General features: G+C 43.3%; 50 protein-coding genes, 2 tRNA genes, 1 pseudogene and 1 other annotated feature (2 of these 54 running past the window's edge). Of the genes and pseudogenes, 33 read left to right on the top strand and 20 right to left on the bottom strand.

The window, feature by feature from the left end; translation table 11 throughout:
* Positions 1–618 carry the 3' portion of an alpha/beta hydrolase gene (locus F6K57_RS03320; RefSeq protein ID WP_293020065.1) on the top strand. Its footprint begins 237 nt before the window's first position, so the window shows 618 of its 855 coding nt (coding positions 238–855); the start codon falls outside the window, past its left edge; it ends in the stop codon at positions 616–618.
* 99 nt (positions 619–717) lie between these two features.
* Here F6K57_RS03320 and F6K57_RS03315 read toward each other — a convergent pair whose 3' ends face one another.
* A complete protein-coding gene (locus F6K57_RS03315; protein ID WP_293042770.1) occupies positions 718–1857 on the bottom strand; it encodes a Na/Pi symporter in 1140 nt (379 codons plus the stop codon).
* A gap of 209 nt (positions 1858–2066) precedes the next feature.
* On the opposite strand from F6K57_RS03315, the gene F6K57_RS03310 reads away from it, so the two are divergent.
* Entirely contained in the window at positions 2067–2336 is a 270-nt protein-coding gene (locus F6K57_RS03310; RefSeq protein ID WP_293064802.1) for a hypothetical protein, read from the top strand.
* On the opposite strand, the gene F6K57_RS03305 is transcribed toward F6K57_RS03310, so the two are convergent.
* Entirely contained in the window at positions 2303–3814 is a 1512-nt protein-coding gene (locus F6K57_RS03305; protein ID WP_293064800.1) for an FAD-dependent oxidoreductase, read from the bottom strand. The genes F6K57_RS03310 and F6K57_RS03305 overlap by 34 nt on opposite strands.
* A gap of 1484 nt (positions 3815–5298) precedes the next feature.
* On the opposite strand from F6K57_RS03305, the gene F6K57_RS03295 reads away from it, so the two are divergent.
* Positions 5299–5490 (top strand): hypothetical protein, encoded by a 192-nt coding sequence (locus F6K57_RS03295; protein ID WP_293064797.1) that lies wholly within the window; start codon positions 5299–5301, stop codon positions 5488–5490.
* Between the two features lie 397 nt (positions 5491–5887).
* Positions 5888–6211, top strand: a complete 324-nt coding sequence (locus F6K57_RS03290) for a type II toxin-antitoxin system Phd/YefM family antitoxin (protein WP_143727455.1) — start codon at positions 5888–5890, stop codon at positions 6209–6211.
* 48 nt (positions 6212–6259) lie between these two features.
* Here the strand turns inward: F6K57_RS03290 and F6K57_RS03285 are convergent, their stop codons facing one another.
* A complete protein-coding gene (locus tag F6K57_RS03285) occupies positions 6260–6634 on the bottom strand; it encodes a hypothetical protein (protein WP_293064794.1) in 375 nt (124 codons plus the stop codon).
* A gap of 417 nt (positions 6635–7051) precedes the next feature.
* Between F6K57_RS03285 and F6K57_RS03280 the strand changes: the two genes are divergently transcribed.
* Positions 7052–7396 carry a metal-sensing transcriptional repressor gene (locus F6K57_RS03280; RefSeq protein ID WP_293029489.1) on the top strand — a complete coding sequence of 115 codons (345 nt, stop codon included), beginning with the start codon at positions 7052–7054 and terminating at the stop codon, positions 7394–7396.
* On the opposite strand, the gene F6K57_RS03275 is transcribed toward F6K57_RS03280, so the two are convergent.
* Positions 7393–7788: a hypothetical protein gene (locus F6K57_RS03275; protein ID WP_293029485.1), complete on the bottom strand. Its 396-nt coding sequence runs from the start codon at positions 7786–7788 to the stop codon at positions 7393–7395. The two genes, F6K57_RS03280 and F6K57_RS03275, sit on opposite strands and share 4 nt — an antisense overlap.
* 182 nt (positions 7789–7970) lie before the next feature.
* Between F6K57_RS03275 and hslO the strand changes: the two genes are divergently transcribed.
* The 3 genes from hslO (at position 7971) to F6K57_RS03260 (ending at position 12905) form a co-directional block, all read left to right on the top strand.
* A complete protein-coding gene (gene hslO / locus F6K57_RS03270) occupies positions 7971–8855 on the top strand; it encodes an Hsp33 family molecular chaperone HslO (protein ID WP_293064790.1) in 885 nt (294 codons plus the stop codon).
* Positions 8856–9079: 224 nt separating this feature from the next.
* The gene (locus tag F6K57_RS03265; protein WP_293064787.1) at positions 9080–11368 is read left to right on the top strand and encodes a chromosome segregation ATPase; all 2289 of its coding nucleotides are present in this window, start codon (positions 9080–9082) and stop codon (positions 11366–11368) included.
* Positions 11369–11477: 109 nt separating this feature from the next.
* Complete coding sequence (locus F6K57_RS03260) at positions 11478–12905, top strand: ion transporter (RefSeq protein WP_293029474.1); 1428 nt, start codon at positions 11478–11480, stop codon at positions 12903–12905.
* Positions 12906–13041: 136 nt separating this feature from the next.
* Here the strand turns inward: F6K57_RS03260 and F6K57_RS03255 are convergent, their stop codons facing one another.
* The 3 genes and pseudogenes from F6K57_RS03255 to F6K57_RS03250 form a co-directional block, all read right to left on the bottom strand.
* Positions 13042–13311 carry a hypothetical protein gene (locus F6K57_RS03255; RefSeq protein ID WP_293064784.1) on the bottom strand — a complete coding sequence of 90 codons (270 nt, stop codon included), beginning with the start codon at positions 13309–13311 and terminating at the stop codon, positions 13042–13044.
* Positions 13312–13323: 12 nt separating this feature from the next.
* A pseudogene (locus F6K57_RS41855) lies at positions 13324–13374 on the bottom strand (hypothetical protein); the annotation flags it as partial.
* Between the two features lie 468 nt (positions 13375–13842).
* The gene (locus F6K57_RS03250; protein ID WP_293036173.1) at positions 13843–14085 is read right to left on the bottom strand and encodes a hypothetical protein; all 243 of its coding nucleotides are present in this window, start codon (positions 14083–14085) and stop codon (positions 13843–13845) included.
* Positions 14086–14128: 43 nt separating this feature from the next.
* On the opposite strand from F6K57_RS03250, the gene F6K57_RS03245 reads away from it, so the two are divergent.
* The 6 genes from F6K57_RS03245 (at position 14129) to F6K57_RS03220 (ending at position 17678) form a co-directional block, all read left to right on the top strand.
* Complete coding sequence (locus tag F6K57_RS03245) at positions 14129–14323, top strand: hypothetical protein (protein ID WP_293064781.1); 195 nt, start codon at positions 14129–14131, stop codon at positions 14321–14323.
* Positions 14324–14370: 47 nt separating this feature from the next.
* The gene (locus F6K57_RS03240; protein WP_293029468.1) at positions 14371–14592 is read left to right on the top strand and encodes a GTP-binding protein; all 222 of its coding nucleotides are present in this window, start codon (positions 14371–14373) and stop codon (positions 14590–14592) included.
* Between the two features lie 19 nt (positions 14593–14611).
* Positions 14612–15268: a GTP cyclohydrolase I FolE gene (folE, locus tag F6K57_RS03235; protein ID WP_293064777.1), complete on the top strand. Its 657-nt coding sequence runs from the start codon at positions 14612–14614 to the stop codon at positions 15266–15268.
* Between the two features lie 86 nt (positions 15269–15354).
* Positions 15355–16107, top strand: a complete 753-nt coding sequence (locus F6K57_RS03230) for a GTP-binding protein (RefSeq protein ID WP_293064774.1) — start codon at positions 15355–15357, stop codon at positions 16105–16107.
* A complete protein-coding gene (locus F6K57_RS03225) occupies positions 16104–16919 on the top strand; it encodes a metallophosphoesterase family protein (RefSeq protein WP_293064771.1) in 816 nt (271 codons plus the stop codon). The genes F6K57_RS03230 and F6K57_RS03225 overlap by 4 nt, the downstream gene beginning before the upstream one ends.
* 33 nt (positions 16920–16952) lie before the next feature.
* On the top strand, positions 16953–17678 hold the full coding sequence (locus F6K57_RS03220) for a metallophosphoesterase family protein (RefSeq protein ID WP_293064769.1): 726 nt from the start codon (positions 16953–16955) through the stop codon (positions 17676–17678).
* Between the two features lie 182 nt (positions 17679–17860).
* Here the strand turns inward: F6K57_RS03220 and F6K57_RS03215 are convergent, their stop codons facing one another.
* Positions 17861–18685, bottom strand: coding sequence for an SDR family oxidoreductase (locus F6K57_RS03215; RefSeq protein ID WP_293064767.1), 825 nt, complete (start codon positions 18683–18685; stop codon positions 17861–17863).
* A 331-nt stretch (positions 18686–19016) separates the two neighbouring features.
* On the opposite strand from F6K57_RS03215, the gene F6K57_RS03210 reads away from it, so the two are divergent.
* The 5 genes from F6K57_RS03210 to F6K57_RS03190 all read left to right on the top strand — a co-directional run bounded on the left by F6K57_RS03210 (position 19017) and on the right by F6K57_RS03190 (position 23899).
* Complete coding sequence (locus tag F6K57_RS03210; protein ID WP_070393156.1) at positions 19017–19217, top strand: hypothetical protein; 201 nt, start codon at positions 19017–19019, stop codon at positions 19215–19217.
* Positions 19218–19443: 226 nt separating this feature from the next.
* A tRNA-OTHER gene (locus tag F6K57_RS03205) sits at positions 19444–19509 on the top strand.
* 806 nt (positions 19510–20315) lie between these two features.
* The gene (locus F6K57_RS03200) at positions 20316–21749 is read left to right on the top strand and encodes a vWA domain-containing protein (protein WP_293064765.1); all 1434 of its coding nucleotides are present in this window, start codon (positions 20316–20318) and stop codon (positions 21747–21749) included.
* Between the two features lie 134 nt (positions 21750–21883).
* Positions 21884–21966, top strand: a sequence feature (23S ribosomal RNA rRNA prediction is too short).
* Positions 21967–22398: 432 nt separating this feature from the next.
* The gene (locus tag F6K57_RS03195; protein ID WP_364301037.1) at positions 22399–23250 is read left to right on the top strand and encodes a hypothetical protein; all 852 of its coding nucleotides are present in this window, start codon (positions 22399–22401) and stop codon (positions 23248–23250) included.
* A 4-nt stretch (positions 23251–23254) separates the two neighbouring features.
* A complete protein-coding gene (locus tag F6K57_RS03190) occupies positions 23255–23899 on the top strand; it encodes a ThiF family adenylyltransferase (RefSeq protein WP_293065033.1) in 645 nt (214 codons plus the stop codon).
* A 204-nt stretch (positions 23900–24103) separates the two neighbouring features.
* Here F6K57_RS03190 and F6K57_RS03185 read toward each other — a convergent pair whose 3' ends face one another.
* The 3 genes from F6K57_RS03185 to F6K57_RS03175 all read right to left on the bottom strand — a co-directional run bounded on the left by F6K57_RS03185 (position 24104) and on the right by F6K57_RS03175 (position 27902).
* Positions 24104–25663 (bottom strand): B12-binding domain-containing radical SAM protein, encoded by a 1560-nt coding sequence (locus F6K57_RS03185; protein WP_293064763.1) that lies wholly within the window; start codon positions 25661–25663, stop codon positions 24104–24106.
* Between the two features lie 391 nt (positions 25664–26054).
* Positions 26055–26771, bottom strand: a complete 717-nt coding sequence (locus tag F6K57_RS03180) for a hypothetical protein (RefSeq protein WP_293064761.1) — start codon at positions 26769–26771, stop codon at positions 26055–26057.
* A gap of 318 nt (positions 26772–27089) precedes the next feature.
* Entirely contained in the window at positions 27090–27902 is an 813-nt protein-coding gene (locus F6K57_RS03175) for a hypothetical protein (protein ID WP_293064759.1), read from the bottom strand.
* A gap of 621 nt (positions 27903–28523) precedes the next feature.
* Here F6K57_RS03175 and F6K57_RS03170 point away from each other — a divergent pair.
* The 3 genes from F6K57_RS03170 (at position 28524) to F6K57_RS03160 (ending at position 32142) form a co-directional block, all read left to right on the top strand.
* The gene (locus F6K57_RS03170) at positions 28524–30032 is read left to right on the top strand and encodes an FHA domain-containing protein (RefSeq protein WP_293064757.1); all 1509 of its coding nucleotides are present in this window, start codon (positions 28524–28526) and stop codon (positions 30030–30032) included.
* Positions 30033–30317: 285 nt separating this feature from the next.
* Positions 30318–31133 carry an SDR family oxidoreductase gene (locus F6K57_RS03165; RefSeq protein ID WP_293064755.1) on the top strand — a complete coding sequence of 272 codons (816 nt, stop codon included), beginning with the start codon at positions 30318–30320 and terminating at the stop codon, positions 31131–31133.
* Positions 31134–31677: 544 nt separating this feature from the next.
* Positions 31678–32142: a hypothetical protein gene (locus tag F6K57_RS03160; protein WP_293064753.1), complete on the top strand. Its 465-nt coding sequence runs from the start codon at positions 31678–31680 to the stop codon at positions 32140–32142.
* Positions 32143–32459: 317 nt separating this feature from the next.
* Here the strand turns inward: F6K57_RS03160 and gltX are convergent, their stop codons facing one another.
* The 4 genes from gltX to F6K57_RS03140 all read right to left on the bottom strand — a co-directional run bounded on the left by gltX (position 32460) and on the right by F6K57_RS03140 (position 36426).
* On the bottom strand, positions 32460–33908 hold the full coding sequence (gene gltX / locus F6K57_RS03155; RefSeq protein ID WP_293064751.1) for a glutamate--tRNA ligase: 1449 nt from the start codon (positions 33906–33908) through the stop codon (positions 32460–32462).
* Positions 33909–34038: 130 nt separating this feature from the next.
* Positions 34039–34112, bottom strand: a tRNA-Asp gene (locus F6K57_RS03150).
* A gap of 286 nt (positions 34113–34398) precedes the next feature.
* Positions 34399–34662 (bottom strand): hypothetical protein, encoded by a 264-nt coding sequence (locus tag F6K57_RS03145; protein WP_293064750.1) that lies wholly within the window; start codon positions 34660–34662, stop codon positions 34399–34401.
* A gap of 186 nt (positions 34663–34848) precedes the next feature.
* Positions 34849–36426 (bottom strand): TM0106 family RecB-like putative nuclease, encoded by a 1578-nt coding sequence (locus F6K57_RS03140; RefSeq protein WP_364301027.1) that lies wholly within the window; start codon positions 36424–36426, stop codon positions 34849–34851.
* Positions 36427–37236: 810 nt separating this feature from the next.
* Here F6K57_RS03140 and psaK point away from each other — a divergent pair.
* Positions 37237–37506, top strand: coding sequence for a photosystem I reaction center subunit PsaK (gene psaK, locus F6K57_RS03135; RefSeq protein ID WP_075899863.1), 270 nt, complete (start codon positions 37237–37239; stop codon positions 37504–37506).
* 128 nt (positions 37507–37634) lie between these two features.
* On the opposite strand, the gene F6K57_RS03130 is transcribed toward psaK, so the two are convergent.
* Complete coding sequence (locus F6K57_RS03130) at positions 37635–38927, bottom strand: FGGY-family carbohydrate kinase (protein WP_293064748.1); 1293 nt, start codon at positions 38925–38927, stop codon at positions 37635–37637.
* Positions 38928–39513: 586 nt separating this feature from the next.
* On the opposite strand from F6K57_RS03130, the gene ovoA reads away from it, so the two are divergent.
* The 3 genes from ovoA to F6K57_RS03115 all read left to right on the top strand — a co-directional run bounded on the left by ovoA (position 39514) and on the right by F6K57_RS03115 (position 43663).
* On the top strand, positions 39514–41820 hold the full coding sequence (ovoA, locus tag F6K57_RS03125; RefSeq protein ID WP_293064746.1) for a 5-histidylcysteine sulfoxide synthase: 2307 nt from the start codon (positions 39514–39516) through the stop codon (positions 41818–41820).
* 100 nt (positions 41821–41920) lie between these two features.
* Positions 41921–43369: a hypothetical protein gene (locus F6K57_RS03120; RefSeq protein ID WP_293017576.1), complete on the top strand. Its 1449-nt coding sequence runs from the start codon at positions 41921–41923 to the stop codon at positions 43367–43369.
* A 54-nt stretch (positions 43370–43423) separates the two neighbouring features.
* Positions 43424–43663, top strand: coding sequence for an EF-hand domain-containing protein (locus F6K57_RS03115; RefSeq protein WP_293064743.1), 240 nt, complete (start codon positions 43424–43426; stop codon positions 43661–43663).
* Positions 43664–43778: 115 nt separating this feature from the next.
* On the opposite strand, the gene F6K57_RS03110 is transcribed toward F6K57_RS03115, so the two are convergent.
* A complete protein-coding gene (locus F6K57_RS03110) occupies positions 43779–44117 on the bottom strand; it encodes a XisI protein (protein WP_293017336.1) in 339 nt (112 codons plus the stop codon).
* A 153-nt stretch (positions 44118–44270) separates the two neighbouring features.
* Positions 44271–47255 (bottom strand): excinuclease ABC subunit UvrA, encoded by a 2985-nt coding sequence (gene uvrA, locus F6K57_RS03105; RefSeq protein ID WP_293064739.1) that lies wholly within the window; start codon positions 47253–47255, stop codon positions 44271–44273.
* A 252-nt stretch (positions 47256–47507) separates the two neighbouring features.
* On the opposite strand from uvrA, the gene F6K57_RS03100 reads away from it, so the two are divergent.
* The 3 genes from F6K57_RS03100 to F6K57_RS03090 all read left to right on the top strand — a co-directional run bounded on the left by F6K57_RS03100 (position 47508) and on the right by F6K57_RS03090 (position 50109).
* Positions 47508–47735 (top strand): hypothetical protein, encoded by a 228-nt coding sequence (locus F6K57_RS03100; RefSeq protein ID WP_293017338.1) that lies wholly within the window; start codon positions 47508–47510, stop codon positions 47733–47735.
* Between the two features lie 84 nt (positions 47736–47819).
* Positions 47820–48851: a potassium channel family protein gene (locus F6K57_RS03095; RefSeq protein ID WP_075899869.1), complete on the top strand. Its 1032-nt coding sequence runs from the start codon at positions 47820–47822 to the stop codon at positions 48849–48851.
* Positions 48852–49296: 445 nt separating this feature from the next.
* Complete coding sequence (locus tag F6K57_RS03090; RefSeq protein ID WP_293017340.1) at positions 49297–50109, top strand: spondin domain-containing protein; 813 nt, start codon at positions 49297–49299, stop codon at positions 50107–50109.
* Between the two features lie 1105 nt (positions 50110–51214).
* Here the strand turns inward: F6K57_RS03090 and F6K57_RS03085 are convergent.
* A complete protein-coding gene (locus tag F6K57_RS03085) occupies positions 51215–51805 on the bottom strand; it encodes a hypothetical protein (protein ID WP_293064734.1) in 591 nt (196 codons plus the stop codon).
* 309 nt (positions 51806–52114) lie between these two features.
* Positions 52115–52570, bottom strand: a complete 456-nt coding sequence (locus F6K57_RS03080; RefSeq protein ID WP_293064731.1) for a hypothetical protein — start codon at positions 52568–52570, stop codon at positions 52115–52117.
* 521 nt (positions 52571–53091) lie between these two features.
* Between F6K57_RS03080 and F6K57_RS03075 the strand changes: the two genes are divergently transcribed.
* The 4 genes from F6K57_RS03075 to F6K57_RS03060 form a co-directional block, all read left to right on the top strand.
* Positions 53092–53238, top strand: coding sequence for a hypothetical protein (locus F6K57_RS03075; protein WP_158517248.1), 147 nt, complete (start codon positions 53092–53094; stop codon positions 53236–53238).
* 274 nt (positions 53239–53512) lie between these two features.
* On the top strand, positions 53513–53731 hold the full coding sequence (locus F6K57_RS03070; protein ID WP_293064728.1) for a hypothetical protein: 219 nt from the start codon (positions 53513–53515) through the stop codon (positions 53729–53731).
* A 63-nt stretch (positions 53732–53794) separates the two neighbouring features.
* The gene (locus F6K57_RS03065) at positions 53795–55546 is read left to right on the top strand and encodes an AarF/ABC1/UbiB kinase family protein (RefSeq protein WP_293044877.1); all 1752 of its coding nucleotides are present in this window, start codon (positions 53795–53797) and stop codon (positions 55544–55546) included.
* A gap of 1155 nt (positions 55547–56701) precedes the next feature.
* Positions 56702–57671: the start of a TauD/TfdA family dioxygenase gene (locus F6K57_RS03060; RefSeq protein WP_293064724.1), read on the top strand. It continues 1052 nt past the right edge of the window; 970 of the gene's 2022 nt are visible here — the first part of the coding sequence; its start codon is at positions 56702–56704; its stop codon lies off the right edge, out of view.

Here is a 57671-nt window from a genome sequence, read left to right as displayed (position 1 = left end):
CTTCTCGACTACTACCACATTGACCGCTGTTTGATACTAGGTTGGTCTTTAGGGGGAATTTTGGCAATGGAGCTTGCTCTGAAGCTACCTCAGAGAGTCACAGGTTTAATTTTAATCGCTACAGCCGCTCGACCTTGGGGTAATCATCCCCCCATTAGTTGGCAGGATAATCTCTATACCGGCATCGCTTCTGCATTAAATTGGTTACAACCAGGATGGCAGTGGAATATTGACACATTTGGTAAGCGATCGCTTTTTCGATACCTGATCCAACAACACACAACCAGCACCTACCAATATCTTGCCAACCACACCATATCAGCCTATTTACAGACCTCCCAAGCCGCTACAGAAGCACTAAACGCTGCCATTAGGGCTGGGTATAACCGTTTGCCAGACTTACAGCAGATTCAATGCCCCTCCCTGGTCTTAGCAGGAGCTGCTGATCGCCATATTACCGCAGCATCAAGTCGAGAAACCGCTCAACATCTTAAGGATAGCCAATGGCAATGCTATGACAATACTGCTCACTTGTTTCCTTGGGAAATTCCCGATCAGGTTTTAAAAGATATCGACAACTGGATTAGCAATAATCCCCAAGTTGTCTGTCAGAATTAAGAATTAAGAATTAAGAATTAAGAATTAAGAATTAATTCTCCATTCTTCATTCTTCATTCTACATTCAAAGCTGATAGCTGATAGCTGATAGCTGAATACTTACAGCCACGTCGATAGACTCAGAAGTAGTACCGGAATCAAGAAGAAAACGCTTCCAATATAGACAAAGGCTAAATACTTCCGCTCAGTAGCAACAGCAGCTAAGGTTTCTGCACCCAGGATTGGCATTTGTCTCAAAACAGGAATGCTGTAGATGATCACAACTCCGAGGGTGTTGTAAAGTAGATGCACTGTAGCTATTTCTAGAGCAGGGATAGGGTTTTCCGTTATTCCGGTAGCGGCAAGTAAAGCAGTGATACAGGTTCCGATATTTGCCCCTAGGGTGAAGGGATAAATTTCTTGTAAACTCAATAAACCTGTACCAGCTAGGGGAACGATCAGGCTGGTGGTTGTCGAGGAAGATTGCACAATTACAGTGACTAGTGTCCCAGAAGCAATCCCAGCAATGGGACCGTTACCGATAGCAGTGTGCAACATCTCATTCGCTCGTCCTACCATTAGGGTTTTGAGAAGTTTGCCAATGAAAAAGATGGATAGGAAAATAACACTGATACCTAGGACAATCAGGGCAATACCATTAAATGGTTCTGGTAAAATGTTACTGACAGTTTTAATCCTATCAGTGACTGGAGCAGTGGCAAATTTAATCAGATTAACGTTGTTTAAATTAATCGAGTTTTCCCCCACAACCAGGCTTGTTAAAAACAGACTAATCTTTTCCAGGAAGTGAGTGGTAATTTCCAAAGGTAGGAAGATAACGACACTAATCAGATTGAAAAAGTCGTGGATGGTTGCAGCAGCAAAAGCCTGTTTAAATTCGTCCTTATTTTGAATATGTCCTAAACTAACCAGTGTATTAGTGATGGTGGTGCCAATGTTAGCCCCCATAACCATTGGAACAGCCGTTGCCACTGGCAAACCACCAGCTACTAGACCGACAATAATCGAGGTTACTGTACTTGACGATTGGATTAAAGCAGTTGCTAGGGTACCGACAATTAAGCCAGCAAACGGATTAGTAGCAAACTTGAACAATTCCTTGACTTGCTCCCCAGTAGCTGACCTAAAGCCTGTACCAATTATCCCTACTGCCACAATCAGTAGGTAAACCAAAACCAGAATACCTACCCATTTGTAGAAGGTAACAACAAGCTTGTCTGAGTTCTGAACGCTTTCCATTACTCTACTATAGTGTTTGTATTTGGGTTGTGAACATAGGATTGATAGCAAAAGGGAACAGGGAACAGGGAACAGGGAACAGTACTAAAAAGGGAACAGGGAATAGGGAACAGGGAACAGTACTAAAAAGCTTGTTTTTTTTGGTAATGAAAAATCAGTAAAATTGTTCATTACCTATTTATAAAAGGGTGCATCTCAATGCATGCTGTTTGACGCGGTGGGTGGAATGGGCATCTTGTTGTGGAACTGGCATCTTGCCAGTTTCCTGCCTCGGACGGACTGTCCCAATACTGGCTACCGATAAAATCAGAGGCTTTCCGTCTTATCACGCACCCTACGCAACTATTCCCTATTCCCTATTCCCTATTCCCTATTCCCGATTCCCGATTCCCGATTCCCGATTCCCGATTCCCGATTCCCTGTTTCCTAAAATTCCCAAATTAAATCAAGGTAACCAAAAATTACTAAATAACGTCTGACCAAACTCCCGTACAGTTTTATTAATCTTCCGTGTCACCTGAATATGGAATTCATCAGCATCAACAGGAATAATCTTGGCGAGATTTCCCTGTCTAAAGCGCCTAATCACCAAATTTGCTGCTTCCAAACCGGTAACATACGCCTTTTCCTGAGACCAAGAACCGTGGCGAGTGACAATCCAATCCCCGCTCATAAATACATTTTCAATACTAGTGGTTCGCTGCATCATATACTGATAGCTACCGGGAGCAAAGTGAGTCACCCCTTGCGGTACTCGAATCACACTACTGTCAATCAGATTTGCCTCTCGAAAACCAGAAACACAGGTGCCTAAGTCACGCTGAACTTTCTGGATAATTTGCTGATCACTCAGGGGTAGCAACTGGTTAGCATGGTAAAAGTCTGCTTCAATCACGCTACCAGGTTCATCCCGGTACTCATCGTGCAAAGCATTAAGGTCAAAAAATGTCCAACCCGTGGTGGCATCAAAGCCAAAACAAGCATTAGAGGGATGGCGAATCTCAACTTTGCGGTCAAACCATAGCCTGGTTGATAGCACATCAATTCCCCCTAAATTCATCAGGTTCCGGAATTCCTTGCGGCTTTGGAGCATGGTGCTACTCTGAAGGATTTTCTTCATACCATTGATACTGACAGCAAAAATCACCGCGTCAGCCTCAAAGCATTCATCACCACAGATCACCCCTTTGGCCTTGCCTGTGTGGTCTATGATAATGTCATTGACCCGTTTATTGGTAAGTACCTTTCCCCCGGCTTTCTCAATCTGTTCCACCCAGGGTTTAAATATCATCTGTGCTACCGTTCCTCGGCACCAGACCACATCAAAGTCCGGTTGGTGAGCCAAAATGAAGTAATACAGCATTCCTAGGGCTGCTGCGGCTGAACATTGTTCTCCTGGAGCAAATAAACCCACTAACAGCATGGGCTCAAAGGAATCCTTGTACAGTCGTGCCGAAACCCCAAACTGTTTAAATAATTCACGGGCGCTTACCGAGTCATACCTAGTCCATGCCTGGTGGGAATTATCGAAGTCAACAACAGCATAGAGTAGGGGTAAGGCAGAGAGTCGATCAATCAGGGGTAAGCGTTTGAAGTCGGTGTAGAGGAAGGTTCCTAGGGGCGTCGGAAGTCGTGGTTGATTTTGAAAGATAGGGGATTCGACTTCTAATCCAGCAGGAGAATACTGAGAAGAACGGGTGAAAGGAGTGAAAGGATTGAGTCGGAGTTCCTTTACCAGGTTGAAAATGTTGTGATAGGGATACCAGAAACCATGAATTCCCCCTTCTACAGAACGTCCACCCGCTGTTTTCCATCCTGCCACTAAACCACCGGCATAGGAACTTGCTTCTAGGAGAGTGACATCGTAACCTTGTTTGGCTAAGTGGTGAGTTGCGCCTAAGCCTGCCCATCCAGCACCCACTACAACTACTCGTTTTATTTCTGAGAATTCTGACATTGACCTTTTCTTGAGTTTATTGATAACTCTTTTTTCAGGATCGCACAACTATGAAGTTATGTTAAGGTAATTCTGTGATCGGTCATGGGATCCTCCAAAAGAGCCCCTAGGCGAACGCATTGGCACAATCCTAAATACAGCAGTGGCTATTACCCATTACCCATTCCCCTCCAAAAAAAAAGCGGCTGCAACCATTGTCACAACCGCCACTGTACATCAACTGGGAGGAAATCCTAGAGACATATGTCAAAAACTGTCCAAGATGTTTGACAAGCTCTAGTAAAGCTACGTTACTTACTTACTACAAGGTGTCTTCCACAGATTCCCGAAAATTTGATCAGAAATTTTTGGGAATTGGGAAACATCACTGCTTAGCTTAGGTGTTAGGTATTAGGTGTTAGGTGTTAGGTGTTAGGTGTTAGGTATTAATACTTGAATTCAATTGTTTTTTTTTAACACTAAGTAATTATTTAGTGTATTTTAATGTTTACTATTAACTATTAAGTGTTTTATATTCTATGTTATAAAGTTAATCCGAGTTTCTAGTCCCTCGTTATTAACACATAATAACTAAACTGTCAACAGCTGAATACTGGGTTAGTCTTAACCAAAACTCCGAGTATCCTGGAGTAGTTCAGATTAGAGACCTAAGGCTGACCCTGCATAAGATATGCATACCTGTTTGAAAATAGTATTTTCGGAGAAAGGCAATATCAGCAAAGGCGGAGCGATCGCATTATGACTCAACTATATGAGCAGCTCAACCAGCTAGTGACCGCAGCATGTAGTCATCCACCTGGAAGCGCTCACCGTCAAAGAAACTTAACAAAAATTATTCGTTTAGTCACTAAGAAGCTTTGGCAAGAACATACTCCCTACTATCAAGACGCACTCCAACAAACCTGGATTTACTTTTGCCAGAATATTTGCGAAGGCAAAACCGGTAATCCCTACGACTCTAGCCGTGGCAGTGTGATCACTTGGCTCAATTTCTACTTGAAGAAACGACTCCAAGACTTTCGCATCAAGACTATAGACGGACAAGGTAAGACAGTATCTTCTAGCAAGGGTAAAAATGGTCAAAATGTTGACCCGCTCAATAGTGTGGCCGCTCCACCCGACGTGCCTACCTTACTCGAAGATGTCAGGGAATGGGTGGAAAGGGCGGCTGTTGATAGTGATCTACGCACTACCCATATCAAAGGTAATCCAGAGGTCACCTGCCAAGTCTTAATTTGGCGACGCTTGCCTCCAGAAACTAGCTGGAAAACCCTATCAGAAGAGTTTAATGTATCAATTTCTACATTAAGTAGCTTTTATCAGCGACAATGTTTGCCCCGTTTGCGTAAATTTGGAGAATCGGAAGGATNGGAGGCTATAAAGGGCATTCAAAAAGGACTGAATGATTTCCAGGCAGGTCGATTTCGGTCTTTCGCTGAGTTTGCCCAAGAGCAGCGTCGCCAGTACAACCTGCCAGTCGATTCATGAAATACCCTCTTGAAATTTCCAGTGTGGCAGAGGCGGAAGCCGACAGCGCCTTCCTACGTTTATCCCAAGTCACATCTCCTACCCAGGCTAGCCTTTGGTATTCTGGATTGCTACAAGCAATCGAATCTCTATCGCAATTTCCAAAACGTTGTCCTAATGCAAGAGAGAATAAGTATTTCAGTCAATAAATACGACAATTACTCTACGGTCGGGGACGTAATTCATATCGAATTCTTTTTACCATATTGGAAGAGCAAGAAGGAGCGACCGTTCGCATTCTACACATCCGGCACGCATCACAGCAAACCCTAGGTGAAGAACTAGGCTGATGCCAATTGGCTCGTAGCGATCGTCCCTCTTGTAGGGTGCCTTCCTTGAAGCAATCTGCTGCTTCACCCCACGATTATGAAGAACGCACCACCCAAAACCCTTGATTTTCATGCTTGTTACCCTAAGATTTTCTCTTATATTGTAAGTTACCATAACAAAATCGGACTCATAATGCGATCGCCCGTAGGTTTGGATGACCAAAAAAAAGTTAATTTCTGTTACATTTCTGGTGTATGTAACTCTGACTAGCTAAAAATGAAAGCAATTACGAGTAATCAAGCCAAACACCAATTAGATAAACTAATCGAGCGGGTCATTCTTGATGTAGAACCAACTATATTATGTAATGATCAAGGAAAACAAGCTGTTTTAATGTCTTTAGATGAATTTAACTCTTGGCAAGAAACACTATATTTATTATCCAATCCTACCAATGCCGAACATCTCTTAGAATCAATTGAACAAGCTAAATCTGTAAAAAAGTCAATTAAACAATTAATTTATGAATTAAAATCACTTTTACCGAAGCATATTGGTCTGACTATATTTGGCTACAAGAGAATGATAAAAGGCTGTTAAAAAGAGTTAATTTACTGGTTTACGAGGACCTCAATTCATCAGGTTGACTCAAAGGGGGGATAATGTTGAGGCACGAAACCCAACAATCACGGGCTTTTGCGTAACCTTTCTGACGCTGCACTGGACGGACTGGCGTACGCTTAGTTCGTAACCGTTAGATACCTGCCGCCAGTGAGCTTGAACCTTAGGGTCCCTCACCTCGATTAACTCATAAATTTCTGGAGGATGGGGCTGGCGCACCAGCTGTGGATTCAGCAGTTGTTGGGCGATCAGTGGGGGAGTTACTGAGTCTGTGCTGGGTACAGGAGCAGCCTTGGAGGGAGATACACGATAAACGCCAACTGTCAATAAGACTCCAAGTAAGATAGCCAAGAGATAGTTACTAATTGAGCGAAGCCAAATCGAAAATTTAGTTGATGACATAGTATTATCGTATTCTTCTGGTTAATTTTGGGGAATATTATTGCTAAGCCAATCCCACCACCTTTAAGCATGGGATTTACTTGGCGGCTAGTGGTTACTAGTCAGTTGTTGCTGACCCTTAGCATTAACCCCTAACTCAAGTCTAGCTTCCCTGAGATTCCTCCCACCCACAGCCAGGAGTGGGTTTCGAGGCAGATTTTTAGGATTGTAGATTAGTTGCTACAAGCATCTAATCGCTCTTTTAAGAGTTATTCCTATGACGTTGGTACTACCTGGGCTAGTTCCAGAAGATTGAGAGAGCTTGACCTCAAGGGGTGATCAGCCCAAGAGACCCGAACAAGTTAGGCTAAGAATTATCAATAATGATATACCCAGGAAGTTGGTTAACCTTGGACTAATAAAACTAATAAAACCGCTATGATCTCGAAAGATAGGGAATATGCCCTGACTCAAGAGCTGAATCACAACCATAGTCAACATACTCATGGTCACGTCCATGATGAAGAATCTCTGAGGCGAATTATCAATCGCCTGTCTCGAATCGAGGGGCATATTCGAGGGATTAAGACTATGGTGCAAGAAAGTCGCCCCTGTCCTGATGTTTTGGTACAGATTGCTGCAGTTCGAGGGGCTTTGGATAAAGTGGCACGAATTATCCTGGATGAACATTTAAGCGAGTGTATCGGTCGAGCCGCTGAGCAGGGCAACATTGAGGTAGAAATTGAGGAGTTGAAGGCGGCTTTAGATCAATTTTTACGTTAGGAGTCAGAGGCTCTATGCTGCTCTACAAACTGACGTAGCCTCAGCAAACTTAAGGTTTGACCCCAATTCAATGGTAACAAAGACACCCCTTCGAGGCGAGATTGTACCCAACCATCTCCCCAATACCATTCATGATAACCATCAATTCCCTGACTCAAGAGCAGTCTTAAACAGTTCGACTGAACAAGCTCAACGTTGTGTTGTACTGCTACTGGCCCGATGGAAGAAGTAAAGGTCAATCCTAAATCTAGCTGTTCGGGTAACTCGGAAGATAAATTCTCCGGCCACAACCACTGGTGCAGTTGCTCCGTATAGAGCAGACTGTCCCGGATAACAGTGTGTGGTGCTTCGACTTCAATCCTCAGATGACTTTTTTGAAAGATTCCTAGCATTTTGGTTAGATCGTCCTTATTCGTAGGAAATATTTGTGATTAGTGTGAATGAACAGATGGGATAAATCCCGTCTGTTGTTTTCATCCCTAGGCTAAAGGGATAGGGCAAGCAAGGGGCTCGATACTTTCTCGATAATTTGTAAAATAAACATTAATTATATTAAGAAGTGTAAGAGTTTTCTATGGCTGACCAGTTAATTCGCGCCACAGCAGCTTCAGGGGGTATTCGCGCAGTTGGTGTGATTACTACACGCCTGACGGAAGAAGCTAGACAACGTCACCAACTATCCTATGTGGCAACGGCTGCCCTAGGTCGTACCATGTCTGCAGGTCTTCTGCTCGCTTCTAGTATGAAGCGAGCCGAGTCGAGGGTCAATATTCGGATCAACGGCAATGGTCCACTGGGTGGAATTCTGGTAGATGCAGGATTAGATGGTAAAGTTCGGGGTTATGTAGACAACCCAGAGGTGGAACTGCCACCGAATAAGCAGGGAAAATTAGATGTGGGTGGTGCTGTTGGTAGGGATGGTTTCCTATACGTGGTTCGGGATGTGGGTTATGGCTATCCCTATTCCAGTACAGTAGAGTTGGTTTCTGGTGAAATAGGTGATGACATCGCTAACTATCTGCTAAATTCGGAACAAACCCCGTCAGCGCTGGTAGTTGGTGTATTTGTAGGTGCTCAAGGGGTAACTGCAGCTGGGGGGATTTTAATCCAAGTTATGCCTAAGGCAGCAACGGATGAGGCATTAGTTCAAACCTTGGAATCTCGCATTACTAAACTATCAGGTTTTACACCGCTACTGCAAGCTAACCAGACCTTACCAGAGATTTTTGAACAGTTGCTGGGGGATATGGAGCTAGTGATTTTTCCAGAAACCCAGATGCTCCATTTTAACTGTGGTTGCTCCTTTGACCGGATGTTGGGGGCTCTGAAAATGCTCGGAAAAGAGGAACTTCAGGATATGATTGAAAAAGACGGTGGCGCTGAGGCAACTTGTCATTTTTGCTCAGAGGTCTATCATGCCAATCCCGATCAACTTTCTCAATTGATAAAAGAATTGTAAATTGAGTAGCTACTGTACTTCCTACTGTAACTGGAAGATGAGAATCCTGACTTGTAAAGGATTGCAAGAAATATGGATCAGCATATAAACTCAACCAGAATTATAAGAACACTACTATAAGATAGGGTGTAGACTCTATATGTGTAAGGTGGGTAAAATCTCAACAACTGAGGTTGCTGTAAACAACCTGCTGTCTTCCGGTGTAGGGAGTGTGGAAGTGAATTATGACCAGAAATAGAGAATTTCCAGACCGTTGGCCAACGTCAAATGGTTCAAGTTCAGGTAAGTTTAATGGATGGCAACCTAACCATAGCGAACCGGTTACTCAACCGAGCGTAAACTATCCTGACCTAGGAAACCCATCGACACAGCCCCCCCAGCAATCTGAAAAATTTGGGGTTGGTCAACCAGTAGCTAACTCTGGATTAAACAAATCACAAACTCCCCCGAGACAAGCTCGCTCAGGAAAAACTACTGGAGTAAAAAACCTCTTGCCTCACAGTTGGCAGTTTTGGTCAGCTTTAGTTGTGTTGCTTTTCGGTAGTGCTGGATTTGCTTCAGCAATGATGTTGTTGAGGTTGCCAGCTGTACCAAACTGCCGTGCTGTGTTTTGGCCAACGGCTTCAGCATCGATGCGCCTATCTTGTGCTCAGGTGGCAGCAAATCAGGAAACTGTCCCCCAGTTGCTAAAAGCGATCGCATTAGTCGATGCCCTGCCCGAAGATCACCCGTTACGCCCACAAGTTAACCAATATATAGAAGAGTGGTCACAGGCAATCCTGGAGATTGGGGAAGCTAAGTTTCAAGCTGGTCAGTTCAATGAAGCTCTTAAGATTGCTAAACGTATTCCTTCAAAATCTGTAGCTGGGGCGATAGTACAAAAACGGGTAAAACGTTGGCAGAAAATCTGGTCAAGGGCAGAGGGAGTTTATGAGCAAGCAGAAAAACAGTTGAGGTTATCAAACTGGAACTTAGCATTTCGCGAAGCAGTACGATTGACCTATGTGGACAATGACTACTGGGCTACGGCTAAGTATAACCAGCTAACGGATAAGATTAAAATGGGACGGGAAGACTCGGCTAAGCTGGATAAGGCTTATGAGCTGAGTAGAAGTGGCAATATAGAGAAGATTCTGAAAGCTATTGAAAAAGCTAAGGAAATCACAGAGCAAAGTTATGCCTACAAAGAAGCTCAGGATTTAATAAAAGACTCTGGCAACAAGCTGGTGGAGATTGCTCAGAACAAGCTAGAGCAAGGTAAATGGTCCGAAGTTCTTGACATTGCCTATAAACTTCCGGAAACCATTAAAGTACCTGAACTCAAATCGGATTTAATTGACCTAGCTCATGCCCTATCTCGTGCTGAGTCCGGTACAACCTGGGATTTAGAAGAAGCGATCGCATCTGCCCAAAAGCTCGGATCAGAACGTCCCCTATATAAGAAAGGGCAGCAATTAATTAGCCGTTGGCAACGAGAAGTAGAAGATGTGGCGCGACTAGAGCGAGCCCGAACCTATGCTACCTCGGGTTTAGCCAGTGACTTAAGACTGGCAGTGGCTGAAGTGGAACAGATCCCTCGTGGTAATCCCCGCTATCAGGAAGCACGGGACGAAATTCGAGATTGGACTCGTCAAATTCAGCTGATCGAAGACAGACCATTCCTGGAGCGGGCAACACAACTGGCTAGTTATGGGAGCATCGATTCTTTGCAAGCTGCTGTTCAAGAAGCCCGTAAAATTTCCCGAGGTCGTAGTCTTTACCAGGAAGCTCAAACTAAAATTAATCAGTGGTCTAGAAGTATCCAGCAGCAAGAAGACCAACCTTATTTAGACCAAGCACGCACTCTGGCAATCCGGGGTGATCTATATGCTGCCGTGGCAACTGCCGAACAAATTAAGGCAGGTCGGGCTCTGTACAATGAAGCCCAAAGCAAAGTCAGAAGCTGGAAGTTAGAACTTGAGGGTCAGCAGCGTTTACGGGAAGCTTACCAAATTGCTGAGGCTGGAACTCCACAAGCCCTAAGAAAAGCGATTCGAGTAGCTAGGCAAGTGCCAACCTCAACCAAATCCCGTAGCGAAGCGAGAACAGTAGTCAATCGCTGGAGTTACAAAATCCTATCCATAGCCAGAAGTCGTTCTGCCTATAACCTCTCTGAAGCAATTGCGATCGCAAACATCGTTCCGTCTGGTACTCGCCCTTACCAGGAAGCGCAACGGCAAATGCAATCATGGCGGAAGATTTTAGCCCCACCTCCTCCACCTCCTGTACCCGTAAGACGACCAAGACCGGTTCCGGTTCCATCTACCCCACAAGTGGTGATCCCGAAACCAGTTCCCTCTCCACCATCAGTGGTAAAACCACCATCACCACCAGCCCGCTCCTTCCCAATTGTGGTTCCACCACCGGAAGTTACCTCACCGTCGGGTATCGTAAAACCACCGACTCAGCTAGAGCCGCCTAGGTTTAATCCCCCCGCTGGTAGGAAGATTGAGTTAATTGATACTGACTCTTAAGAGTTTTCGAGGGTACTACAACCGGCTAGGATAAAACCTGTGGAAATTGGACATTAAAAATTCTTAATATTAAATGGAATAAATTCCATTTAATATAGAATACTTTAACTTGTCATCAACCCTCAAATCCCGTCTTGACCAGTTCATTCACGCTCCCCAAACTGAATTCACCCTCATTCTGCTAATTCTACTTTCGGTAGTTCTAGTGGTTTTTGAAGCAAGTCTGGAGGGTGCAAGTTTCATTCATGGAGTGGTCTATGTAAGCGAAGAGCTACTCACGGGTATATTTATCATAGAACTAACGATCCGCTACCTAGTGGCAAGAAACAAACGTCGGTTCTTGCGTCACTACTGGCTGGATATTATTGCTGTGCTGCCTTTGTTACGGGCATTCCGCTTATTGCGAGTGTTACGGATGTTAAGGCTGCTCAGAGTCGGAATTTTGGTAAACCGTAACCTCAACCGCATCTCTTCCTCACTCGCTGCCAGTATTAGTGCTCAGATTGGAGTTTTTCTGATTATCGGCTTAATTACATTAGTCGGTGCTTTAGGGATTTATCTACTGGAGGGAGGACAGAATGAGTCATTTGCTTCCCTAAGAGACTCTTTATGGTGGAGTTTTTTTACCCTAATCTCAGGAGAACCTATTGGTGGTCAACCCCAGACTGATGCTGGACGTCTGATTACCCTCATGGTAGTAATTGGGGGGTTAACCATGTTTGCCGTCTTCACCGGTGTAGTGTCAGCCGTGATGGTGCAACGACTTAGAACAGTCATGGAGGTGAAATACTTGGAACTAGATGAACTGCGCAATCACATTGTTATCTGCGGCTGGAACCGAGGTGGTCACCTACTAATTGAGGAACTCCAGGCAGACTCTGAGCTCAAGCACTATCCAATGGTGGTTGTGGCAGAGTTTACCGACACACCAGAGTCGGAACTCAAGGGAGTTAACCGTTCCCAAATATATTTCTATATTGGTGATTACACGACTATTGATGTCCTCGAAAGTGTGGGGATCTATCATGCCTCACGGGCAATCCTCCTGGCTGATTCTACCCATCCTCGAAGTGACCAAGACCGGGATGCACGGACAGTCCTAGCGGCCTTGACCATTGAAAAACTCCAACCCGGAATCTACACTTGTGCTCAACTCCTTGACCGGAAAAACAATGTCCAACTGCGAGTAGCTGGCGTTGAAGATGTCGTTGTTGTTGATGAACTAGCCAGTCACTTAATTGCTACCTCAGCTCGGAACCTAGGGGCTGTGGACGTGCTGTCAGAGTTGCTAACTGTGCAAGTGGGAAACCAATTCTACAAAATTGTTTTACCACAGAGGTGGGTTGACATTTCGTTCTGGGAAGCTGCTCAGCGGTTGAAAGAGGAGTTTGATACAACTTTGATCGCCATAGAGCGCAATAGCAATGGAGATCGGGAAACCCTAATTAATCCCCCCAAAGATCAAACACTACTGTCTGGGGATCACTTAGTGATTATTGCTCGTAGTTTGCCGAAAATTGGGGTTCCAGTCCGGTGAAGTCTCAACTTTGCGGCAGGTTCTTATGGTGCGATCGCACGTTCGGATCGCCCTAGGGTTCACCATGAGTGGGAATTTTCAAACTAAATAGCCATAATTAATGACCAATGACTAATGTAACAAACTACCCAAAACTTCAGAGCTGCTTCGCTAAACTAACACCTAAAAACCAATTTCCAGGTGCTTGCACATCCTCACTATACAAAAATTGTTCGAAGATTTGTTTGAACTCATCTTTATAAATAGAACTATCAAGATTGAGCTCGAGAGTTTCAAAAGCTTCCTCTATATGAGTTGTATCGATTTGGTAAGCTTGATAAAATAGTCTAAGTTCATCTATCACAATTTTGCCATCTTCATTGCCATCAATGAGCTTGATAAAGGCTTCAGAAAAATCATAATCCAAACGCTTATCGAGGCATTCTAACCATTCACTGAGTTCAATCTGACCATTCCCATTTAAATCAACCTAAGTACAGGACAAAAAATGTAAAGATTGCCGAAAGTCGGCACTGGTTCCGCCGAGTGAGAAGCGAAAAGTTTTGACATTAGTTGTTTACAGAGCATATCGAATTGTGAATAACTGCGACCAAGATATGCCCACCTCCAAAATGCCTAACTTCACCGCAGGCACAATCTTTGTGGTAAAATGAACTCGTACACAGTTGTGTACTAACCAGTAGACATCAAGGGTTCTTTGAAGGTTTTTGCGAGATTAACCCATAGGTGTTGGTTTTACGCCGAAAGGCGCTCGTTACGATGTCCCCCAGAAGCATTGAAATTTGCAACCCCTTTGGTGGACGTCCCGGTCGCCCCGTGCGGATCACCTCATGGCAGATCTCAAACAGCAGGTTGCCATATCGTCGTTCTCCATCGGTTAAGAGATTGAGGCTTCCGGTTTGGTCAATCACCAACGCTCACGACTTTCAACCCCTGCTCAAATAACTGTTGGTCTTTCGGTCCACAGTGCAATTCCCATAGAAATCGACTGCCTCGCTCCATCAAGACCATTGTCCATCCGTGGTGATTCTGAAGCAGGTAGGTTTTTATCTACAATCGTCAACAGCTCATCTCCTTCTATCTCCTGATGAATAAACTGATGGAGCAGGGCATAAAGCATCAGGGTAGGTTTGAGACCCGCTAAACGTCTTTTCCAATCAATTACACTATTTTTTGACACACTGAAGGTTATAGCTGTGGCATTCAGCCCCATATTGACCCTTATGGCTTTAAGAATCACGGATTACCGACTCAGGGGAGTGGTCAGACCCGCCAGTGGCGGCTGCTATGGTCTCGCTGAAATAGATGTCACACTCTCGGCAATGATAAATCGTACGGAAACCATGGTTTTGAGTACTATAGCGGTGGTGAGGGTACACATCCTCACTCCCACATCCAGGACATGGGTAGGAAAATAGTTCGATCATACAACCACCATTGAGGAAAGGCTTCTATTAACTCCAGCATGCCCCTATTTCATGACCTGCAAGGCAAATCTCCTTCACATTCGACGGAACCAGTACCATTACGTCACATTTTCCAACTCTGCGGACAGCGCAGCGAGATCAAGTCCGAACTTTGGTCTACTCCTCCTGTTAATCAGCTAGTCTTTATCGGTTATCATTTAGATACCGATAAACTTCGCCAAAAGTTAAATAACTGCTTGGCTACTTCTGTTACTGTTTAATTTCATCTAATTCAAATTCATGACCTTAGGTAAGTCCGAACCCAACCAGATTGATAAAATTGATCGCAAATTACCAAAACTAAATACCACCCAACAACCTCTCGTTTCTGAAGAAGAGATGCGCCAAGCGGTACGGACTTTACTGTTAGGATTGGGAGAAGACCCAGACCGCGAAGGCTTGAAAGATACTCCTAAAAGAGTGGTCAAAGCCTTGAAATTTCTGACTTCTGGCTATCATCAATCTTTAGACGAACTCCTCAACGGGGCAGTATTTCACGAAAATACCAATGAAATGGTCTTAGTTCGGGACATTGACCTATTTAGCTCCTGCGAACACCATATCTTACCTATTCTCGGTCACGCTCACGTCGCTTATATTCCCGACGGTAAGGTAATCGGACTGTCAAAAATTGCTCGTATTTGTGAAATGTACGGACGACGTTTGCAGGTACAGGAAAGATTAACTGCCCAAATTGCCGATGCCCTTCAAGGATTATTAAAACCAAAAGGGGTGGCGGTAGTAGTGGAAGCAAGCCATATGTGTATGGTAATGCGAGGAGTCCAAAAACCTGGTTCTTGGACTGCCACTAGTGCGGTTAGAGGTGTATTTGCAAATGATCCAAAAACCCGTCAGGAGTTTATGAGTTTAATTCACCACAACCCTTCAATGCATTAATTAATTCGCGTGGCAGCATGAGAGATGGGTATAAAGCTCATCTCTTTTTTTGATACAATGATTATCGTCATAAAAAAAAACTGCTTATGATTATTGCTGTCGCCAGTCCTCCAGGTGGCGGTAAAACCCACTGGATTCGTCAACAAATAGTCCAAAGCAATAAACCTGTAGGTTATTTCAGTCCTCAAACCGATTCCGTACCCATTGATGCAATATATCTCCAAAGTGAATACCCTCAACTAAAACTTTATCAGACAGGGGAAGAAGCGGAATTACACAAAACCATTACTTATCTAGAGATTCCCTGGTATTTGGATTTAGCCGGAATTGAACCTTTACTGCAAACTTTTAACCCCCATCGAGTAGCCATAATCCCCGGCGATACAGATAGTACAGAGTTAAATACTTGGGCGGATGAAGTTATTCCAGGAAATAACATCACTAAGCCAACCACAGCTTTGCAGATTCATCGGGGGGTTTTGACGGGGGAAATTTTAGATTTTGATAGTTTAGCTACTTTTTGGCTGGAACTTACTCAAGGTGCTTACGGTGAGGTAGCTCGGGTAAAAGGACTTTTCGACCTAATGGATGGACAAATTTATTATGGTGACTTCATACTAGGGGAATCCGAATTAGCATTTACACCTTTAAAATTACCCCGTTGGTTAAATGGTAAACCAGATCGTTTTAGTGGTTTTGAAATAGTAGGTAGTAATTTAGATAAAGCTGAAATTGTTCAAACTGTCCAAGATTGCTGTCTTCCCGAATCGGCAATTGATTATTACCAACAACAAGTAAAAGAGTCTTTAGAAAGTGAAGTAGAGGTAGAAGTGGTATGAAAATAGCAGTGATATCTTGTATCCATGGTAATTATGCAGCTTTAGATGCAGTTTTACTGGATATTGACGAACAAAAAGCAGAAAAGATTTATTGTCTGGGGGATTTAGTGGGTTATGGTCCCTATCCTAATGCAGTGGTGGAACAAATTCGTTCTTTAGATATTCCCACTGTACAGGGTTGTTGGGATGAAGATATTGTAGAAGGACTAAATGCTTGTGAATGTAGTTATCCTTCCCTGTTGGCGGAAAAAAGAGGTAAAATCGCCCACGAATGGACAAATAAGCACGTCAATCCCGAAGTTAGGGAATATTTAGCCCAACTACCCCATACCTACAAAGAAGATAATCTCTGTTTCGTACATGGTAGTCCTAATAGCAACCACGAATATTTGTTACCCGAAATGGATGCTTTCACTGCTTTAGAAAGAGTTCTCTCCAGCGATGCAGATATATTATTTTGCGGACATACCCACTTTCCCTATGTCCGCACCCTAGATTCTGGACAATTACAGGTTAAAGTTCGTCAACCCAGTAGAAACGAACAACCAACCATAAGTTTTAATAGTCCCCTGAAGCGAATTATCAATGTCGGTTCGGTAGGCGAACCCCGTCATGGTCGTCCCAATGCTACCTATGTTATCTATGATACGGAAACACAAGCAGTAAACTTGCGGGAAGTGGAGTATGACTATCAAACAACCTGCGCTGCCATCTTAGATGCTGGTTTACCACCGATTTTCGCTTGGCGTTTGGCTAGAGGTTTGGAATTTGCTGAAAAAGCCGACGATCCGACTCATGTGTGTGAGAGGTAAATTAAATTACTTAAATATTTAAATTGAAAATCAATGTGGGCAATTTTAAGCGGAATTGAAGGAAATATCGCAGCTTACGAAGCAGTGTTGGCAGATATCAAACGCCAGCGCTTTAAGGTGGAAGCATTGTATATTCTGGGCGATATCGTAGCAGCTAACCAAGATAGCGAACAAGTAATTAAACGAATTCAGAATCCTTTACCTAGAGAATTAGAACCCCAAGTATGCGTAGGCTGGTGGGAAGAACAATGCTTTACTTTACACGGTTTGGGTTCGACACCAGAACCGACAGAATTAATCGAGCGCTTTGGTAAAGAAACTGCTAAACTTCTTTGGGATTCGGTATCTCGCGAAACCGTACAGTGGTTACGCAACTGTCATTTTGGCTTCTTTGAATTAGATTGTTTGTTAATTCACGGTAGCACTGTTAGCGTCAGCGATGAGTTAACCCCCGAAACCCTACCCTGGAAAATGCTAGACCGCTTGCAAAGAGTCCAGGCAAATTATCTCTTTTGTGGTCGTTCGGGTCAAGTATTTGAATATCAACTACAAGGAGGTTCAGTAAATAGTTCGGTGATGACTTTAGATCGCCAGCAACCCGTGCAAACTATTACTGCACCCAAAAGAAGAGTTGTTGGTGTAGGAAATGTAGGCAAAGAACCAGGAAAGGCTACTTATACGCTTTATAGTCCAAATACCGATGATTTTCTAGAGTTTAAAACAGTTTTTTATGGCAAGAAAAAGGGATATGGTAATTAGTTTCAGGTTGCTAAAGGTATGGCTAAGTGCATGCAACAGGTAGTCAGAGACAACTTTCTGGTAAATGGGTCATCTCATGGCGTTGCTGATTTAGGGGGCTGTAATAAAATCAGATAATCGCGCATTCATTCCTTAATTCAGCAACGCCCAAACGTCGCTGATAATTGCTATAGTAAAAAATATTAGTGCTTAATTGGTGACGGCTTAGCAGCTACCTTGATTTGGAATTTTGAAATCAGCCATGAGAGCAACCAAGGCATGTGACGTTTGATCAGGACAATCAGCTTGGCATAGTTTGTTATTACCTGTTCCCGTTGTCGTCGGGAAATAGCTTTAACAATTTGTTTGGCAGTTTGATCAGCAGAAATCAGAAGCCTGGGGGAAATAGGATCCTGCCAGTCTGAATGCCAAATTCCCTGATTGTCTAGCTGACGAATTTCAGTGGCAACGTATCCTGGACAAATGTGTGTGACCGACACCCCATGGGGAGCCAACTCCTGAGACAACGACTCACACAAAGCCCGGATAGCAAATTTACTCATACTATAAGGAGAATCGCCACTCAAGGCAACGTAACTTTTTACGCTACTAATAATGACCAGTCTTCCTTGAGTTTTCTTGAGGTCATCTAAGGTCGCGTAGATGGTACTCAGTACCCCAAAAACATTGGTTTCCCACAGACGTCGATAGTCATTCACCCTGAGGTTTTCCACATTACCCTTCAAAGACCAGCCAGCATTAGCAACAACGATATCAATTTTGCCGAACTTACTACGGGCAAAGGTTGCCGCTTGATCAAGCTCACCATCCTTCGTCACATCACAGGGGATAGCAAGTACACGTTGACCATTAGGATCAATTTGTGAAGCTATGGCTTCTAATCGTTCTGCTCGCCGAGCTAGGAGTACCACATTGGCTCCTTCACGGGCTAATTCATGAGCAAGAGCTGCTCCAATGCCAGAGGAAGCTCCTGTGATTAGTGCCACTTGATCCTTAAAGTTGCTCATCTATTGCTTGCTGAAAGTTAATTTCAATATTTTGAGCTGGATTGTATTAAATAATAAAATTTTACTGTATAATATTAAATCCTAAGATAAACACTCGCCTAGTTGAGCTTCAATCGGGTCGCGAACAATCTAACGATATCAGCCCCAAGTTACCGTCCCTAGTATAAGGTCTAATGAATTTCCCTGCTTTTAAGGGTTAAATAAGTTAAATATACCATTTATCCCTAAGTCCTAAAAAATTTAGTGCCAAGGACTTGACACATTTGTAATATACATGTAGTATAAAAGTAAGGTTAAAGAGAAAACATCGCGCTACAAGGAGGGATGCCCAATGATTCATGTTCGGTTTGAAGGTCGTTCCTACGACATTGCTGAAGGTCAGCTGGGTATAGCCAAAAGTATGAACGATATTGCTGTTAAACAGCAACTCGCGAAGTACTTTGATGTAGCCCCAGAGCGCTTTACCTCTTATGTCATTGACCGCAGTACCAACCGCAATCTGATTATCAGACCTGAAGCGGTTTATGGTTAAGGTTTATGGTTAAAAGGTGTTAGGTTAAACCTTTTGTCCTGTGCCCTGATCTCAAGAAGCCTACAAAGCTTTTGTTATAGCAGTCGCCAGGGCAGGCGCGGACATGACAAAAGTCTCAAACCTAAGTAAGCGCAAGAGTTTGACTTCTGACTTCTGACTTCTGACTTCTGACTTCTGCTATAACTTGCACAGGAGCAATTGTTCCAAATTTCCCCCCGCGCCCTAACCGCTGAAGCTTACATACTACCGACTACGAATCGGAAGGTTATAGGTTCGAATCCTATCAGCGGCGCTATTTGCCGCTGTAGCTCAAATGGATAGAGCATCATTTTATTAAAAGCTTTACTGACTTGCGCGGGGACCCTAATTCTAGTGGAAATCAGCTGCTATAACCAAACAACTTTAAAATTAACTGAGTCACTTTCGCGCCCTGACCCGGAAAGCTTTCATACTCGCCAAATGGAAAGGCACTTGACTCTAAATCGAGAATATACGGGTTCAAATCCCGTGTGTGATACAACAGCTTTCTGAACTTGCGCGAATTGATTCAATCTTTTATAGCAAAGGGAACAGGGAATAGGGAACAGGGAGTAGGGAGTAGGGAGTAGGAAGTAGGGAGTACGGATTAGGAAACAAAATTATCACAATTCATTCATTTAGGATTCCTAAATTACTAAATCATGACACATCTAATTAGTTATTAATTCTTGTTTTTTATTAGCTTAATATCCCCGATTAATGAGTTAAAGAAGCTAGTATTAGCTACCATTGTTATAATTATTATTGGCCTTATTTATTCTTGACTGGATGTAACTATGTCTGTTAATAATTTATCTTTATCGAGTATTTGAATTTGAGAAGCCGAAACAAGGCTACTAAACTAGTGGATAATATTTACAATATTTAAGGTTGATTTTTAGTAAACCTTCAACCTTAAACCAAACAACCTTCAACCTTAAACCAAACAACCTTCAACCTTAAACCAAACAACCTTCAACCTTAAACCAAACAACCTTCAACCTTAAACCAAACAACCAAACAACCAAGTAACTTATAAATTTATCAAGAAATTACATAGGACCATAGGAGGTGAATCCTATGAAAACTGAAGAGCGTGACCTGCGTTTAGAATTACTAAACAGTTTATTGACTACACCCCATCGTAAGCTGGAGCAAGTAACAGAATTGCACCAACTGATGGTAGAAATTGACCCAATTTTTTATGGTCACTTAGCCGTTTGGTACGAAAATCACGGGGATGTCCGTGACCACAAAGAAGTGTTTTTAGGTCATTTGTTGACTAGCAATTTGACTGAACACCGAGATGCTGGCTTTGTGATGCTGCAAAAATTCCCACCCTACCAGGTGGCACGAGTAGTGGATTTTATGAAGCAGCAGCGCAATAAGGTGCCTCGTTCGGCTCGGACAGCAGTGCGGCGCTACCTTAAAACACGGGAAAAGACTCCAGCATTGTTTGACCGAGCAGCATTGCGGGGTCGAAAGGCGATGAAGCATCTCTATGCTAGTTTACATATTAAGCCTAGCCCTAGAGCAGATGCAGTCTTATTTAAGGATCATCCTCCAGAAGGTTCTTTAGCTTGGATACTCAAGCAGTTAGCGAAAACGGAAACTGCTGCTGAACAGGCGCAATTGATTGTTGAACATAAGATTCCCTACACCATCGCCATTGGTGCTGTGCGCTCTGTCACTCCTACGGTGTTGGTAGCACTAATCAATTCCATGACACCCCAAGAGGTAATTAATAATCTCAAATCCCTCCAAGGGCGGGGTGCGATGGAACACCCACAGGTCAAGGAGTTGATTGAGGCAAAGCTAGAACAGGCACAGACAAGCGATCGCGTTTCTGCGTTCAAGGCACAAGTTGCTGCTGAAGCTGCTCAGTTAGATACTCAAACTCTTGCTAAGTTAGAACAAGTTACCAATCAGCAAGTAAAGCGCAAGGGTACCATTACCAAGCCCACTGCTCTACTAGTGGACAAGTCCGGTTCAATGGACAAAGCCATTGAAGTTGGTAAGCGGCTGGCAGCCCTAATCTCTGGTATTACTGAAGCTGAGCTGTTTGTCTATGCCTTCGATAATATGCCTTACCCAGTTAAGGCTCAAGGAAAAGAGTTGAGTGACTGGGAACGTGCCTTCAGGCACATCAAAGCAGGGGGTGGAACTAGCATTGGTTGTGGTTTAGAAGTAATGCGCTCTCGAAAGCAGGCGGTTGACCAGATTATCTTGGTTACCGATGAAGGTGAAAACACAGCACCTTACTTTGGTAAAGTTTACAAGACCTACTCTCGTGAATTGGGATTGATGCCCAATGTGATTATTGTCCGAGTTGGTTACTCCTACGACTGGGTGGAAACTACACTGAAGCAGCAAGAGGTGCCAGTAGAAACCTTTACCTTTGCTGGAGATTACTATTCTCTACCAAACCTGGTTCCACTGATGACTCGTCCGTCACGGCTAGAGTTACTGATGGAGATTCTGGAGACACCGCTACCGGTGCGAAATGATAAGTAGTCGTGATTAAATGATAAGTAGTCGTGATTATTTGAATAAATTTTAACGACTTGTGTGCCCTAACAGCCAGAGCTTACATACATTAGTACGAGAGGAATAGTACCGTTACTCTAACGTAGCGGGCGTGAAGCGAGGAAGGCGCAAAGAACCCGGAATGTGGGCTTAGAAGTAGCCATCATTTAAAGAGTGTGTAGTAACTCACCGGCGGAGTTCCTTCTAAGTGACGAACGCTTTTGCTCTGGCGACTTGCACATTGCGATGCAGCGCCCCCAAAGGGGGTTTCCCCCATGAGCGACTGCATCAATACAATATGTATACAATAGAGCAGGATCTTGATACTCCCATCGCTAAATCAAGCGATTATAGCGTTCGCGTAGCGGCTCCAAAGGAGCTGGGATTCTTAAGAGTAAAAACTCTTAACGGCTGAACCAAACAGCCTCTAGACTCTCCGATCAAATCATTGAGCTTACTTGTATTTTGGTCTACGCTTCTAGCAGGGGCTTTTCAGCTTGCGCGCAAACCGGCACCTAAAAGGCGCATTAATATTCCTTAATCCTAGCATAGATTATCAAAAAGCGCAACAGATCCAGTCTCCAATTCCCCTCCCGCGCATGAAGCGCGGGTATAACGGTAGTCCCCTTGGAGTTGAATGATGGCAAATATCCTCGACCTCATCAATCAAATTGCTGCAAAGGAAGCGCAACTGAGTGACAATCAATTCCTCGCTCCCTGTGTACGTGGGGGACGGGTAAGAACTCGTGTTGCTGGAATGATTTATACATTTTCCCCTAAGCCTCGTAACTTTGAAGGATGGGGTATTTTTCAGCCAGTCAACGAGAAAGTGGCAACTGTGGTGGAAGAGCCAGATGTGTTTCAACTTGATGAGTATTGGCAACTGCTCCAACCGTTGCGTTTACGACTAGCTTATCAATTGTCGGGAAAGACCTGGCTAGGATATCCGGTGAATGAATCCGATGCTCGTCAGCGCTTTGGCACGGTTAAACCTATTCCTATCCATCTGGTAGAGGGCGGGGTAGCCTTTGAACAAGTGGTAGCTCGTGGGGATGGTAAGGCTTGGTGGTTTCAGCAGCTTGACCGTAAGGGAGATCCTTTACTAGCAGAACAACTTAGAGAGCAGTTAAAGCAAATAACACCACCTGAAGAACTGGATGTAAAGGGGCTGACACCAGAAATGAGAATAGTTTATGACTTGGTAACACAACAGACTAAAGATTTTAAAGGTAAAGCTCTGCATCAACGGGATCACAGAAGGCTGGAACAAGCTTTGGAAATGGGTGGGGGAGCACTGCAACAGTTCCATGACCGGGGAGAATTCTGGCAGGTGCGCTGGAGCACTGCTGACGGTAAACACCACATATCAGCGATATCTAAACAGGATCTGACTGTAATCAGTTCTGGGATTTGTCTGAGTGGACGCGATCGCGATTTTGATTTACAGTCCTTGGTTGGGGTGATTGAGGCACGAGATAATTGGGATTAGGATGATGTCAATTTTTTTCCACGAACAACTCTACCGTACCTCCGAAGTCATGGCCCAGTTACGTGACTACCCCGTGACCGTGTGTGGTGCGGGAGCACTTGGAGCCAATATTACCGAAAATTTAGCTCGTTCAGGGTTTGGAAAGCTAAAGGTGATTGATTGCGATCGCATTGAAGAGCGCAATCTTTCTACCCAACCCTACTACCGCTCTGATATTGGTGCCCATAAAGCCAAAATCCTCGCCCATTCCCTCTACCAAGCGGTTGGGGTAAAATTGGAGGCTAAGGTCAAGGAATTAACCACAGCTAATACCAAACAATTACTGACTAATTCTACTTTAGTCATTGACACCTTTGATAACAGTGTCGCTCGTCAAGCCGTAAAAGATTACTGTGATAATTCCCAAACCCCTTGTCTTCATGTTGGGTTAGCAGAAGACTACAGTGAGATAATTTGGAATGAAAATTATCGAGTACCTTCTCCAGTTAATGATGATGTTTGTGATTATCCATTAGCTCGGAATTTAGTGCTGATGACTACAGCAGTTGCTACTGAAGTCATCATTGAATTTATTAGCACAACCAAAAAACTAGATTTCACCTTCACCTTGAGAGATTTAACTATCAAGGCCATAGATCGCAGTTCTTAATTGGGTGATGGACTTTCATTCTAGGGAGTAGGGAGTAGGGAGTAGGGAGTAGAGGGAGTAGAGGGAGTAGAGGGAGAGGGTTTTAGCACTGCATCGCTTAAAACCCTCTTTGCTATTGCCTATTGCCTATTGCCTCTTGCCTTTTGCCTCTTGCCTCTTGCCTTAAAAGGATAAGTAATATCCATAAAATGTTGCTGAGAATTGCTATATCTCTATTAATTCTTTATCCATCAATTTAGGATTAGTATCAACTAACTGTCTTTCAATTTCATCCCGGACAATTTGACGATATTCAAGAAAGTGTTCGTTGTGAGCGCATAGAGTAAGGTAATGTTCCCACACACCTGGATTATGCCTGAAAATACCAAATAAATGATGCCAGAATTTCCAGCGAGTACTGCGCTTAAACCCTTGCCGCCAAACTACAGTCGCCAGAGCTTTCAAATCTACCAAATCCGGCATTTTGAATGGGGCTTTGCATTTAGGGGGGCCAAGCTTTAAAAAACATTGATAGGCACGGTCTATATACCGTTCAGGTTCGTATAGCGTCCAGAATGCTTCGATGTATTCTTGAGCAATCTCCTCAATGGGACGAGTAGGAACAAAGTTCATTAGGGTGGTTTGATTGATATCTTTTTTAGTGTTATCTCGCAAACGCCCTTCTTTTTCTAAACGATTCCACAGAGCAGTATTGGGTAAAGCCTGTAACATACCAAACATGGCTGTAGGGATAGCAGCCTGTTCAACAAAACTAATAATACGGGAACCGGCTCCTTGTTTCTCTCCATCAAAACCAATAATAAACCCTGCCATTGGTCGCAATCCCGCACGAATTATTTTGTCTACACCATCCGTTAGAGAGCTGCGAGTGTTTTGGAATTTCTTAGTTAGTTTAAGGCTTTCTTCGTCTGGTGTTTCAATCCCTAAAAATACAGCATCAAAGTTAGACTCCACCATCAAGTCCATCAATTCGGAATCCGCAGCTAGGTCTACAGATGCTTCAGTATTAAATCGGAAGGGATACTGATGCTCTTTCTGCCATACTTTTAGCTCTTTCAGAAGTAGTTTAACGTTACGCTTATTCCCAATAAAGTTGTCATCCACCATAAAGATACCACGCCGCCAGCCTAATTCATAGAGATAATCCAATTCCTTGAGAAGCTGGGCTGGTTCCTTTGTTCTAGATTTGCGGCCATAGAGAACAATGATGTCACAGAACTCGCACTGAAAAGGACATCCCCGCGAAAACTGTACTGACATTGAATCATAGGCATCAAGCTCTAACAAATCATAGCGGGGAATCGGGGTTTGAGTGACATCGGGTTTCTCTGTAGTGCGAAACGTTCCACTAGTTTCCCCTCGCTTTAAAGCTTCTACAAACATAGGTAGGGTGATTTCTCCTTCATCTAGGATTAGAAAATCCACCCCTGCCTTCTTTGCTTCTTCGGGTAAAGAGGTAGGATAAGGTCCCCCAAATGCCACTAATTTACCACGTCGTTTGGCTTCCTTAATTTGGTTTAGGGCATCGGTTTTTTGGACAATCATCGCTGAGATTATCACCAGATCTGCCCATTCAAATTCTGCTTCGGTTACGTCTCGGATATTGCGGTCAACAAGTTTAAATTCCCAGTCTTGAGGTAATAATGCAGCAACAGTAATTAGACCTAAGGGTGGCAATAAAACTTTGCGATTAACTAATTCAAGGATTTTGTCATAAGACCAAAAGGTTTTCGGAAATAGCGGATACAGTAATAAAACTCGCATTTAGAGAAATCCTCACACACGTGGCCATAGAGCCTATAGCGATCTTACATCTTAATTAAGTAAGCTATCAGCTTATGCGCTACGCGCACGCTACGCGAACAGCCATCAGCTATCAGCTTATGGGTTAGGTCACAGCGTCGTTCGCACAGCGTGGCCATTCGCGTAGCGTGGCCTAAAGGCCAAGGCCAAAGCCTGTGCCACGCTACTTGAGGTGCTTTTGAATAAAATGACCATGATAGTTGACCACTGACTACTGACTGCTGACTGCTGACCGCTGACCTAGGGTTTTAATGACGGCTCCAATTATTCACTACACCCCAAACCCAGTGCCAAGCTCTGGCTCCACACCCTTACGAGCTAAAAAGGCTGCTTGTTACCCCCTGAGGCTTAATTACTGACTCTGGTTAGTCTCCTGGTAACTCAGCCAAGAAAGTTTTACGATTCCCAAATTCCGCAATAAATTGCTCCTGCGGTTCTGCTCAGAGTTTTTCCCGTCAGAGGGGTTCTGATCAAAGCGGTTGATGTATGTGAGGATGCGATCGCATTCTGTGGTGCTAACTATACTACAACCCTGGCTCAGTAAATCATCCACTGAAGTAAATCTACCCTTAGGAGTATACCAACTTGACCCCAATTTGGCAGTCTGACCGTTGGGATAATTCCAAGATGACCCCAATTTGGCAGTCTGACCGTTGGGATAATTCCAAGATGACCCCAATTTCGCTGTTTCCCCATTTGGCCAGTTTAAAAAAGAGCTCTGACCTTGCCTAGGAAGTTTACAGGGAACTTGCCGTAAACTTTTAATCGTACCTACAAAATTTCTTCCCTCTTCTGTCATGCTGGCTAGTTCTGCCATTACAGTTAGGTTGAAGCAATCTTCAGAAGAATTTAGTCGTGACTCAATACTTGATGAAGGTAAGTTACTATTTCCACAGTACTTAGATTCTAGGGTAGCTAGATTATCCCTATCTAAGTTTTCGCGAATCGCCAAGCGACGGACAGCACGAATCTCCCTACATTGATTAGATTCAGCAGATACGTTATTAGTTCCTAAGCCAATAGTGCATAAGGTTAAGAGTGATAATAACACTCGAATCGGATATTTCATGGAGATGAATCTTCCTGAACACATCAATAGTCTGAACAGCCAAGATTATCAAAGACCCTGACTTCTCACTGGCTAGTAGAGACGTTGGATGATATCAAAAGTTTCACCATTGAAATAATCTTGGTCGCGATTCAATTTTAAGGATTGAGCTGTCAGTTATTAGCTATCAAAAGTTATGTTTAGGGACTTATAGCAGTTCTCAATAAATCTAGTCTAGGGTTTTAAGTAGGTGGGCTTAATTATTCAGTAAACCCTACACCCAGTGGCTAGGAACTCAAACCCTTAGGAGCTAAAAAGCTGCTTGTTACCCCCTGAGGCTTAATCAGCTACTCTAGTCAGCCTGTCAAGAATTTGCATGATTGACAAATCCCGCAAGAAATTGTCTCTGGTCTCGGTTTCATAGCGGTTCTGGTCATAGCGGTTCCGGTTATAGCTGTTCCGGTCAGAGCGGTTGATGTGTGTGAGGATGCGATCGCATTCTGTGGTGCCAACTATACTACAACCCTGGCTCAGTAAACTATCCACTGAAGTAGTCTTACCCTTAGGGCTATACCAACGTGACCCCAATTGGGCAGTCTGACCGTTAGGATACTTCCACGAACCTGATGACCCGAATTTGGCAGTCTTTCCGTTGGGATACTTCAATTGTGACCCGACTTTAGCAGTCGTTCCGTTAGTATACTTCCATTTTGACCCGAATTTGGCAGTCGTTCCGTTGGGATACTTCCATTTTGACCCTGATTTGGCAGTTTCCCCATTTGGCCACTCTAACGAAGACCTCTGACCTTGGCTAGGACCATTGCATATAACTTGCTGTAAACTTTCAATCGTACCCAAAAAGCTTCTTCCCTCTTGTGTCATGCTGGCTAGTTTTGCCATGGCGGTCAGGTCGAAGCAATCTTGAGAGGAATTTCGTGGTGACTGAATACTTGATGAACGTCGGTTACTCTGTCCACAGTACTTATATTCTAGGGTAGCTAGATTATCCCTATCTAAGTTTTCGCGAATCGCCAAGCGACGTACAGCACGAATCTCCCTACATTGATTAGATTCAGCAGATACGTTATTAGTCCCTAAGCTAATAGTACATAGGGTTAAGAGTGATAATAACACTCGAATCGGATATTTCATGGAGATCAATCTTCCTGAACACATCAATAGTATGAACAGCCAAGATTATCAAAGACCCTGACTTCTCACTGGCTAGTAGAGACGTTGGATGATATCAAAAGTTTCAGGGTTGAAATAATCTTGGTAGCGATTCTAAGGTATAGCAGTCGCTAGGGTAGTTAGGAGATGACAAAAGTCTCAAACCTAAGTAAGCGCAAGAGTTTGACTTCTGACTTCTGACTTCTGACTTCTGACTTCTGACTTCTGACTTCTGCTATAAGCATGGAGCTCTCAGAAAATGCTGTTGCATAAAAAATTACCAAAAGGCTGAGAAGTATATAGCCATGTGTCCAACACTGAACTTTTGCGAGAGGTCAAGGGTACTAAGTATGATGCTAGTATCAAGTGTTAATTCAAATGTTAGGTGCGCTCTTACCATTAAGAATTAAATTCGCCACGGGTCGCAGCTGAAGTTAGCACACATCATCCTCTCATAGTTCATTACCAGGACTTATGCCAAATTGGTTACAAATGCAAATGCACTTATATAGTATGGTGTGTTATCAACGCACCCTAGCGGCAGAGTTTATGGGTAAGTCCTGAGTAATTGACACAATTGACCGATTATTGCGGTAATCTGGAGTGACACGAAACATGCTGAAAACTATACTTATCAACTCTCAAACCAACGAGTTACAGGAAAAAACCCTGAAACCGGAAATTGGGATTCAAGGTGAGTATCTGATTGGTCGTCACCCGAGTTGTGACCTAGTTCTGGATAGTCCTGTAGTGAGTCGTGTACATGCCAGAATCCTATGCCAAGGGGGACAGTATTACTTTGCTGACCTTGGTAGCACCGATGGCTCTCGGATCAATAATGAGGAGATGGATGTTAACCAGAACTGGCTCCTGAGGGAAGAGGATATTATCCGCATCGGTGACTTTGTGCTGCTGGTCAAAACACTACAGCAGTATGATTATAAGCAGCAACAAAACCTAGTGGTAGATGGCAATAGCACTGGGATGAAGCGGTGGACTAAGGGTGAGATTACTGTCCGCTGTGTGCAGATCATTGATCAAACCCATGATGTCAAGACCTTTCGCTTTGTGGCGGATCCGCCAATGTTGTTCAGCTACAAGCCAGGTCAGTTTGTCACTCTGGATTTGGAGATTGATGGCAAGCCAGTGAAGCGTTCCTACTCCATCTCTTCGGCCCCCTCACGTCCTTATACTTTGGAAATTACCGTCAAGCGAGTGCCAGCACCAGCCGATGCTCCTGATGTACCAGCCGGTTTGGTGTCTAACTGGTTGCACGACAACATCAAAGTTGGGTCCGAGGTGAGATTAAATGGCCCAATGGGGAAATTTACCTGTGCTGACCATTCTGCTAATAAACTGCTGTTCATTTCAGCAGGTAGCGGGATTACTCCGATGATGTCGATGTCTGAGTGGCTTTGTGATATTGGGGCTGATGTGGATGTGGTCTTTGTTCACAGCGCTCGTAGCCTAAAAGATATCATCTTTCGTCAGAAATTAGAGTTGATGGCGGCTTTGCACCCCAACTTTAAGCCAGCTATTACCACCACTCGTCCAGAACTTGACCAAGCTTGGTGGGGTTATACCGGAAGACTTAATCAAGCCATGGTGCAACAGATGGCTCCTGATTTTCGCGATCGCATTATTTATGTCTGTGGTCCGAATCCCTTTATGGCAGGGGTGAAAGCCATGCTAGCCGGTCTAGACTTCCCGATGGAGAACTACTATGAAGAGAGTTTTGGTGGCAAAAAGTTGTCAAAAAAGACAGCAACAGCAACAACAACTCCTACACCAGTCACAGCCGAAGCTCGTCCTAAACTACATTTAGTGAAATCACCATCAACCTGTTCAGAACCAACTGTAGTCTTTGCTAAGTCTGGGAAAGAAGTCACCTGTGATGCAGAGGATGTGATCCTAGATGTGGCGGAACAAGAAGGGGTGGCATTACCGAGCGGTTGCCGCATGGGAGCCTGTGGTGCTTGTAAGCAAAAGCTTCTAAAAGGGAAAGTCGAGTATGACGAGGAACCTGATGCTCTCCAAGAGGATGAACGGAACGAAGGTATGATTTTGACTTGTGTGGCTCATCCTGTAGGACAAGTGGTAGTTAGCGCATGAGCTATAGCAGTTCTCAATTGCTGTGAGGTACTTTCGTTCTAGGTTTTAGGGAGTCGGGAGTCGGGAGTCGGGAGTCGGGAGTACCTTATACATTATCTGTTTTTTTACAACAGTCATCTTTTCCCTTTTTGTTACATAAGGTTAATTCTTTATTGGCGCACTTTGCATGTAGTTTGGCGCAACTTGCTAGTGAAATTTACCGTTTCCTTAGTATAAGATCAAACTGAATCGACATTCAAGCGTGAATTGTCGTCGTCAAATCACAAAAATTAGTTTGAAGCCAAAATGAGTAAGACAATTTTAATCACAGGAGCAAGCAGCGGTATTGGAAAAGCAACTGCAAAATTGTTCCAGGAAAAGGGTTGGAACGTGGTTGCGACCATGAGAACTCCAGAAAAGGAAACAGAACTAACCACCCTTGATAATGTGTTGGTGACAAGACTAGATGTTTTAGACCAAGATTCAATTACAAAAGCCGTTGAGTTAGGCATTGAAAAATTCGGCAAAATAGATGTTTTGGTAAATAATGCTGGTTATGGTGCTTTTGGTACTTTAGAAGCAACCCCCAGGGAAAAGATAACAAGACAATTTGATGTTAATGTTATTGGGCTTTTAGATGTAACCAAAGCAATCCTACCCCATTTTATACAAAATAAAGATGGTATTTTAATTAATATTTCATCGATTGGTGGCAAAAGGAGTTTTCCATTATTTTCATTATATAACGGGACTAAATTTGCTGTTGAGGGGATTTCCGAAGGTCTGAGTTTTGAAATGGAAGCAATTGGCTGCAAAGTGAAAATTGTTGAACCAGGAGTGATTAAAACCGATTTTGCTGGTCGTTCCTTTGACTTTAACAACGATGAAAGCCTAACTGAGTATCAAGAATTAATTGGTAAGGTGTTCAAATCTATGGAATCTTTACTTGAGAATGCCTCCGAGTCTAGCGTTGTCGCTAACGTGATTTATGAAGCAGCAACAGATGGCACTGATAAATTGCGATATACTGCTGGCGAAGATGCCAGGATGATGGTGGCTAATCGAAAAGAATTGGATGATAAGACGTTTATCCAAGGTATTAAAGAGCAATTTGGCATCTAGTTCAAATAGATGGTTTATCCTGAAAAATTTACGAAATAGTCTGTAATGGCCTTGCTTAATAATAGAAGGGTTAAGCAAAAAAGTGATTTCAGTAATTTCTTCAGTAAAACATACATCTTCTAAGCGTGAACTAATTGTTTTTACCCAAACTATAGGGAATACAGAGAATGTTTAAAGGTATTTGATTAGTTGTCTCTAGCTATGATAAATAACGGCCTCTAATCCCCTAACCACAATCAATTCAGCGGGTGCATCTCATTTTTGCTGTTTGACACCGTGGTGCGTTACGGGCAGCAACATAACCAAAGGCTAGAGGCGGAAAATGAGGCCCCCCTAACGCACCCTACCCAACTTTTTTACAAATATGAGATGCACCCAATTCAGCCGTTTATTCTCACCGCCACTTTTTTTGGTGCAAGATCTGAGTTTTACCCAATTAGTATAACAGTAGCGCTAGATACACATAAGTTTTCCTGTGCTGCAACTAAGGCAAACGGTTGTGATAAAATCATATTGGCTTAATAAAAAAAAAAGGAAGTATTTGATGAAACGTCTTTTTTCCTTGCTGCTGTCAGGAATCCTGATGGTCTCTAGCACGCTATTGTTGGGTATCGCCGTCGCTGAGGGCGTTGCCCCCGGTCAAGCACAAGCACTGGTTGAAGAAAGTCAGACTGAAGAAAGTCTGGCTCAGTGTTTTTACAGTCGAGTGAGTAAGGGTAAAGATGTGAAAGAATGTGACTCGGCTTTAGAAAAAAAGCGGAACAAACTCAAATCTGTTGAATGTCAAAAATCTGTTGAATGTCAAAAATCTGTTGAATTTCAAAAAGCTCGCTGTTCTAAACTCCAAAAGATGGTGGAAACAAACAAGCCTGAATATCTGAGGCTTTATGACGTGAGGGATTGCAATTTATTGATAGAAGACAGTCCGTTTTGGACTAGTATTTACTATGGCGATGATGACTCTCCTTGTCAATACGATTCGCTTTATAATGAGTACGTCTGCGAATAATTGTTCGTCCGATCGCACTACTGTCTGTGTATCAGATAAAACCTAATTTGTGGGCAGATTATCTCAGTCAAGAGCTTAAATATATCTCGTTAAATCTAAAATTAATTTAGCTTTTTAATTCATTAGATTTTTCGACCTCAGAGTTAGAATAAGTTTGGCTTACTCCCTTGAAAGTTTTCATGGAACAGCCAAAATTTATTAGTGGGTTGTCGGGAACTTTGGACAAGGTAACTTCGGCTCAGGGTAAAAGAATTGACCCAAACAGGATCAGAAACGGGTTACCAATCGGTAACCCATCAGTTACCTATCGGTTGGGATCATGCCACCTTCAGCAATGACTCCTTCAAGCGAGTTTGGTCAAACCCGCGCTGATGAAGCAGTACCCAGGATTCAATCAAATCAGGACCATTGACATCCCCAGTTAGTGCAGCACGAAGCGATCGCATAACCAATCCTTTCTTGACCTTTTGCGCTTTTGTGACTTGGTTAATAATCTGCTTAGCTTCCTCTGGACTCAGCTGTTGGTAATTACCGAGTTGCTCAAGAATAGCTTGCACCACCTCACTAGCACCAGCTTTTTTGAGCTGCTCTACTGCCTGCTCAGTGTACTCAACCGACTCAGTAAAGAACATCCGAGTCATATCTACTGCTTCTGGCAAGCGAGTCAAACTTGGCCCAATCATAGCAGTCAACTGTTCCAGCCAAGGGCGATTTTCCACAGGATCACAGTTGTGCCCAGCACTTTCCCAGTAGGGAATCAGCAAGTCCACTAACTCAGATGCACTCATCTGGTGGATATATTGACTATTAATCCAATCCAGCTTAGCCCAGTCAAACTTTGCCCCAGCTGGGTTCACCCGTTCAAAACCGAACTTTTGAGCGGCTTGAGCCAAAGTAAAGATTTCCTGAGTAGAGTCAGGGGGAGACCATCCCAGCAATGTCATATAATTAACCATCGCCTCAGGGGTAAAGCCCATGGCTTTGAAGTCAAAAATAGAGGTTACACCATCGCGCTTGGATAGCTTCCGTCCCTCATGGTTAAGAATCAGAGGTGTATGGGAAAATTCTGGCACTACACTCCCTAGGGCTTCATAGAGCAAAATCTGTTTAGCAGTATTAGCAATATGGTCTTCACCGCGAATGACATGGGTAATATGCATATCAATGTCATCCACCACCACAGCTAGGTTGTAGAGAGGCTGACCGATACCATTATCTTGAGATGCCCTAGCAATGACCATATCACCTCCAAGGTCACTGCCTTTCCAGGTGACTTTACCTCGGACGAGATCATTCCAAACAATCTCCCGGTCATTATCAATCATAAAGCGGATCACCGGCTTGCGCCCTTCCGCCTCAAATGCTGCTTGTTGTTCTGGTGTCAAATTGCGATGGCGATTGTCATAGCGGGGTGCTTCTTTTCTAGCCTTTTGAGCTTCCCGCAGTTGTTCTAGTTCCTCAGCTGTGGTGTAGCAGCGATAAGCCAATCCCTGGTCTAAGAGTTGTTGAATAGCAGCACTATAAAGGTCAAGACGTTGGGATTGGAAAAATGGTCCTTCGTCCCACTCCAGTCCCAGCCAACTTAAACCATCGAGGATGTTTTGGGTATATTCCTCTCGCGATCGCGTTTGATCGGTGTCTTCAATGCGCAGAATAAACTTACCGCTGTGGCGACGGGCAAATAGCCAGTTAAATACAGCGGTTCTAGCGGTACCAATGTGTAAATTTCCGGTTGGACTTGGGGCAATACGGACTCTAACTGTCACAGCTGATTGCTAAGAACCTAATTACTATTGTCTTTTCGTCTCTATTGTACCTGCAACAATCAACTACCCTAACTAGATCATCTTTAGGATCATCTTTATGAGCAGTCGATAGTATCCTACATTTTTTCTACGGGACTGACGGGGCTCGAACCCGCAACTTCCGCCGTGACAGGGCGGTGCTCTAACCAATTGAACTACAGTCCCAATCTCCGAGCCATTTACTATTATTATGTATGACTGGTGTATTTGTCAAGGCTTTTTTTTAAAAAAACCGAAAAATACTTTGAGCAGTCACCTTAGACCTCTGAGCTCTCAGCCGATTTGCCTTGAGCTTACCCTCGACCAATGACCGAAGGCTCAGTTTATGGCTGGAACCAGTATAACCTATCCCAGCGCTAACGCAATAGGGTGGGCTAATCACGCACCCTAGGGCTCACTATTTTTTTTTTCAAGACCAAAAACCTTATTTACTGCTATTGCTATGGCAGAATCACCGTTCTGTGTTGGTATTGGAGACTTTTGAGATTAAGATTGCCTCTGAAGCTGTTCTGCTGAATGGATAAAATCGTTCCAGGCTAAGAATTAATAGGAGCATCAAAACCTGTACTGGCCAAGGTGCCATAGCAAAACCAAATATTAGACAGACAATGGTACTGCCTACTCCCAATAGGCGAGGGATTTCGTGAGAGACTCTCAACGATATCAAGATGCTCCCTAGGGCAGTTACCAGAAGAATTAGAAAAAGTGGAAGCATATTAATCACCTCTTATAAAAGAAATTCTAGACCTCTAAATTCCAGACCTCTAAAAATTCTAGAGAGGGCTCCCCTCCATCCAATGATGGCGAAAGCCCCCTTTAGATTTAATTTAGCATCTAGCTATACATTGTGTGTGTAAGCTAGAGCACAAAAGCTAATAACTTAAAAAATCGTTGCATAACTTCATGCTAAGTTTTGAAAGTTAATAGTGTTGGGCAAAGTGTTGGGCAAAGTGTTGGGCAAAGTGTTGGACAAAAAGTTGACTAGCCACTGCTTGAGGTGATATGTAGCGCGGCAGTCATCTTCATTGTAGCGCTGGATAATTTCGAGAATAGAGTGATTGCCTGTTTTTAACCACTGGTCATACAAACACACACATTCGGAGCCAGTCATATCCGGATCGCGCCACTCAAACCCCAACCATCTAGCCAGATTTTTCAGAGAATAACTCTCCACTGGCATGGTCACAGTATCAATAACTATTTGATGAACATCCACGAAACGATCTAGCAGGGGTCTAACTATATGTCGTGGAGTTTGGTAAAGGGTTGCTAAGCGCTTGACCGTATCAACTTCATACTTGGAAAAATGGAAGATTGGGGCATCTGGATAACGCTCAACTAAGTCTAGAAATTGTAGCCAGATGAATCCTTCTTGCCAAGAATGTTCTGCGAATAGGTTATGGAAGGTCTCAGTTTCAGTGCGTCGATCAATCACCAACACCCCTAGCAAATACTCCAGGGGCAAATCAGGCTGTGCTTCAATATCAAAATAAAGCTCAACAGATGCTGTTGGTAAAGAGTTTTGATTCGGGAGGTCTGCCGAGATTTTGGCATTACCATTCCCTCGCTCTAGTTGTTGGTATTCAAGTATACTAAAGTAGTGTTTGGGATAGAGCAGCACCCGGTTTTGTACCTGAGATTGGGCTTGCTGCACCAGCTGGAAAGCTACTAAGCTACCAAAGCTTGGCTCTAATTCACTAATTGTGGACGTGGCTAAGGATTCGATTGTGGTTACTCCCAAAGCCTTCAAATCCCGATAGCGGCTGGGTGTTACTCCAGGCAATAGGGAAATGTGCTCTACAGATTTAGCGATCGCATAACAACTGTGATACCAACAGCAAAGACTACACCGCTGACGGGAAATGAACACCTCTGGTTCTTGTCGCTGCAATAGAGTCTCAATACATTCCGATAGCAGTTGTTCCATCAGTGGTACCCATCGTTCTATTACCACGGTGTAGGACTTTTGGTTACGCAAAATTAATGAGGCAGTGGTCGGCCACTGTCCTTGTACTGCTGCTAACAGCTGAGCACGAAAAGCGGTAAGGATTTTATACTCTGGCTTGGGCCGTTTGCTGAGCTTAATGGTGGTGGGAACATAGATCCAATCACCAAAATTAGAACGTCCCGGCTGTTTGACCAGCAAATCAGGAAAACATAGCAATGTCACCCCGTCACCAGTTGGCATCAACAGTACCCCTCCAGAAATGTACTCTGTCCCTTGTTGCATTAGTTTCAAGGTGGCCTGTGCAGCAGCGTGCCAATCTGTTCTGGGGTAGCGGGGTGAGTGGTGGGGCACAGTAGCCAGAATCTGTTGTTTATGGTCTCGGCTTTTCTGTTGCAGTTTCAGCCGAAAATCTGAGGGTGGGTCTTGCTCTGTGGGATCTCCATAAATGTCCAAAAAAGCCCGACGCCGACAGCGTTTGTAATCTAAAAGTAATGCGTCCGTCAGCAGCATAATTATAGTTTCAGGTGACATACTCCCACACTCACCTTGTCAGGTTGATTGTGGGCTTCTTACCAACACCAGCCATCGCTATCGGGCTTTGCCCGACGCTACGCGAACGGTTACTCGGTAAGCTTTATTAACGATACGGGATGCCCCTCCGCACCGGAACAATTAAAAAAAGTTCTTTTTTTTACTTAGCAGGTGGCGGTTAGCTCTTAATTTGTTTTCCCTACTATTTATAGTATAACGTTTTTCAGGCTGTTTATCAGAGTTCCTGTCCGCGATTCATCCCTGGAGACGAAACCTTAGGATAGTGGAGCCTTAATCAAAAAGTTTTAACCCTTTTCGCATAACCGACTAACCATAAAGGCGACCCTATCCTTACGGTAACTTTAAACACTCATGGCGTAGCATTGAGGTGTGGGGCATAAGAGCGGAGGAAGCTAACCCCTCATGGCTAGTGATACTCGCCGCTCCGGTAAGATGTCACCAGCCATGCAGGATGAATCAATCCGGTCAACCCGGATTGATTGATCAATCCAGGGTTTATCCCGCTTTTATTAATTTATGTAAATTTACCGAAACATTGACTGAGCAACCAGGGATTACTTAACAATTATTTACATAAAGGCTTGATTTAATTTTACCGAATCCCACCGCCCAAAAGTCTAGTAATCACGGGCTTTGGCTTTCTAATCAAGGGGAATCAAAGCAAGACTGGCAACGGAATCGACTCTGGCAAAAAAAACTAATTATGACACCGCGCTGGTAAAATCTTTATAAAAGATTAAATCTTTAAGAGATCACTGTAAGAGTCTATCAAAAACAGGAGAACACAAATTGACTTACTCAATCTTGCTTGCTGCTGCATCTGCCGTTCCCAACACCCTGGAATGGAGTCCGACAGTCGGAATCATCATGATTATCTGCAATGTCCTAGCGATTGCATTAGGAAAAGCTACTATCCAGAATCCTAGCGCAGGGCCAGCGTTGCCTATGCCTGAGTTCTTCGGTGGCATGGGTTTTCCCGCATTACTAGCAACCACTAGCCTCGGTCACATCATAGGACTAGGCACTATCTTAGGATTGGCTAACATGGGGATTATCTAGAGCTTAGGAGCTCTAGGGTATAGGGCGAACTGGGATAGTGATGATGGTCAGGTTGATCCAGGGCTGATAATTCACAGCAGATTCTCACCCAGTCACTCGGTCATGCAGTAATCCTAGACACGATTACCCTATACCCGATCTTCTAACAGGTATCCCTGCTTGGCCAATAGTGCTGTACCATAAGCAGCCGCTGTGTGAATAGATGGCAACATCGGTACCATGAGCTGACGCTCTCGAATCCTTGTCCAGGTAGGATTTTTGGCACCACCACCAGCAGTATAGACACAGGTTTTGGGACTTGCTCCGAGCTGTTGTAACAAACGATACCCCCTAGCTTCAATTCGGGCTATGCTTTCAAGGATTCCTTGGAGAAATTCCACGGAATTATCGGGTTTGGGTTCCAATCTTGGGGGGAGATCCGGGTCATTAATGGGAAAGCGATCGCCTGGTCTAAGTAAGGGATAATAATCCAGGGGACTTTCTTGCTCGGGGTCGATTTGAGAGCTGAGACTTTCTAATTCTCTGTCACTGAAAAAGTGTCGTAGTACTGCTCCACCGGTGTTGGATGCGCCACCGGTAAGCCATAAATTTCCCAATCGATGACTGTAAATGCCAAATTTGGCCTCTTCTACACGAGTGGTACTCAATAGTTTAAGTACCAAGGTAGACCCAAGGGAGGTTACCGCTTCACCTGGTTGTTTGGCACCACTAGCGATAAATGCGGCAATACTATCGGTGGTACCTGTACAAACTAGACAATCTGGTGATAATCCCAAGCCGTGAGCTACCTCAGGGGTTACAACTCCAACTGGTGTACCGGGAGCCAAGACATTGGGTAGCATAGATGACACCGGTAGCTGTTTGATCCAGTCGGGATAGCAAAGATTTTCAGGATTATAACCAAGCTTTAAGGCATTGTGATAGTCACTAATGCCTAATTTGCCATGCAATAGAAAGGCTAACCAGTCCGCTTGATGGAGAAAGTATAGGGGATTAGTTTCAGCACAGCTTTTGCTGATTAGCTCTGTACAGTGATACCACCAGAGAAGTTTGGCAAGGCTGGAGGTAGCACTTAAAACGACATGGTTGGGAGGAGCAATGGTTCTAAGTTGTTCCATCACAGCTACTCCTCGTGGATCGTTGTAAAGGATTGGTGCATCTACTGGTTGACCGATGCGATCGCATAACAAAACTGTTGCGGAAGTGCCATTAATTGCGATCGCATTAATTTCACCCTTGATTGACTGGGGAATTTGCTCAATCAGGGAAAATAATACCTTCTGCCACTGTGTTGCGGTATCAATGGTGATGGCTTGGAGTGGAAACGGATATTGAGTCTCGGCAAAGATAGTACCAACAGAGTCTATCACTACTGCCCGTGCGCCAGAGGTTCCGAAATCGATGCCTAGATAGACAGTCATTAGGGATTATGGATTATGGATTATGGATTAGATTATGATGCAACCGTCAACATTCAACCTACCCTAAACCGAGCGCCAAGGGAACATTCAAGCTACCCAGGGTAAACGCATCTAATTTTATGAGTCCTATATATTTCTTTTTATTAAATAAGCACTATATGTTAAAAATGCCTTGTTAACAAGGACAATCAGCCAGGGTTTATTGAGAACTATCCCAGCAATTCTCATTGACCGGTTATATGTATTTCCATAGTTGGGAACATCTGCTCACTTTCATGCTCCAGGGATTGGAGTTAGAACTCCCTCCCAACACTAGTTGATATTTCATACTGAGACTTGCTCGAACTATCCCCGGTTTATTGACAAGATGCGTTTCCCCTGTTAACCTTTATACCTGAAAATCTAAGTAGGTGGATTTAATGATCCCTAAAATAGCGATTGATATTCAAAATGATGAAAACAACTTGAATACAGGCTTCCAGCTTCATTCTCGGATTCTGAGTTTTAAGGTTTATTTATGCCCACCTACTTAATTGCTGGAGAGGTCTAATCTACTCAACTATCATTTTTATTGGAACACAGCAAGGTGGAGACTGCTTTAACACGTAATCCAAATCTAGATCTAACTACACTCTTGTCCCCTAACCTGAAGGGTAAGAAAGACCCCACAGATCCCCTGATTGGGCCCCGTCCAGATTGGTGGTGGACTGGGCTGCGACCTACAGAAGTCCTACATGCCATGCCGATCCCAAATCTAGCCACCTGCACGCGCCGCGAGATTCTGGACTACTTCGATAATGGCTGGCTGATGACCGAAGTTTTGTTGTCAGCACTACAGGGAGAACGGGCATTCCTCGACCCACCCTACCACCAACTTCGTCATCCTCTAATCTTCTATCTATGCCATCCAGCCGTGCTTTACATCAACAAGCTTCGGCTAGCTGGACTAATCCATGAGTCGATTGATCCATACTTCGAGCAATTGTTTGAAACTGGCGTTGACGAGATGTCCTGGGACGATATGTCCAAGACTGAAATGGATTGGCCGTCAGTCCGTGAAGTAGTGGAGTACAGACGGAGTACCTACAAGATTGTCCGAGAATTGATTGAAACCTTGCCCGCCCTGGAAGACGGCCATCCACCTATCACTATGGACAATCCCGCATGGGCACTATTCCTAGGATTTGAACACGAACGCATCCACATCGAAACCGACAGTGTCTTGCTACAAGAGTTGCCACTGTCGGTTTTGCGTCAGCCAGAAGCATGGCCAAACCTGCATCCTTCAGCATTTGCAGAGAGTCAGACCGTTGAGAACGAGTTAATCGCCGTTTCCAGCAAGACCGTGACCTTGGGTAAGCCTTGGGAAGAACCCTCCTTTGGTTGGGACAACGAGTATGGTTCACGGCAGGTAAGGGTTCGGAGTTTTCAAGCCAGTCGATACTTAGTCACCAATCGTGAATTCTACGAGTTTGTTGTCGCTGGCGGATACCAGCAACCGAAATACTGGACAGAAGAGGGCTGGGCCTGGAAGCAAAATCGCAATACTAAATGGCCGACCTTCTGGGTGGCTGATGGGCCAGCAGGACTGCACCAGTATCGACTGCGGACGCTGTTTGAGGTGGTGGATCTACCTTGGTCTTGGCCGGTTGCTGTCAACTGGTATGAAGCGAAAGCCTACTGTGCTTGGAAGACTGAGCAGGATAACAGCCCCATCCCTTACAGACTTTTAACGGAAGCCGAACATCATTGCTTGGGCGGGGGCAAGGAGCCAGTTAATTTGAATCTAACTTGGGGATCTCAAACCCCAGTGAATGCTCTACTGCCTAACGAAGCTGGATTTTACGATGTTTTTGGCAATGTCTGGCATTGGTGTGAGGATGATTTCAATCCTTTGGAAGGGTTCCGGGTCCACCGGCTCTATGATGACTTTAGTACCCCTTGTTTCGACGGTGAACATAAGATGATTCTCGGCGGGTCTTTCATAAGTACTGGTGATGAAGCGACCCGGTGGGCAAGGTTTCACTTCCGGCCTCACTTCTTCCAGCACGCAGGATTTAGGCTAGTTCGATCTGATGATGGTGACGCCACCTGCGATGCAGTACTTATTAGTAGCCAAAGCAGTGGGGTTAAAGCCTATGAAGGTGATAAAATTCTAGCAGAAAACCTGATGCTGCATTATGGGTCGGCTGATGAAGCAATGCCCTACAACTTCGGACCGAAGGATGCCGTGGGATTTCCTCAAAGCATTGCCACACTAACCTTGGAGACAGCCGAACACCTGGGAATCAAGACCAATCGGGCTTTGGATGTTGGCTGCTCCGTTGGCGGCTCAACCTTCGAGCTGGCCCGGGGATTCGAGTCAGTGTTAGGGATCGACCTCAGTGCCACCTTTATTGAAGCTGCCGAGACGCTACGTCGCAAAGGCAGACTGGTTTATCGTCGCCGCGATGAAGGGGAAAACACGAGCCAAGCTGAAGTTTGCTTGCCAGAAAACCTGGATCGCAGTCGGGTGACCTTCCGCCGTGCGGATGCCTGTGCGTTGCCCCCTGAACTCGTTGGGTTCGATGTGGTGTTAGCGGCTAATCTGATTTGTCGTCTACCGAGTCCTAGAGCATTTCTCAGTCGGTTGTGCGGCGCACGCGGGCTAGTAAGGTCAGGTGGACTACTGGTACTAGCAACACCGTTCACCTGGGATGAGCGTTTCACGCCACGGGATGCTTGGCTGGGCGGGCATGATGGCAAGGCTTCCTTTGCTACATTACAAGCAGAGCTAAACCGAGATTTTGAATTGCTCGAAACACAGGATATGCCCTTCCTGATCCGGGAACACGCTCGTAAGTTCCAGTATGTTATCACCTTAGTCAGTTTGTGGAAACGGCGTGACAGTTAAAAAATCTCGGAACGTTGGGTCTTCGGTACTTACTGTTATAAATTGATAGTCTAGCACAGTAAGTACCGAAGACAAAAAAAATTTAGAGGATCTTATAAAAATGAACAAATTCAAAGCGATAATCGACAGGGCTAGCAATGAGGCAGATGAGGAACTTAAAACCCTACAGGATCTTGAAATCTTTGTTCTAGATAATTCTGTTCGTGAAACTACTGTGGGAACTGCTCGTGGTCATGTTCTTGAAGATAAAATCAACATCTTAAAGGCTATTGCTGAAACTGAACTCAATGAAGTGATTCTTGGCACTTATGGAGCTAACAGAAACGTTGATGACCAAATTCCAAAACATTGGATTGAGTTGGGGGGATCCTTAGATAATATGTGGGGATTTAGCGAAGCTTACAGTGCTTTAGATAAATATGGAGTTCCCATTGATGAGCCAGCAGATGGATTGTTGGAAATGGTCAACGATCATAAGATGAGTAATGCTATTATCGAAATAGATTTATGTAGTCCTGCCATCAATTATGAGCAGTTCGATCTCAACCAGTTCATTTTAAACCAAGTGGAGTGGGCTAATAAAAATTTGATTCCACGTGGTGAAAAAAAACTCCCTCCACGCATTCTTGTAAATTTAAGAGATTTCGCAAATTTTGAAACCGATACAGAGGGTTTGACCAGAGCTCTACATCTGATTGAATCCTTGGGCAATCTGCCCAGTAATCAGCGTCCCTTTGGACTGATGATTGAGGAACCAACCGGTTTTTTGCTTCCAGAAACTGTAAGCAAACTGACTCGTATTATTCGTGAAACCATGATTTCGGCAAATTGGTCACATGGTAAACTACTGGTTCACGTACATTGTGGTTTTGGCCTTGCAGAGTCAACAGTTTTAGAAGCATTGGCGAATGGTGCTGATGGGATATGGAGTGCCGTTTGCAAGGCCGGGGCAGCTTTAGGGCATTCATGCTCAAGTATTACATTAACAAATCTAGCCCGGCTTGGCAATAAATTTGTAACTCGTACATACAACCTGCCAGCCATTATTAAAGCTGCCCGCAAAGTACATACCATTGCATCAAAAGAACCTGTTCCTAGGGATCAAGAAGTTTATGGTAAGGAAGCCTTCGATCTCGTGTTCGGTGGATGGCATGGATTCATGGGAGATAAAATGGGTGCTGTTGCTAGAATGATTGGTGTTAAGCAAACTATTAGAATCAGTGATTTTGCCAATGCTGAAATGCTAAATCAAGCTATGATTGAACGATTCGGCGAACCAGAAAAAACCGGATGGGATGAAAACTTATGCAAAAAGATGGAAGAAAAAATTGATGAGCACTTACTTCTAGGAAACAGCTTTAACTACAATACCATCATTGGGTTAGCCCAACTGTATGAATATAGTGGAGGATGTATTTCATCATCCATGCTTAAAATTATCACTTCAGATAGCGATATTTCTGATGAACACCCACTTATCATTAGTCTGAAACAACGATGGAAAAAATTGTCAGAAAAAATAAATTCGCCGTCTCATAAAAATCAATAATAACTGACTTCAAATTATAGCATATTTTGGCAAAATCCAGAGATTACTAAAACGATGGAAGAGATACCCATCCATCATTTTCTTGATGATATTTTCACAGGTGTTAATGTCACAGAAAAACCAAGGGAGATGATTTGCAATTTGTTAGATGTTGACGGTAACGGTTATGTATCTTGGCAAGAGTTTGTCTTTCGTTTGAAATGGGCTATACAACAGAAGGGTCTACTCTACTACCCAACACCGGAAGCATTAATTTTGGGAACTTTTGAATTCATCTTACAGGACTTTTCATAGGGATGGAAAGGTGCGCTTGACCCGTGGCGAATTTAATTACGGGTCAAGGGCACCTAAATTGATAATTTATAATTTGGAATTATACTTCATTCTAAATTCTACCAAAATTAAATCTTTAGCCCACTGCAAAACCTGTATATTGCCGTACTTGAGGATGGCGGAAACCAAGTACAATATCGTTTGCGGGAATACCTGCTTCCAGTAAATCGGTAGCAATCCCCTCTTCCGTATCATCGTATTGAATCCAAATTGTGTCACCAATTAAATCTAGGTGAATTGGTGTAGCGTGTAGGTAATAGTCATCATTCCAACCGATGTCTAATACTAAATAGTGTCCTCGCTGATCATCGAAAAGCACTTGAGAGTCATAGCTGTCAGGTAGGGAAGCACGATAGTCAGCGTGTTCCATTAATACTTTTTTGATGATGTCTTGGTAGTTTAATCTGGTATCCATTCAATGAAGGTTTCACTGTGGAGTTGAGGTTGTTTCTTTCAAATTAAGCGATCGCGTAGCGTAGCCCGAAGGGCTACGCTACGCGATCGCATCAAAAAAGCCATTGCTCAAACATCCCCTATAACTGACCCACTGAACACTAAGCAATAAGCACTAAGCACTCAGCAGTCCTTCCTGTCGCGGGTACTCCTGTAAAACCTCCTTCAAATACTTCCCGGTATAGGACTTAGGATTGTTTGCTACCTCCTCTGGTGTTCCAGAGGCAATGACTTCTCCCCCTTTATCCCCACCTTCTGGTCCTAAGTCTATTACCCAATCAGCACAGCGAATCACATCTAAATTGTGTTCAATCACCAAAACAGAATTTCCTTTATCTACCAACCGCTGCAATACATTCAACAAGTGATGAACATCATAAAATGACAATCCTGTTGTCGGTTCATCGATTAAATACAATGTCTTTCCCGTTGCCCGACGTGACAATTCTGTTGCCAACTTCACCCGTTGTGCTTCTCCACCAGATAATGTCGGTGCTGGTTGCCCTAAGTGGATATATCCTAACCCTACATCTACTAAAGTTTGTAACCGAGATGCTGCTCTTGGAATATTCTTAAATACCTCCAATGCTTCTGCCACTGGCATATTTAAAATATCAGCAATGGAATATCCTTTATACTTCACTTGCAACGTTTCTCGATTATATCGCGCTCCCTTACAAACGTCACATTGTACATAGACATCGGGCAAAAAATTCATCTCAATGATATTCACCCCCTGTCCCGAACAAGCTTCGCAACGTCCCCCTTTGACATTAAACGAAAATTGCCCTGGCTTGTAACCTCTAGCTTTAGCTTCAATAGTTTTAGAAAATACCTCTCGAATTGCATCAAACACTCCTGTATAGGTAGCAGGATTAGACCGGGGAGTGCGACCAATGGGAGATTGATCGATTACGATTGCTTTATTAATAGCGTTGAGTCCCTCAACTTGATCCAATTCTTTGGGAAAGGGTACTTTACGAGTCATATGATGTTGTAATGCCGGGTAAAGTAATTCATTGACTAAGGTAGATTTCCCAGACCCAGAGACACCTGTAATGCTAACTAATTTCCCTAGTGGTATCTCTACCTCAATGTTTTTAAGATTGTTACGATGAGCATTTTTAATCACAAAAGAACGACCATTACCCTCTCGACGTTTACTAGGGGTTTCAATTACTTGCCGTTTTGATAAATACGCTCCCGTCAGGGAATTATCACTTTTGATTATAGTCTCTAAATCCCCTTGAGCAACAATTTCTCCCCCATGAATTCCAGCTTTCGGACCAATATCGACAATATGATCGGCAGTACGAATGGTTTCTTCATCATGTTCTACAACAATCAAGGTATTGCCCAAATCCCGCAATTTGATTAGGGTAGTCAGTAACCGTCCATTATCTCTTTGGTGCAATCCAATACTTGGTTCATCTAATACATACAGAACTCCAGTTAAGCCTGCTCCAATCTGAGTCGCTAGGCGAATCCGCTGAGCTTCTCCACCGGAAAGGGTCATGGCTGGACGGTCAAGGGTAAGATAATCTAATCCTACATCAATTAGAAATTGTAATCGGGCTTTAATTTCTTTGAGGGCAAGGTCTCCAATTTGAGCTTGGCGGGGGGATAGTTGTAAGTTATCAATCCGTTGACGACATTGGCGAATTGAGACACTAGTTAAATCATCAATATGATATTGTCCTAACCGCACGGAGAGTGCTTCTGGTTTGAGCCGTTTACCATGACACTCTGGACAGGGTTGATAAATTAAATACTGCTCTAGTTTTTGTTTTGATGCTTCAGAGCTAGTGTCTTTATACTGTTTTTCTAGAATCGGGATAATGCCAGCATAGCGCTTGTAGTATCCTTTTTCTTTGCCATAAGCAGAATCATTTTGAATATAAATTTTTTCGTCGGTGCCGTAGAGCAGAATCTCTTGTTGTTCAGAGGTTAGCTGATTCCAGGGAGTTTTGATTTCAAAACCATAGGCTTCTCCTACGCTATAGAGTAGGGAAATGTAGTAGGTGTTGTCTTTTTCTGACCACGGGGCAATAGCACTATATAATGGTTGAGTAGGGTCAGGTACTACTAGTTCTGGAGAAAAGGTTTGTAAATTACCGATACCGTGACAAAATGGACAAGCACCATAGGGGGAATTAAAGGAAAATAATCGGGGAGATAATTCTTCCATTACTGCCCCATGTTCTGGGCAAGCAAAGTTTTCTGAAAATACGATTTCTTGAGGAATGTCTTGGTCAGATGAACTGCCATTTTTTGGAGGAGTACGTCTATAATTATGATCAGATTTGACTTCTGCTGACTGTGCTGATGTATTATCTAAAACTTGGATAACTGCAATTCCAGTAGAACGTTTTAGGCAAGTAGCAAGGGAATCGGTAATCCGTTCTTGAATACTAGGCTTTTTGATGAGACGGTCAACCACCACTTCAATGTTGTGGGTATAATTTTTATCCAATTCGATGGTATCGGAGAGGTCAAAGGTTTCACCATCGACTCTGACCCGCACAAATCCTTCCGTGGCTAAGCTGGATAATAGTTTCTTGTGAGTGCCCTTTTTGCCTCGGATAACCGGAGCCAGGATATGGAAGCGAGTCCGGTCAGGGAGTTCCATAATGCGATCGCACATCTGGTCGATGGTCTGGGGCGCAATATTGCGATCGCATTTGGGACAATGGGGTTCACCAGCCCGTCCAAACAGTAATCGCAGGTAATCGTAAATTTCCGTAACTGTACCAACGGTGGAACGGGGGTTATGGGATGTAGATTTCTGGTCAATGGAGATAGCGGGGCTTAAGCCTTCGATGGCATCCACATCCGGTTTATCCAGTTGTCCTAGGAATTGACGAGCATAGGCACTAAGGGATTCTACATAACGGCGTTGTCCTTCCGCAAAGATAGTGTCGAATGCCAGGGAGGATTTGCCGGAACCGGAAACACCAGTAAAGACAATAATGCGATCGCGTGGCAGTTCCAGATCAATGTTTTTCAGGTTATGCTGTCTAGCCCCCCGAATCCGAATGGTGTTTTGAGCAGAGTTAGGGGTGTGGTCCTGGGTGTGGTTGAGGTTAGAGGATTTTGGCATGACCGACAGCGGCTTTAAACTCCTTAACAATAGTAGCGCTATCCGTTCCCATAGTAATGTTCAATAAGCATTCAGCCGTTTGCCGGACGCCCTCTAGCTTTCAGCTTCAGCGATCCCAGACTTCAATTATATAGTTTTTGTATAGTTTTCAGTAAGCTCGCGCACACTCCAAAGCCCACTCCCGAGCTCCTGAGCCCCCCTGCCGATTCAATCTATAAATTATAGAGAATAGATACAGCGTTTTTCATAACTATGAGCTACACAGGTTTTTTGCCCTGTTCCGAAGTCCCTGTTCCGAAGTCCCTGCTCCCTGCTCCGAAGTCCCTGCTCCCTAAAATCTATAACGAAAGTACCTCACCCAATTCAAAACCGCTGTATTATAGTTACTTAGAGCTGATTCGTAAAGTAAATCTTAAGAAGTCTGAAAGCCTTGCTATGATTGTCTTTTCGGTATTAAATAGTTCAATTGTTCTATTTTAGCGCAAGCCTTATCCTACAAGGTTTAGTGCGAGTTTACGAATCAGCTCTTAAACCGACATGAACTGACCATTACGTCTAAGTCAAATGATATTACTATGGAATCGAAAATTCTGGAACTTTTTGCGCAGTGAAAACCTTGATAAAGTAATGGGGGTTATTATAATAATCATTACCATTAACACCATCACTATATCATGGCTGGAACCAGATATCTCAAAAGCAGATGCTTTCTGGTGGAGCATCGTCACCCTAACAACTGTTGGCTATGGTGATATCACCCCTGTCACAGTTGGTGGTCGCGTTATTGCTATTCTCGATATGTTTGTGGGGATTGGATTCTTAGCCATCTTCACCGCTAGCCTCGCTGGTATTTTTGTCGATCAAAAACTCAAAAATGATCTAGGTATGGGATCTTATAATTTTAACAATCACTTGATTATTTGCGAATGGAATTCTAGAGCAAGATTTATCATCAATGAGTTGCGAAGGTTTCCTAAAACTCAAGATGAGAAAATTATTTTAATTGCTAATATAGACCGGAAGCCTATCGAAGACAATAATTTGTTTTTTCTTAAAGGTAATGTAAGTGATGAAACCTTGATTCGAGCCAACTTGATCCAGGCTAGAACTGTTATAATTTTAGGGGATGACAGTATAGATGACACAGCTCGCGACGCAAAAGTTATACTATCTACCCTGACAGTAGAAAGTATTAATCCCAAGGCTTACACAGTTGTGGAGCTGGTAGATGAAACTCATGTTAAATCCTGTCAGCGGGCTAAGGTTGACGAAATAATCGTTAGTAGTGAGTTAAGTAGTATGCTCATTTCCCAAGCTGCTCTTAACCATGGAATTACCAAAGTTGTCTCTGAAATATTAAGTACTCAAACTGGGAACAAGCTTTATAAAATTGCGATTCCTGACTCTCGGGTTGGTAGTTCCTTTATGGAAGTATTTACGTATATGAAGCAAGCCTATCAAAGTATTGTCTTAGCGGTACAAAAAGGAATTGAAGGAGACGTTATCTCCAATCCACCGACAGATTATAAACTTGAGAATGGTGACTATTTAATTGTCGTTTCTCAACACGAACCACGACTGCTAAAGAAATCTTAAACGAGAAATCTTAAACGTAAGTGTGACCTGTGAACTGTGACCTGTGATGTGTTAAGTAACAATTTGAAATTTGAAATTTGAAATTTTCAATTGACGAATACCCTTCCAGGATAAGTAGTCAACCGCAACTAATATCACGTCGTCATTCCAGGCTGATAGAGGCTGGAAATTATCAGTAAATTATCAGCAAATTTTCAGCCTCTGTTCAGCAACAACTAAACCAAGAAACCAATAATCCTAGTCAAGCTACTAACCTAAAATTATCCACTTGATGGGGTGCCAGCAAAATCAGTTTTGAACACTAAGTTTTGAACACTAAGTTTTGAATACTAAGTTTTAAACACTTAGCTGATTAACTCTACGGATAATGATGTAGCTACATAGATAGTTGAGCAACACACTCATTGACAAATCTACCATATTGATATCATTGATCAGGATCACCATGAAGCATTCAATTATTAAATCACTCAAAATCATCACCATGGTTACGGTAACCTCTACACTAGCCATGGCATCTAGCGCAACAGCAGCTACCCTCAAGGTGACAATTCAAAGCCTGGCACCGGACAACGGCACGTTATTGACTCCAGTCTGGGTAGGTTTTCATAATGGTCTTTTTGATATTTATGATCGGGGTGAGGCAGCTTCACCAGGACTTGAGCGCATTGCTGAGGATGGCAATGCAGCAGTGCTTAGTGAAGAGTTTTTTGCTAGTGGTGCGGGTTCAGTTGATGGGGTAATTCCTGGTCCAAATGGTCCAGTTGCTTCTGGGGATATTGCCCAAGCCACATTTACTGTAGATTCTACTAGCCGTTACTTCAGCTACGCAGCAATGATTCTTCCCAGTAATGATGCTTTCATTGCTAATGGCAACCCCTTGGCTATTGAGATTTTTGATGAAGAAGGTAATTTCACTGGAGCTGACTTTACCGTTCTCGGTTCTCAAGTTCTGGATGCAGGTACTGAAGTTAACGACGAGCAGGAGACGACTACTGCTTTCTTCGGTCAAACTATTCCTGATACCGGTACACCAGAAAACGGAGTTGTCACCCTGCATCCAGGTTTTATTCCAGGTGGACCGATTTTATCAACTCCGGCGTTTGCTCAAGCTGACTTCACAGTGGATGGCTACCAGATAGCACGTATCAAAGTCGAGAAAGTGCCAGAATCTTCTACTACTGGAGGATTACTTGCTATCGGTGGGTTGTTATGGCTGGGTAGCCGCTGGCGTCAGAGTCTTAACAGATTCGCCTAAATCCCTTTGGCAATTGACCATTGACAATTTTAAATTGTTTTCCCTTCTTGATTAACAACACTACATAACTAGTCAACATAAGTAGTGCAACATTTAACCTGTACAAACCTACTCACAAGCAGATAGGACGATGGTATAGCATTAGTTTTAACTAATGGTTGTTGCCGACAAAGCAATGCCAAAAGCATTGCGCTATTTTTATTAATGGAGGCTCTTCTGCCTACTCTCAAACCGCACTGTAACTTCACTCAGTCCATTATTTTACGTCGCTTAACTTACGACCAGCTGCCAAAGCTTTTAGTTCTTCGTTGGGCGGTAGTCTTCCCTTGTTAAACAAGTTACTAACTTATTTGATTATAAAACAGTAGATAATGTTTGACAAGGTTTAGAGAGCTATAAGGCTAATAGTTGCACCTCAACTAGACTCAAGTTGACACTCCCCGGTCATTAGACGCGGGGATTCTTGCTTGGCCGTAGGCCACGCTACGCGAACAATGAGTCAACTTAACTTGCTCAACCAGACCGGAGCCAGGAAGAGTAGAGATCGATTCTCCACAAGCGTTTAGATCTTTCACGTTCGCGTAGCGTGACCTACGGTCAATCCAGGTTCCAGTGTGCCGGAAACGAAACCTTAGTAGAGGGTCGCCTTAGTTAATAAGTTTTGACCCTTTTTCTCATAGCCAGTCCCCTGTAAAGGCGACCCTCTACTTACGGTAACTTCAAACCCCACCGTACCCAAGGCTGTTACGGTCGATGCCTGGTATTATCCAGGGCACCTCCGCTTTCGGCTAAGGCCGACGCTGCGCGAACAGAACTGGACGTGAGACTTTCACCTCATCCAGCTCCTAAGTAGACCTCTCCAAAAACTTGAAAGGGGAGCATGTCACTTATGCAGCAACATTAGTACGCTTATCTGGGGAATGGGGAATGGGGAATGGGGAATAGGTAATAGGGGGAGCATGGCGAGCAGGTCAATTTGGTGAGAACGCTTGAACTAGAGTGTTTTCAGGGTTTGAATAGCGTACATGAGTTATTTTAGTACTAATGTTGCTGCGAATAAGACATGCTCCCCAATGATCCAATCTCCGCGTCCCCGTGTAAAATCTTATTTGTTTGACAATAAAAAACTTATCGTTCCGAAAATTTTATCTAAATCGGTAATAGTAATTCTCAACTTGCTTTTGGTGAATTCATCGGATACTAATTTTCCAAATTGCCATAATTCTCCATCCGTTACGATCCCATACACGGGAAGTTCCTCAGCTTTATTTAATTTTTGCACAGCAATCAACTCAGCTAGACATTGCCCCCATCCCTCACTAAAATCATTCTTTTTTGCTTCAACAACAATGACGATTGGAAAACCCAAGACGGTCTTACCTAATTCTGATTTTATTGAGAACAAGTAATCAGGCGTTCCATTTAGTTTAGCATCGTATGTTATGGACTTGTGGCTCCAAAGAGTATATTTATCAATAAAATCTTTATAAACTTCTCTTAAAATTGGATAAATAATATTTTCGCATCTTGATGATTCAGATGTGTATATATCCATGTTCTGTTCGCTGAATTCAAATTCCTTAACAAACAGATCGGAAGGTTTTAGATCTGTAATTTCAATAAAGTATTTTTCCAAATACTTGATATTATACTCTTCTTGAACTTGAGCAATAGTTTTATAATCACTAAAAGCCATTAATAACTCCTATTTTATTTTCAATCTAACAATCGAGTTTTGAAGCCCGCTAATTATGCCCACTTTACAAGCAATTGTACTAGATCCGATCGCTCCATAACTACACTCCTACAATAAAAACTACTAGCGTTCTGCATTTTACATTGAGAGGCGGCTGTTGTCTTAAGCAGTGCCTCAGAAGTACATACCAACCTCCCTTCGCTGCTGATAAACAGGCAGCTGCCTCTACCCAAGAGGATATCAACGATCAGCGATTGGCCGTAGGCCACGCCTACGGCCAATCGCACTACAAAAGAGCGATCGTGCTCATTATACTTTCAGAACCTTCAGTATTTCATCATTTGCCTGGTACTCATATTTATTTCTGATGAAATTTTCAGCCACTTTCATCCTTGTTAACGTTGATTCCCCGCTGGACAGTTTCTCTTCTTTTGGTACATACACTTTCCTTTGAAAGACGTTCGTAGCTATATAATTTGCCCATGGATCTACTATAATATCCACAGCTACTTTCCAATTACCATTTCCATGGGGCTTAATCTTTACATAAGTATGTCCCCACTTTTGATCTGTTACTATCTGTATCGTCTCACGGCTTATCTTGCCTTGATTTGCCAATATCAACGCTGCTTCTATTGCGTTAACATCACAATCACCATATCGTGCAATTCGACAACGGCTGAGATAATCTATTATATCACTATAATTTCCAGCATTTAGATCAATTTGCTTTGGTTGTATGTATTCTGCTTTTAATTTTTGCAAACGGATTAGTGGGGCATCCGTCTCTTGCCCAAATTTATTTTTTTATGGCTTGAGTAACCCCTGATATCCAGTTAACTTGGTACCGTTCTCGATCCACTCTGTTGTGTTCTTCTTAAATACCTCGGTTTTATTTTTCATGAACTCACCTCCACCTGTAGAACCAGTTACTGAAAGTTTCTAAAAATCACTAACTTGATTGGTGTTTTTTTTAAGTATTATATTGCAATATTCACCATTTTTATCTCCTTTACTTGTTTAAGAGCGTAGTTAACTGGATAATCTGCTTATTGAGTAGCTCGCCTGTAAACTGCTTCTGTAAATAAGACTATTTCCAAGAATAATTTCTGAATTTTTTGACTTAAAACCCTTTTTCTAGGCGTAGTGGGCCAGCAAGGTTAAAACAGTTCAATCTAAACTCTAACCGATCGCTTGTAAATTCTCAATAACCGCTGTGGGTTCAAACAAATGGGTATTGAGCTGGCCCCCTTGTCAAGAGTGCATAAATCTGGTTCAACAAAGATATGACTGAAAACCCCGTGCAAGTGAAAGATGACCAACTCACCGACCTTCATGAGGTCGAGAAGCTGCGTGTGCTTGTCGGGCAACAGGCTGAAATGATAGCAGCTCGGGAGTTGCAAAATAAAGAGAAGTCCCAAGCGCATCGGTGAATTGGAGGAAGAGTTACGAGGGAAAAAGAAGCTGAATAAAAAGCCCCAACTGAGTGCGAGTAAGCGTGGGCGTAGGCAAGCAGCAGGAGCAACAGCACGGAGACGGAAAACGTCCGCGCCTCAGCTAAAGGTCGTAAGAAAGCTCAGTTCGTGGTGGACAGTTCAGTCCTCCCTCATTTTCTCTATCTTCTGCATAAATATTAAAATCATACACCTAAAAGCCTCAGAACACGGGGTTTTGGCTTGGGGAATTCGATAAACGCGATCGCGCTATTTGTCAGGTTTGACTTGGCATAGTGCGATCGCTTTTAGCGGAAGCTTCGCTTCATCGCGAAGCGGAGGCCGAAGGCCACATCGCTTTTTTTACACCAGTGCTTCGCCCCATTTCCCGCCTTTAACGACACCCGACACCCTACCCCCTACTCCCGACACCCTACACCCTACACCCTACACCCTACTCCCTACTCCCTACTCCCGACTCCCTACCCCTTGACCAACCGCAAAGTTCAAGAGATAATTTTCTTGTAATTATTTAACAAATCTTAAAATACTAACCTTGCAGTACGAGCCAAGAACCATATCTGACTACTACCGCCAGCGTTCTCGGCTAGTCTGGGGACGCAGGATGGCTTTGGTAGGGGCATTGATTACCTTTAGCATCAGGCTAGGGTGGGATTTCGTCACTGGTAGCCTTGCCCAAAATCAACCTCAACGAGCCTGGGAATTTCGTGAAAAGCTGACTCAACTTGGTCCAACCTTCATTAAATTGGGACAAATCCTTTCCTGTCGTCCTGATATTGTTCCTCCTATTTATTTAGAGGAACTCACTAAATTACAAGACCAATTACCTCCTTTCTCTAATCACATTGCCTATCAGTTAATTGAAGAAGAATTAGGCGATAACTATAACAACATCTATGGCTCACTGAGCGACAAACCCGTAGCTGCTGCTTCCCTAGGACAAGTGTACAAAGGGACACTCAAAACTGGTGAAATTGTAGCAGTAAAAGTGCAACGCCCTGGTCTGGTGGAGTGTATTTCCCTAGATATCTATATCTTGCGGAAAATAGCAGCATGGGCCCAAGAATCAATCTCCTTTGTTCACAGCGACCTAGTAGCACTTATCGACGAACTAGCTATTCGCTTGTTTGAAGAAATGGACTATACCCAGGAAGGTCGCAATGCGGAACGATTTGCCCAACTTTACGGTGACATTAACAATATCGCTGTACCACGTATATATTGGCAATACTCGGGGCGGCGGGTGTTAACCATGGAGTGGATAACTGGGACTAAATTGACGGAACTAGAAACCATTAAAGCCCAGGGATTAGACCCGAATACCCTGATTGATGTAGGATTTCAGTGTTGCTTGCGGCAACTTTTAGAGGAAGGTTACTTCCATGCTGACCCTCACCCTGGCAATTTATTGGCTACCCCTGATGGGAAATTGGCTTATCTTGACTTTGGCATGATGAGCTCGGTAGAACCGTCTTATCGGTATCGCTTACTGGAATCGGTTGTCCATATTGTTATTGGTGATTTTGAAGGTCTAGCACAAGACTATGTGAAGCTGGACTTTTTGCCACCGGAGACAGATGTGACCTCGCTGATTCCTGAACTAACTGATATTTTTGGCGGGGTGATGGAAGCTACTGTGTCAACATTCGGCTTTAATCGTATTATTCGGAAGCTATCCCCCTTGCTTTATAAATATCCATTTAAATTACCCACTTACTACCTCCTGATTTTCCGCAGTGCCGCTACTTTAGAAGGGATAGCGATTAAGCTCAATCCCAATTTTCAGCCCTTCAATGAAACTTATCCCTATGTTGCCCAACGGCTGTTGACGGATTCATCCCCCCAATTAAGGACTTGTTTACAGGAAATTGTGTATCAAGATGGTGGAATTCAATGGCATGTTTTGGAGGAGTTATTAGGTCAGGTGCGCACAAGTAGGAAGTTTGATATTAGTGCGCTCCTAAACCAGGGGTTAGAATTTCTCTACTCCGAGCAAGGGAGTATCTTGCGTAATGCTCTGGTTGAAGAGATGGTTACCAGTTTAGAGAATCTTTCATACAAGACTCTTGGGCAGATAACTGCATCGGTGGGCTTGGCGGTTAATGTAACTGGAAAATTAGAGTCTCCTAACCTGGAGCGGATGCAAAAGATTGGGGCTATGATTATTGAATCCTCTAGGTTTGACCTAGAATCGGTACCGAAGATGCTGGAACTTTTGTTAAAGCAGGAAACTCAACGTCTAGGTCAGCAAATTGCTTCCGAAATTGCCAAGCGGATGTTTCGGTAACAGAAAAGTTATTGTGCTGCGCCCAGGGAATAGGGAATAGGGAATGATGCGCGCTTGTCACATAGCGCTGCATCTCTTTGTAACTTTTTATTGGGTCATTTTTTATTGGTCAGTTGCTCTAGATTAGGATAATCAGGATAAGAAAATTGTAGTTAGTATTTACATATCAAGTGAGTTCGGTTGAGTTTTCGGTTGTTGCTGATGAAAGCTCAAATCCCTTAACTATTTATAATTTTTGATTGTCGCACGATTTGTAACCTCTATTAAGAAATTACTGGATTTATTAGAGCTGATTCGTAAACTCGCTGTAATCCTTGTAGGATAAAGCTTGCGCTAAAATAGAACAATTGAACTATTTAATAACCAAAAGACAATCATAGCAAGCAGGGTAAACGCATCTAAATTTGTATTAAAATTTACAGTGAAAAAATAAACAATAGTATCAAAAATCTAGAATTACCCTGTTGATTCTCAATAAGCGCAACTTATTCTCAATTATTGGCCGTGTTATCCTTGGTCGATTTGAGAGTACTCTACATTCTGGTTTCGTACACAAATCCGACTTTGATTTTTGTTCAAAGTCAGCGGAAAATTTGTTGACTTTGAACAAAAAAAACTGCTTTAGGATGGGATTTATTCGAATTTCACAAAAAATTGAGTTAATCAATTTTTTGTATGTTACCATTTATACCAAATAAGATGCGTTTACCCTGTCATAGCAAGGCTTTCAGACTTCTTAAGATTTACTTTGCGAATCAGCTCTTAAGGTTTGACTAATGCCGGTTAACCCCTTGAGGGTTGAGGGTTTCTGAGATAGCCTTGATGGCATAAAAGCTTTTGATATATAAATATTTTCGTTTGTCAAGTACATTTTTTACAACATTCAATCGATTACTGTGCTATTCTTTTCAAGTGTGCTGGATAAGCATATTTGTGCTATCTAGTATTTTGTTAATAACTACTAGACTGGCACAACTAAAATAGTTCAATAAATTTTTCAGCTAAACTTTTCCGCTAAACCCTTTTTCAAACTAGATCATAGTATTTTTATAAAGCAACATTTAAGGTGTCCAAGCTCACTACAATAGAATAGGCATCTAGTAAAATTGGGTTTTCAGATGTAATTGACTTTCTAAAACTTAAGGATAAAAAATAATGAAGTCCATAAAGATTACTATTTATGATGATACACTCCGGGATGGGGAACAGCAAGCAGGACTTTTCTTTGATCGGGAAACTAAAGCGAATCTTGCTGATATGATTGCAGCTACTGGGGTTCACAAAATCAATCTCATGCCAGCAATTCATCCGACAGAAGCTTACCTTGTTAACGAACTTATGAGCAAAGGTATGGCTGATAAGATTACTGCTATGACGATGATGGGAACTAAGTTTATTGATCAATCTTTGGAGACTGGCGTTCAGAAAATTTTATTATTTCATGCTGTATCGGATCGGCTACTATTTCTGCGAGACAAGCAAGTGCAGAGCCAGCTGGAATATCAAGGTAAAACGATTGATGATGATATTCCGATAAGCGTGATTGAGCAAGTTCGCTGGTCTATGCTAGAAAAGACATTAAAGCACTTGGAGTATGCACGTGATCGTGGCTTAGAAGTTTATTTTGGTGCAGAGGATGCAAGCCGTGCAGATTTTGATTTTTTAACTCAGTGTATTTCGAAATTTGAACCTTATGTAGAATTCTTTTTACTCGCTGATACAGTGGGATGTCTAACCCCAGAAAAGACCCATTTTTGGCTTAGTAATCTTTTGGAAGTGACCAATGGTGCTCCCCTAGGGGTACACTTTCACAATGACATGGGTTTAGCACTTGAAAATACTCTCCAGGCTATCCATGCAGGCGCGATCGCCGTTTCTGGAACATTTTCGGGAATTGGAGAACGTGCAGGGAATGCCCCTTTAGAGCAGGTTTTAGATGGATTAAGAATGCGTTGGGGCTGGGAAGTTGAAGGAATTAATTATAGTGCTTTGGAAGCTGTCACAGAGGCTTTAGCTCGTCTCGGAGTCCGAGCCAATCCTCCCTACTCTCCTGGAACTCATAGGCAGGAAACGGGTATCCATCTCCATTCATTGCTGTGCGATCGCCATAGCTACACAATCTTTC

Source organism: Moorena sp. SIO4A5, from assembly GCF_010672005.1.
GTDB lineage: Bacteria > Cyanobacteriota > Cyanobacteriia > Cyanobacteriales > Coleofasciculaceae > Moorena.
This window is presented reverse-complemented; position numbering and strand designations above follow the sequence as displayed.

What these genes read in the sequence shown, in the direction of transcription:
- F6K57_RS03220 (WP_293064769.1), top strand. Translation starts at nt 16,953, where the DNA reads ATGTGGGCAATTTTAAGCGGAATTGAAGGAAATATCGCAGCTTACGAA.
- folE (WP_293064777.1), top strand. Translation starts at nt 14,612, where the DNA reads ATGACCTTAGGTAAGTCCGAACCCAACCAGATTGATAAAATTGATCGC.
- F6K57_RS03290 (WP_143727455.1), top strand. Translation starts at nt 5,888, where the DNA reads ATGAAAGCAATTACGAGTAATCAAGCCAAACACCAATTAGATAAACTA.
- F6K57_RS03145 (WP_293064750.1), bottom strand. Translation starts at nt 34,662, where the DNA reads ATGCTTCCACTTTTTCTAATTCTTCTGGTAACTGCCCTAGGGAGCATC.
- uvrA (WP_293064739.1), bottom strand. Translation starts at nt 47,255, where the DNA reads ATGCCAAAATCCTCTAACCTCAACCACACCCAGGACCACACCCCTAAC.
- F6K57_RS03115 (WP_293064743.1), top strand. Translation starts at nt 43,424, where the DNA reads ATGGAAGAGATACCCATCCATCATTTTCTTGATGATATTTTCACAGGT.
- F6K57_RS03295 (WP_293064797.1), top strand. Translation starts at nt 5,299, where the DNA reads ATGAAATACCCTCTTGAAATTTCCAGTGTGGCAGAGGCGGAAGCCGAC.
- F6K57_RS03160 (WP_293064753.1), top strand. Translation starts at nt 31,678, where the DNA reads ATGAAACGTCTTTTTTCCTTGCTGCTGTCAGGAATCCTGATGGTCTCT.
- F6K57_RS03075 (WP_158517248.1), top strand. Translation starts at nt 53,092, where the DNA reads ATGACTGAAAACCCCGTGCAAGTGAAAGATGACCAACTCACCGACCTT.
- F6K57_RS03185 (WP_293064763.1), bottom strand. Translation starts at nt 25,663, where the DNA reads ATGCGAGTTTTATTACTGTATCCGCTATTTCCGAAAACCTTTTGGTCT.
- F6K57_RS03130 (WP_293064748.1), bottom strand. Translation starts at nt 38,927, where the DNA reads ATGACTGTCTATCTAGGCATCGATTTCGGAACCTCTGGCGCACGGGCA.
- F6K57_RS03285 (WP_293064794.1), bottom strand. Translation starts at nt 6,634, where the DNA reads ATGTCATCAACTAAATTTTCGATTTGGCTTCGCTCAATTAGTAACTAT.
- F6K57_RS03165 (WP_293064755.1), top strand. Translation starts at nt 30,318, where the DNA reads ATGAGTAAGACAATTTTAATCACAGGAGCAAGCAGCGGTATTGGAAAA.
- F6K57_RS03215 (WP_293064767.1), bottom strand. Translation starts at nt 18,685, where the DNA reads ATGAGCAACTTTAAGGATCAAGTGGCACTAATCACAGGAGCTTCCTCT.
- F6K57_RS03230 (WP_293064774.1), top strand. Translation starts at nt 15,355, where the DNA reads ATGATTATTGCTGTCGCCAGTCCTCCAGGTGGCGGTAAAACCCACTGG.
- F6K57_RS03175 (WP_293064759.1), bottom strand. Translation starts at nt 27,902, where the DNA reads ATGAAATATCCGATTCGAGTGTTATTATCACTCTTAACCCTATGTACT.
- F6K57_RS03280 (WP_293029489.1), top strand. Translation starts at nt 7,052, where the DNA reads ATGATCTCGAAAGATAGGGAATATGCCCTGACTCAAGAGCTGAATCAC.
- F6K57_RS03100 (WP_293017338.1), top strand. Translation starts at nt 47,508, where the DNA reads ATGAGCTACACAGGTTTTTTGCCCTGTTCCGAAGTCCCTGTTCCGAAG.
- F6K57_RS03305 (WP_293064800.1), bottom strand. Translation starts at nt 3,814, where the DNA reads ATGTCAGAATTCTCAGAAATAAAACGAGTAGTTGTAGTGGGTGCTGGA.
- F6K57_RS03090 (WP_293017340.1), top strand. Translation starts at nt 49,297, where the DNA reads ATGAAGCATTCAATTATTAAATCACTCAAAATCATCACCATGGTTACG.
- F6K57_RS03210 (WP_070393156.1), top strand. Translation starts at nt 19,017, where the DNA reads ATGATTCATGTTCGGTTTGAAGGTCGTTCCTACGACATTGCTGAAGGT.
- F6K57_RS03225 (WP_293064771.1), top strand. Translation starts at nt 16,104, where the DNA reads ATGAAAATAGCAGTGATATCTTGTATCCATGGTAATTATGCAGCTTTA.
- F6K57_RS03095 (WP_075899869.1), top strand. Translation starts at nt 47,820, where the DNA reads ATGATATTACTATGGAATCGAAAATTCTGGAACTTTTTGCGCAGTGAA.
- F6K57_RS03240 (WP_293029468.1), top strand. Translation starts at nt 14,371, where the DNA reads ATGCCCCTATTTCATGACCTGCAAGGCAAATCTCCTTCACATTCGACG.
- F6K57_RS03265 (WP_293064787.1), top strand. Translation starts at nt 9,080, where the DNA reads ATGACCAGAAATAGAGAATTTCCAGACCGTTGGCCAACGTCAAATGGT.
- F6K57_RS03200 (WP_293064765.1), top strand. Translation starts at nt 20,316, where the DNA reads ATGAAAACTGAAGAGCGTGACCTGCGTTTAGAATTACTAAACAGTTTA.
- F6K57_RS03195 (WP_364301037.1), top strand. Translation starts at nt 22,399, where the DNA reads ATGATGGCAAATATCCTCGACCTCATCAATCAAATTGCTGCAAAGGAA.
- F6K57_RS03180 (WP_293064761.1), bottom strand. Translation starts at nt 26,771, where the DNA reads ATGAAATATCCGATTCGAGTGTTATTATCACTCTTAACCTTATGCACT.
- F6K57_RS03110 (WP_293017336.1), bottom strand. Translation starts at nt 44,117, where the DNA reads ATGGATACCAGATTAAACTACCAAGACATCATCAAAAAAGTATTAATG.
- F6K57_RS03140 (WP_364301027.1), bottom strand. Translation starts at nt 36,426, where the DNA reads ATGTCACCTGAAACTATAATTATGCTGCTGACGGACGCATTACTTTTA.
- F6K57_RS03120 (WP_293017576.1), top strand. Translation starts at nt 41,921, where the DNA reads ATGAACAAATTCAAAGCGATAATCGACAGGGCTAGCAATGAGGCAGAT.
- F6K57_RS03275 (WP_293029485.1), bottom strand. Translation starts at nt 7,788, where the DNA reads ATGCTAGGAATCTTTCAAAAAAGTCATCTGAGGATTGAAGTCGAAGCA.
- F6K57_RS03245 (WP_293064781.1), top strand. Translation starts at nt 14,129, where the DNA reads ATGGCTTTAAGAATCACGGATTACCGACTCAGGGGAGTGGTCAGACCC.
- hslO (WP_293064790.1), top strand. Translation starts at nt 7,971, where the DNA reads ATGGCTGACCAGTTAATTCGCGCCACAGCAGCTTCAGGGGGTATTCGC.
- F6K57_RS03315 (WP_293042770.1), bottom strand. Translation starts at nt 1,857, where the DNA reads ATGGAAAGCGTTCAGAACTCAGACAAGCTTGTTGTTACCTTCTACAAA.
- F6K57_RS03190 (WP_293065033.1), top strand. Translation starts at nt 23,255, where the DNA reads ATGTCAATTTTTTTCCACGAACAACTCTACCGTACCTCCGAAGTCATG.
- F6K57_RS03085 (WP_293064734.1), bottom strand. Translation starts at nt 51,805, where the DNA reads ATGGCTTTTAGTGATTATAAAACTATTGCTCAAGTTCAAGAAGAGTAT.